At 58.8% G+C, this 55,521-nt stretch carries 52 protein-coding genes, 1 tRNA gene and 1 riboswitch (1 of these 54 only partly in view); of the genes, 23 read left to right on the top strand and 30 right to left on the bottom strand.

Annotated features, from left to right (window positions below; genetic code table 11):
• A protein-coding gene (locus HK20_RS06265; protein ID WP_086646230.1) for a lytic transglycosylase domain-containing protein crosses the window boundary here: on the top strand, window positions 1–995 show its 3' portion. It extends 430 nt beyond the left edge of the window; the window shows 995 of its 1,425 coding nt (coding positions 431–1,425); its start codon lies off the left edge, out of view; its stop codon occupies window positions 993–995.
• Between the two features lie 69 nt (window positions 996–1,064).
• Here the strand turns inward: HK20_RS06265 and HK20_RS06260 are convergent, their stop codons facing one another.
• Genes HK20_RS06260 through lgt form a run of 4 tightly spaced genes read right to left on the bottom strand, consistent with a single transcriptional unit; the run spans window position 1,065 to window position 4,718 of the window.
• Window positions 1,065–2,036: a hypothetical protein gene (locus HK20_RS06260; RefSeq protein ID WP_086646229.1), complete on the bottom strand. Its 972-nt coding sequence runs from the start codon at window positions 2,034–2,036 to the stop codon at window positions 1,065–1,067.
• Window positions 2,033–2,836, bottom strand: a complete 804-nt coding sequence (gene pgeF / locus HK20_RS06255) for a peptidoglycan editing factor PgeF (protein ID WP_086646228.1) — start codon at window positions 2,834–2,836, stop codon at window positions 2,033–2,035. Before pgeF ends, HK20_RS06260 begins: the two co-directional genes overlap by 4 nt.
• Window positions 2,833–3,861 carry a class I SAM-dependent methyltransferase gene (locus HK20_RS06250; protein WP_086646227.1) on the bottom strand — a complete coding sequence of 343 codons (1,029 nt, stop codon included), beginning with the start codon at window positions 3,859–3,861 and terminating at the stop codon, window positions 2,833–2,835. The genes pgeF and HK20_RS06250 overlap by 4 nt, the downstream gene beginning before the upstream one ends.
• An 8-nt stretch (window positions 3,862–3,869) precedes the next feature.
• Window positions 3,870–4,718 (bottom strand): prolipoprotein diacylglyceryl transferase, encoded by an 849-nt coding sequence (gene lgt, locus HK20_RS06245; protein WP_086646226.1) that lies wholly within the window; start codon window positions 4,716–4,718, stop codon window positions 3,870–3,872.
• 258 nt (window positions 4,719–4,976) lie between these two features.
• On the opposite strand from lgt, the gene HK20_RS06240 reads away from it, so the two are divergent.
• Window positions 4,977–5,273, top strand: a complete 297-nt coding sequence (locus tag HK20_RS06240) for a putative quinol monooxygenase (protein ID WP_086646225.1) — start codon at window positions 4,977–4,979, stop codon at window positions 5,271–5,273.
• Between the two features lie 50 nt (window positions 5,274–5,323).
• On the opposite strand, the gene HK20_RS06235 is transcribed toward HK20_RS06240, so the two are convergent.
• Complete coding sequence (locus tag HK20_RS06235) at window positions 5,324–6,919, bottom strand: L-lactate permease (RefSeq protein WP_086646224.1); 1,596 nt, start codon at window positions 6,917–6,919, stop codon at window positions 5,324–5,326.
• A gap of 221 nt (window positions 6,920–7,140) precedes the next feature.
• Here HK20_RS06235 and HK20_RS06230 point away from each other — a divergent pair, with 221 nt between their 5' ends.
• Both HK20_RS06230 and HK20_RS06225 read left to right on the top strand, forming a co-directional pair.
• A complete protein-coding gene (locus HK20_RS06230) occupies window positions 7,141–8,478 on the top strand; it encodes a sorbosone dehydrogenase family protein (RefSeq protein ID WP_086646223.1) in 1,338 nt (445 codons plus the stop codon).
• Window positions 8,479–8,627: 149 nt separating this feature from the next.
• The gene (locus HK20_RS06225) at window positions 8,628–9,812 is read left to right on the top strand and encodes a lipase family protein (protein ID WP_086646222.1); all 1,185 of its coding nucleotides are present in this window, start codon (window positions 8,628–8,630) and stop codon (window positions 9,810–9,812) included.
• Window positions 9,813–10,046: 234 nt separating this feature from the next.
• On the opposite strand, the gene HK20_RS06220 is transcribed toward HK20_RS06225, so the two are convergent.
• Window positions 10,047–10,123: transfer RNA gene (locus HK20_RS06220), tRNA-Arg, on the bottom strand.
• A 72-nt stretch (window positions 10,124–10,195) separates the two neighbouring features.
• Window positions 10,196–10,633 carry a hypothetical protein gene (locus HK20_RS06215; RefSeq protein ID WP_086646221.1) on the bottom strand — a complete coding sequence of 146 codons (438 nt, stop codon included), beginning with the start codon at window positions 10,631–10,633 and terminating at the stop codon, window positions 10,196–10,198.
• Between the two features lie 227 nt (window positions 10,634–10,860).
• Here HK20_RS06215 and guaA point away from each other — a divergent pair, with 227 nt between their 5' ends.
• Window positions 10,861–12,459 carry a glutamine-hydrolyzing GMP synthase gene (gene guaA / locus HK20_RS06210; protein WP_086646220.1) on the top strand — a complete coding sequence of 533 codons (1,599 nt, stop codon included), beginning with the start codon at window positions 10,861–10,863 and terminating at the stop codon, window positions 12,457–12,459.
• Between the two features lie 484 nt (window positions 12,460–12,943).
• Window positions 12,944–13,585, top strand: coding sequence for an SCO family protein (locus HK20_RS06205; protein ID WP_086646219.1), 642 nt, complete (start codon window positions 12,944–12,946; stop codon window positions 13,583–13,585).
• Between the two features lie 2 nt (window positions 13,586–13,587).
• Here HK20_RS06205 and HK20_RS06200 read toward each other — a convergent pair whose 3' ends face one another.
• From HK20_RS06200 to mtnA, 9 genes are all read right to left on the bottom strand, one after another.
• Entirely contained in the window at window positions 13,588–14,940 is a 1,353-nt protein-coding gene (locus HK20_RS06200) for a PepSY domain-containing protein (protein WP_086646218.1), read from the bottom strand.
• Window positions 14,941–14,951: 11 nt separating this feature from the next.
• Window positions 14,952–17,282, bottom strand: a complete 2,331-nt coding sequence (locus HK20_RS06195) for a TonB-dependent receptor domain-containing protein (protein WP_086646217.1) — start codon at window positions 17,280–17,282, stop codon at window positions 14,952–14,954.
• Between the two features lie 70 nt (window positions 17,283–17,352).
• Window positions 17,353–17,742 carry a hypothetical protein gene (locus HK20_RS06190; RefSeq protein WP_086646216.1) on the bottom strand — a complete coding sequence of 130 codons (390 nt, stop codon included), beginning with the start codon at window positions 17,740–17,742 and terminating at the stop codon, window positions 17,353–17,355.
• 268 nt (window positions 17,743–18,010) lie between these two features.
• Entirely contained in the window at window positions 18,011–18,760 is a 750-nt protein-coding gene (locus HK20_RS06185; protein WP_086646215.1) for a bifunctional 2-polyprenyl-6-hydroxyphenol methylase/3-demethylubiquinol 3-O-methyltransferase UbiG, read from the bottom strand.
• Between the two features lie 6 nt (window positions 18,761–18,766).
• Window positions 18,767–18,985: a hypothetical protein gene (locus tag HK20_RS06180; RefSeq protein WP_086646214.1), complete on the bottom strand. Its 219-nt coding sequence runs from the start codon at window positions 18,983–18,985 to the stop codon at window positions 18,767–18,769.
• 129 nt (window positions 18,986–19,114) lie between these two features.
• The gene (locus tag HK20_RS06175) at window positions 19,115–20,158 is read right to left on the bottom strand and encodes a cysteine synthase A (protein WP_086646213.1); all 1,044 of its coding nucleotides are present in this window, start codon (window positions 20,156–20,158) and stop codon (window positions 19,115–19,117) included.
• Between the two features lie 72 nt (window positions 20,159–20,230).
• Window positions 20,231–21,121, bottom strand: a complete 891-nt coding sequence (locus HK20_RS06170) for a DUF2272 domain-containing protein (protein WP_086646212.1) — start codon at window positions 21,119–21,121, stop codon at window positions 20,231–20,233.
• A 157-nt stretch (window positions 21,122–21,278) separates the two neighbouring features.
• Entirely contained in the window at window positions 21,279–21,776 is a 498-nt protein-coding gene (locus tag HK20_RS06165) for an aminoacyl-tRNA deacylase (protein WP_086646255.1), read from the bottom strand.
• A gap of 32 nt (window positions 21,777–21,808) precedes the next feature.
• Window positions 21,809–22,906, bottom strand: a complete 1,098-nt coding sequence (gene mtnA, locus HK20_RS06160; protein WP_086646211.1) for an S-methyl-5-thioribose-1-phosphate isomerase — start codon at window positions 22,904–22,906, stop codon at window positions 21,809–21,811.
• A 323-nt stretch (window positions 22,907–23,229) separates the two neighbouring features.
• On the opposite strand from mtnA, the gene HK20_RS06155 reads away from it, so the two are divergent.
• Entirely contained in the window at window positions 23,230–23,934 is a 705-nt protein-coding gene (locus tag HK20_RS06155) for a hypothetical protein (protein ID WP_086646210.1), read from the top strand.
• A gap of 160 nt (window positions 23,935–24,094) precedes the next feature.
• Here HK20_RS06155 and HK20_RS06150 read toward each other — a convergent pair whose 3' ends face one another.
• From HK20_RS06150 to HK20_RS06140, 3 genes are read right to left on the bottom strand one after another with little or no spacing between them, the layout of a single operon-like run.
• Complete coding sequence (locus HK20_RS06150) at window positions 24,095–25,132, bottom strand: asparaginase (RefSeq protein ID WP_086646209.1); 1,038 nt, start codon at window positions 25,130–25,132, stop codon at window positions 24,095–24,097.
• Window positions 25,133–25,159: 27 nt separating this feature from the next.
• Entirely contained in the window at window positions 25,160–25,681 is a 522-nt protein-coding gene (locus HK20_RS06145; RefSeq protein ID WP_233129103.1) for a hypothetical protein, read from the bottom strand.
• The gene (locus HK20_RS06140) at window positions 25,681–26,262 is read right to left on the bottom strand and encodes a Fur family transcriptional regulator (protein WP_086646208.1); all 582 of its coding nucleotides are present in this window, start codon (window positions 26,260–26,262) and stop codon (window positions 25,681–25,683) included. Before HK20_RS06140 ends, HK20_RS06145 begins: the two co-directional genes overlap by 1 nt.
• Window positions 26,263–26,385: 123 nt before the next feature.
• Here HK20_RS06140 and HK20_RS06135 point away from each other — a divergent pair, with 123 nt between their 5' ends.
• Genes HK20_RS06135 through HK20_RS06125 form a run of 3 tightly spaced genes read left to right on the top strand, consistent with a single transcriptional unit; the run spans window position 26,386 to window position 28,894 of the window.
• Window positions 26,386–27,297: a metal ABC transporter solute-binding protein, Zn/Mn family gene (locus tag HK20_RS06135; protein ID WP_086646207.1), complete on the top strand. Its 912-nt coding sequence runs from the start codon at window positions 26,386–26,388 to the stop codon at window positions 27,295–27,297.
• On the top strand, window positions 27,294–28,100 hold the full coding sequence (locus HK20_RS06130; protein WP_086646206.1) for a metal ABC transporter ATP-binding protein: 807 nt from the start codon (window positions 27,294–27,296) through the stop codon (window positions 28,098–28,100). Before HK20_RS06135 ends, HK20_RS06130 begins: the two co-directional genes overlap by 4 nt.
• Entirely contained in the window at window positions 28,100–28,894 is a 795-nt protein-coding gene (locus tag HK20_RS06125; protein ID WP_086646205.1) for a metal ABC transporter permease, read from the top strand. Before HK20_RS06130 ends, HK20_RS06125 begins: the two co-directional genes overlap by 1 nt.
• Window positions 28,895–28,928: 34 nt before the next feature.
• On the opposite strand, the gene HK20_RS13300 is transcribed toward HK20_RS06125, so the two are convergent.
• Window positions 28,929–29,060, bottom strand: a complete 132-nt coding sequence (locus tag HK20_RS13300) for a hypothetical protein (RefSeq protein ID WP_255375217.1) — start codon at window positions 29,058–29,060, stop codon at window positions 28,929–28,931.
• 49 nt (window positions 29,061–29,109) lie between these two features.
• Window positions 29,110–29,604, bottom strand: a complete 495-nt coding sequence (locus tag HK20_RS06120) for a flavin reductase (RefSeq protein ID WP_086646204.1) — start codon at window positions 29,602–29,604, stop codon at window positions 29,110–29,112.
• Between the two features lie 62 nt (window positions 29,605–29,666).
• On the opposite strand from HK20_RS06120, the gene HK20_RS06115 reads away from it, so the two are divergent.
• Window positions 29,667–30,686, top strand: a complete 1,020-nt coding sequence (locus tag HK20_RS06115; RefSeq protein WP_086646203.1) for an enoyl-CoA hydratase/isomerase family protein — start codon at window positions 29,667–29,669, stop codon at window positions 30,684–30,686.
• A 106-nt stretch (window positions 30,687–30,792) separates the two neighbouring features.
• Here the strand turns inward: HK20_RS06115 and HK20_RS06110 are convergent, their stop codons facing one another.
• From HK20_RS06110 to HK20_RS06100, 3 genes are all read right to left on the bottom strand, one after another.
• A complete protein-coding gene (locus tag HK20_RS06110) occupies window positions 30,793–31,392 on the bottom strand; it encodes an acetate uptake transporter (protein WP_086646202.1) in 600 nt (199 codons plus the stop codon).
• 189 nt (window positions 31,393–31,581) lie between these two features.
• Entirely contained in the window at window positions 31,582–33,792 is a 2,211-nt protein-coding gene (locus HK20_RS06105; protein ID WP_369823037.1) for an FUSC family protein, read from the bottom strand.
• Window positions 33,793–33,817: 25 nt separating this feature from the next.
• Window positions 33,818–34,300, bottom strand: a complete 483-nt coding sequence (locus HK20_RS06100; protein WP_341461176.1) for a MarR family transcriptional regulator — start codon at window positions 34,298–34,300, stop codon at window positions 33,818–33,820.
• Between the two features lie 180 nt (window positions 34,301–34,480).
• Window positions 34,481–34,714: riboswitch (cobalamin riboswitch) on the top strand.
• 174 nt (window positions 34,715–34,888) lie between these two features.
• Here HK20_RS06100 and HK20_RS06095 point away from each other — a divergent pair.
• The 7 genes from HK20_RS06095 (at window position 34,889) to HK20_RS06065 (ending at window position 44,098) form a co-directional block, all read left to right on the top strand.
• Complete coding sequence (locus HK20_RS06095; RefSeq protein ID WP_086646252.1) at window positions 34,889–35,329, top strand: DUF1636 domain-containing protein; 441 nt, start codon at window positions 34,889–34,891, stop codon at window positions 35,327–35,329.
• Complete coding sequence (cobW, locus tag HK20_RS06090; protein ID WP_086646200.1) at window positions 35,326–36,378, top strand: cobalamin biosynthesis protein CobW; 1,053 nt, start codon at window positions 35,326–35,328, stop codon at window positions 36,376–36,378. Before HK20_RS06095 ends, cobW begins: the two co-directional genes overlap by 4 nt.
• A gap of 14 nt (window positions 36,379–36,392) precedes the next feature.
• The gene (gene cobN / locus HK20_RS06085; RefSeq protein WP_086646199.1) at window positions 36,393–39,833 is read left to right on the top strand and encodes a cobaltochelatase subunit CobN; all 3,441 of its coding nucleotides are present in this window, start codon (window positions 36,393–36,395) and stop codon (window positions 39,831–39,833) included.
• A gap of 3 nt (window positions 39,834–39,836) precedes the next feature.
• Window positions 39,837–41,186 (top strand): cobyrinate a,c-diamide synthase, encoded by a 1,350-nt coding sequence (locus HK20_RS06080; RefSeq protein WP_086646198.1) that lies wholly within the window; start codon window positions 39,837–39,839, stop codon window positions 41,184–41,186.
• Window positions 41,187–41,307: 121 nt separating this feature from the next.
• Complete coding sequence (locus tag HK20_RS06075) at window positions 41,308–41,886, top strand: histidine phosphatase family protein (protein ID WP_086646197.1); 579 nt, start codon at window positions 41,308–41,310, stop codon at window positions 41,884–41,886.
• Window positions 41,887–41,930: 44 nt separating this feature from the next.
• Window positions 41,931–42,557: a cob(I)yrinic acid a,c-diamide adenosyltransferase gene (cobO, locus tag HK20_RS06070; RefSeq protein WP_086646196.1), complete on the top strand. Its 627-nt coding sequence runs from the start codon at window positions 41,931–41,933 to the stop codon at window positions 42,555–42,557.
• Window positions 42,558–42,571: 14 nt separating this feature from the next.
• A complete protein-coding gene (locus tag HK20_RS06065) occupies window positions 42,572–44,098 on the top strand; it encodes a cobyric acid synthase (protein ID WP_086646195.1) in 1,527 nt (508 codons plus the stop codon).
• 33 nt (window positions 44,099–44,131) lie between these two features.
• Here the strand turns inward: HK20_RS06065 and bluB are convergent, their stop codons facing one another.
• Window positions 44,132–44,770 carry a 5,6-dimethylbenzimidazole synthase gene (gene bluB / locus HK20_RS06060; protein WP_086646194.1) on the bottom strand — a complete coding sequence of 213 codons (639 nt, stop codon included), beginning with the start codon at window positions 44,768–44,770 and terminating at the stop codon, window positions 44,132–44,134.
• Window positions 44,767–45,756, bottom strand: a complete 990-nt coding sequence (gene cbiB / locus HK20_RS06055) for an adenosylcobinamide-phosphate synthase CbiB (RefSeq protein ID WP_086646193.1) — start codon at window positions 45,754–45,756, stop codon at window positions 44,767–44,769. Before cbiB ends, bluB begins: the two co-directional genes overlap by 4 nt.
• Before the next feature lie 49 nt (window positions 45,757–45,805).
• Between cbiB and cobD the strand changes: the two genes are divergently transcribed.
• A complete protein-coding gene (gene cobD / locus HK20_RS06050; protein ID WP_086646251.1) occupies window positions 45,806–46,885 on the top strand; it encodes a threonine-phosphate decarboxylase CobD in 1,080 nt (359 codons plus the stop codon).
• Window positions 46,886–47,041: 156 nt separating this feature from the next.
• Window positions 47,042–47,302 carry a hypothetical protein gene (locus HK20_RS06045; RefSeq protein WP_086646250.1) on the top strand — a complete coding sequence of 87 codons (261 nt, stop codon included), beginning with the start codon at window positions 47,042–47,044 and terminating at the stop codon, window positions 47,300–47,302.
• A 66-nt stretch (window positions 47,303–47,368) separates the two neighbouring features.
• On the opposite strand, the gene HK20_RS06040 is transcribed toward HK20_RS06045, so the two are convergent.
• Both HK20_RS06040 and cobT read right to left on the bottom strand, forming a co-directional pair.
• Window positions 47,369–48,199: an adenosylcobinamide-GDP ribazoletransferase gene (locus HK20_RS06040; protein ID WP_086646192.1), complete on the bottom strand. Its 831-nt coding sequence runs from the start codon at window positions 48,197–48,199 to the stop codon at window positions 47,369–47,371.
• On the bottom strand, window positions 48,196–49,245 hold the full coding sequence (gene cobT, locus HK20_RS06035) for a nicotinate-nucleotide--dimethylbenzimidazole phosphoribosyltransferase (RefSeq protein ID WP_086646191.1): 1,050 nt from the start codon (window positions 49,243–49,245) through the stop codon (window positions 48,196–48,198). Before cobT ends, HK20_RS06040 begins: the two co-directional genes overlap by 4 nt.
• Before the next feature lie 60 nt (window positions 49,246–49,305).
• Between cobT and cobU the strand changes: the two genes are divergently transcribed.
• Together cobU and HK20_RS06025 are read left to right on the top strand one after the other, a co-directional pair.
• The gene (cobU, locus tag HK20_RS06030) at window positions 49,306–49,866 is read left to right on the top strand and encodes a bifunctional adenosylcobinamide kinase/adenosylcobinamide-phosphate guanylyltransferase (RefSeq protein ID WP_086646249.1); all 561 of its coding nucleotides are present in this window, start codon (window positions 49,306–49,308) and stop codon (window positions 49,864–49,866) included.
• Window positions 49,867–50,088: 222 nt separating this feature from the next.
• A complete protein-coding gene (locus HK20_RS06025) occupies window positions 50,089–51,543 on the top strand; it encodes an NAD-dependent succinate-semialdehyde dehydrogenase (protein WP_086646248.1) in 1,455 nt (484 codons plus the stop codon).
• Window positions 51,544–51,630: 87 nt separating this feature from the next.
• Here HK20_RS06025 and HK20_RS06020 read toward each other — a convergent pair whose 3' ends face one another.
• Both HK20_RS06020 and HK20_RS06015 read right to left on the bottom strand, forming a co-directional pair.
• Window positions 51,631–53,799, bottom strand: coding sequence for a TonB-dependent receptor domain-containing protein (locus HK20_RS06020; RefSeq protein WP_086646190.1), 2,169 nt, complete (start codon window positions 53,797–53,799; stop codon window positions 51,631–51,633).
• Between the two features lie 98 nt (window positions 53,800–53,897).
• Window positions 53,898–54,443, bottom strand: a complete 546-nt coding sequence (locus HK20_RS06015) for a DUF2946 domain-containing protein (protein ID WP_233129102.1) — start codon at window positions 54,441–54,443, stop codon at window positions 53,898–53,900.
• Window positions 54,444–54,514: 71 nt separating this feature from the next.
• On the opposite strand from HK20_RS06015, the gene HK20_RS06010 reads away from it, so the two are divergent.
• Window positions 54,515–55,420, top strand: coding sequence for an energy transducer TonB (locus HK20_RS06010; protein ID WP_158093037.1), 906 nt, complete (start codon window positions 54,515–54,517; stop codon window positions 55,418–55,420).
• Window positions 55,421–55,521: the final 101 nt, after the last annotated feature.

Below are 55,521 nucleotides of genomic sequence, written 5' to 3'. Positions count from 1 at the left end.
GTGGGGATGCTTACGAGCCGCACGATAACATCATGGCGGGGACTGCATATTTACGGCAGTTATACGATGTTTATGGCTCCCCCGGCTTTCTGGCCGCATATAATGCGGGCCCTGGACGTCTGGAAGATTTTATCACCCGTAACCGGACCCTCCCGCGGGAGACACGGAATTACGTGGCCTCCATCGGGCGGCGTATTGTGGGTATTTCACCCCTCAATCGCTCTCAGGCCGATATGCAGGTGGCCAGCCATGATTCCTTTACACAAAGGGCGGTTGGCAATGGCGCTGGCCGGAATGCTGGCGGCATAAGCGCTGTACAGGCGGCATGGTCGGCCCGGCAGCAGGGGAGCATGCAGCCCGTGCAGGTGGCGGACGCCATTGGGGATGATACGGCAGATACCGCCAGTGCCCCCGCAGCCACCTATGGGCAGGACTGGCATCCTGTTTCACGTAAAACAAGAGTGGATGGGCTGACGGAAAGCCCATCGGATGTACGGGCCATATGGGCCAAACGGCTGGGAGCAACCGCGCAGACCACCCCAGAGACACCCGTGCAGGTTGCTCAGGCGGGGGAGGCGGAAACAGATGAACCCGCATATATTCCCGCGCCCCTGACCGAATCGGGTGTGTCTGATCCCGAACCGGCCCGGCTAAGCGTGGCGGATGGGCGCAAAGGGGGCAGTTTACGCCTGATCCCCATGGCGCATGCGGAACCCGCTCCCTTGCTGAGCAGGAAGGTACGCGGTGTGGATGCCAGAAACTGGGCTATTCAGGTTGGTGCGTTTGGTTCCGCTGCTCTGGCGCAGCAGGCATCGGGGCGGGCACAGCACCAGAACACATCCCTCTCTGGCGCGCGGGTACAAATTGCTGTGGTGCAGGCAAAAAAGGGACGGCTGTATCGTGCGCGTCTCACCAACCTGTCGCATACCGATGCAGTGGGCGCCTGCCGCAAACTGAGCGGGTGCGTTGTGATCTCGCCTGAATCACACCTCTAGGCAGGTGCTTCTGGCCTCCAGCCTGCGTGGGTTGAGGCACTATACCTGCCGGGGTTATCCTTGCCCCGCTCAGCCCGCCGGAGCGGGCGTGGTGGCAGGCGCTGCCGGGGCTGGTTTGGATGTGCCGGGGGCCGCAAGAGGGGCATTATCCCGGCCGGAATAGCGGTCAATAATCTGTTTTGTGGCGGCGGCGGCTTCCTGCGCTGCTGCTACGGCCACATCCCCCCAATACTGGTCGAGCGAATGGGCGTCTATGTCATGTAGTTGCGTGGCGGCCCCGGCCTCCTTGCCGTTTGCATCCACAACATGCCAAACAATTTCGATATGTTCCTGAGGGTGCCCCGTAGTGCCAGCCGGGCCGGGCGTGAGCTTTACGGTGGTGCTTACAATAAAGTCGGCATTTTTGGCCGAGTTCTGGATTGTATCCTCACTATCCCGGAACGAGGCGGCAAAGGCTTGCGCCAGTGATGTGTTGCCATCGCCCGGAGCGCCGGTAACGCCTGTAAAATACACCCGCGCGGCCCGGTGCTTAAGGCTGTGCGGGTCCTTGTCCATATCATCAGCCTGAATACCCGTCAGGACCGCGGCAATGCGGCTTGCCGCATCCTGCGCAACCAGCGTGAAGAATGGCCCGTCCCCCGCAGACCATTGCTCCATTGGAGCCGGCTGGCCCTCCTGCGTGGCACGAACCGTGTTTTTGGGGGTCATGACCGTATAAATGGGCACAACCTGCCCGTTGCGCAGTTCGGCCCGCATGTTCAGCCACCAATCCCCCTTGCGTGTGGGCTGGGCAATGGCTGGAATGGTCTGCTGGAGGAGTGCCTGTGCGACATCCTTGGCCCACAGGCTGGCATTGGCGTCGGAGAGCAGGGCATTGGGTGGGGTGGGTACATCCAGCCGTGCAGGGGGCGCATTGGCAGCCAGTCCCGGCCCGTTTTTGCCTGAATGTGCAAACGGGTGTGGCACATCAAGGCAGCCGCCCAGCAAAAGCAGGGCGGAACAGGAAAAGGCTAGGCGTAAAGGCTGCTGGCGGCGTTTCATCCGTTACGGGTTCCCGTGGCGATAACAGAAATCTGGTGTCCAATGGGGCCGCCCCCCGCCAGCGTACGCCGCCGGTGGCTGAAAAAACGTGTCTCGTCACTCAGTGTATCCACGCCCAGAGCGGCTACATGCCTGAGCCCTGCACGTTGCAGGCGAAAAACACACCATCCGGCCAGATCAAACTGGTAATGGCCTGCCTGTTTGCCGGGGGCAAAAAAACGGGCAGCCTGTTTGTCAGCACTTGTAATGGCGGTGTGCATGTCCTCGGCTGTTTCATAGCTTTCCTGCGCAATGCAGGGGCCAACTACGGCGCGTATATCTTCCCGCACGGCACCAAGGGGGAGCATGGCCTCTATTGTTGCTTCCAGCACGCCACTTAATGCACCGCGCCAGCCTGCATGGGCCGCGCCAACAACGGTGCCTTGCGCAGTGCTGAACAGGACCGGGGCACAGTCTGCCGTAATCACCCCTATGGCCAGTGCGGGGTTGCTGGTTACCAGTGCATCTGCCTCAGCGCCGGTGCCGGCAGGCCACGGGCTGGTAGCCGTCACAACGACTGGGCCATGCACCTGTGTTACACCCAGCAGGCAGTCTGCCTGCACACCCATATGGCTGGCAACAAGCTGGCGGTTGCGTGCCAGATTTTCTGCGCTATCCCCTGATCGGGTGGAGCAGTTCAGGCTGGCATACGGGCCACTGGACACACCGCCTTCACGCGTAAAAAAACCATGCCGGGCTTGCCCCAGCAGGGGGCTGGTCAGGGGGGCCAGACCAGTGGGGGCGGTGGAGGAGCCGCTCATGCAACCGGACCTTTCGTAAAGCCGGGAGGCGTAGGCAGGGAAGGGCTGGCCAGCGCCATGACCTTGAACAGATGCCCCATTTTATCTGGTGCGACCAGCCGGTTTGCAGCCGAACGCAGCATGGCTGCATCCTGTGGTGCGGCGTTGCGTGCCAGTTGTTCGGTGCGTTCCATAATGCCCAGATGCTGCAAAAAATCACCCTGATCTTCGGTCCCGTAAGTGGCGGCCTCACCTTTGCGGGCTACGGCCAGCAGGGCTGTAAAATCGACATGGGTGGTCAGGTCTGCCTCACCTTCCTCCGCCTGAAGCGGATGGGTCGGGCGGGCATGGCGCAGCGCCTGAAGCGAATCCCCAGTGGAGCTTGTGTTGTGCCCATAGTCAATAAACAGCGCCACACCGGGGGAATGGGTAAACCTGTGGGCAAGGCCACGCACAATATGCTGGGCCTGTTCGCAGACTTCCACAACCGTATTGGGTTCGAGCACACGGCTGTCCGGCAGGGTAGGCGGGGGGCAGGCGATCAGCTCCAGCGTCTTGTTGGCCACATAATGCTCATGCCAGCCCGTGCTGGTCTGGATGAACTGCCGCACGGGCAGGGCGTCCAGAAACTCGTTGGCCAGCAGGATCATGGGGCTGGCGGGTATGTCCTCGACGTGTTTGTGCCACACGGGCTGCGTGTAAGGCTGCAGTATTTCTGCCTGCACCTGCCGCAGCCGGGGGGATGTTTCGACCAGATGCACACTGAGCGCCTGCGCCATGGCAGGGGCCTGACGGGTGATGACACGCAGGGCATCGGCCATGAGTGTGCCCCGCCCCGGGCCGGCTTCGGCCAGAATGATCTTGGCGGGGCTGCCCATGCCCTGCCACACCGTAATGGCCCACGCACCCAGCAGTTCGCCAAAAACCTGAGAAATTTCTGGCGCGGTAATAAAGTCCGACAGGAACGGTGTCTCGGCGTAATACTGGGCGTTTACCCGTGCCATAAAGTGGTCAAGTCGCTCTGCGTGGTAGATGTGTGGTGCCATAGGTCCGTTCAGTTTTTTTCAGCGGGTTGATCTTGCGGGTCGGGCAGGCCGACGTAAATGGGCTGGCGGCGGGCGTACAGCATCAGGCCAATGCCTGCGACCAGCATGGGCAGGCAGAGCAGCTGCCCCATGGTAATGCCGCCGGGCAGGTAGCCGAGAAAGGAATCCGGCTCGCGAAAGAACTCGCAAAAGGATCGTGCACAGCCATATCCTGCCAGAAACATGCCAGCCAGAAAACCGGGATGTTCCCGTACCGACAGGCGGCGGGATGCGGTAAACAGAATTAAAAACAGCAAAAGCCCTTCGGTCAGGGATTCATAAAGCTGGGAAGGGTGGCGCGGGATTGGCCCCCCGGTAGGGAAAATCATGGCCCAGGGCAGGCTTGCCGGGGCCTCGCGGCCCCAGAGTTCCCCGTTAATGAAGTTGGCCAGACGCCCCAGCCCCAGCCCGATGGGAACAGCCACGGTCACGCGGTCTGCAAAAGCCAGAAAGTTCAGCTTATACCGCCAGGTAAACAGCACCATGGCGGTAATGACCCCGAGCGCGCCCCCATGGAAGGACATGCCCCCATGCCACACTTCCAGTATGGAAAGCGGATGGCTGAGGTAATAGCTAGGCTGGTAGAACAGCACGTAACCAAGCCGCCCGCCCACAAGCACGCCAATGGTGACCCATGTTAAAAAGTCGTCCGCCAGTTCTGTTGTGCCAGCCCGCGGGCGCAGGGCCAGCAGCTTACGGAGCAGCATGATGCCCAGCACAATGCCCAGAATATAAGACAGCGCATACCAGCGAACGGCCAATGGCCCGAAATGCACCAGCACCGGGTCGAACTGTGGAAACATCAGAACAGGAAGCATGGAAAGGTCAATCCGGTGCGTGAGGGGCCAGAGATCGGGGCGGCCTGCGCTTGGGTGGACCAGAGCAGGAACCGGCCCACCAAGGGGTGGGGCTTAGGCGGGACTATAAAGGGCGTGCCTGTTCCCTCCAACCCAGCAAATGCGCGGCAGCGTATTTGAACGCGCAAAAACAGGGCAATAAGCTGGTAGTCAGGGCGGTGTCAGTTTTCTATCATGCCCGCTATTATCCCTTTTTGAGAAGACAGAAGGTTTTTACCCATGAGCGATGAAATTACGGTCGTTGCCGTTCTCAAGACCAAAGCGGGCTGTGAGGATGCGGTTGCAAAAGCCATGGCGGCCTGTGCGCCTGCGTCGCGCGCGGAGGCTACAAACCGCCAGTATGTGCCCAACCGGGATCTGGATGACCCGCAGACACTGATTTTTATTGAACGCTGGGCCAGCCGGCAGGCTCTGGCTGACCATATGGAAACACCGCACTTCAAACAACTGGCTGCCGCATTGGAAGGCAAGCTGGAAGCGCCCTTGCAGGTGCATATTCTGCAACCTGTCGCCTGAAGCCAAAAAGCCCCCGCGCTCTCCGGCAAAAGGGAGCGCGGAGGTTGTGACTAACGCAGGACAAACTGCTGGATAACCACCAGCACCCCCATGCAGAAGGTCAGGAACAGGCTGTGCTTGAATGTGCGCGCCAGCACAACACCCTCCTGCCCTTTGAGTGAGGTTACGGATACACCGGTAGTGATATTCTGGGGTGAGATCATCTTGCCCATGACCCCGCCAGAGGAATTGGCCGAGGCAAACAGAACCGGGTCAAGCGAGAGCTGGTGGGCGGCAGCCACCTGCAGGTTGCCAAAGAGCGCATTGCCCGATGTGTCGCTCCCGGTCAGGAAGACAGCCACCCAGCCCAGAAAGACCGAAACAAGCGGGAAGAACATGCCGGTGGAAGATACCGCATAGCCCAGCGTGTAGGTCATGCCCGAATAGTTCATCAAAAACGCCAGACCAATGGTCAGTGCTACGGTTACAACCGCCAGCCATGCCTGCCGCACGGTGGTGACAATGGCCGCACCAAACTGGCGCAACGTAGTGCGGGTGAGCAGGGCGCTCAGAATAGCGGAAACCAGAATGGCCGTGCCCGTGCCAAGGGGTTCAAACTTCCAGACCGCAGCATAAACGGATTTGTACAGCGATATGAAAACAGCATTGTCCAGCCCCGGCCAGTGTATGGGCAGCGCGCCAATACGGGCAACGTGCAGTGCGTCCCACGCGATAACAACGGCAATAACCGTAACCCACGGAATCCAGCCCTGCCAGAGCGGCACGGGGGCTACGTTGGCGGGTTTTTCCGCGTTGATCCGGCTAAGGTCTATGGCATATGCTGGGTCCGGCGCAGGCTGCCAGAAGCGCAGGAACACAATGCTGGCCACAAGAGATACGCTGGAAGACAGCACATTGCTCAGGCTGTACAGCCCCGCGCCGGAAATGACGAGCAGGGTCAGGGCAAAGCTTCCACCAGCTACAAGCAGAATGGGCCATGTCTGCCGTATGGAGCGCCACCCACCGTAAAGCGCCATAACATAAAACGGAATAAGGCAGGCAAAGGGGGTCAGCTGGCGGCCAATGGTCGCACCAAGCACATCAGGCGGCAGCCCGGTAATGGAGCCCAGCACGGTTACGGGAATGCCCAGCCCCCCAAAAGCTACAGGTGCTGAATTGAAGATGAGCACATAGGTTAGCGCATCCAGTGCGGGAAAACCCAGCATGATCAGCAACGCACTTGTAATGGCAACGGGTGTGCCAAACCCGGCAACCCCTTCCAGCGCTGCGCTGAAGCAGAAGCCAAGCACGATCAGGATTATGCGGCGGTCATTGGGGACATGCCGGATAATCCAGCCCCTGAACGCATCAAACCGGCCGTTATGCACGGCAACGTTAAACAGCAGCAGGGCGCACAGCGCGATCCACATGACCGGCAGCAGCGAAAAAACCATGCCGTTGGTTATGCTGGCCACAGCCAGTGCAGGGGGCAGGCCCCATAGGCCAATGGCAATAACCAGCCCCACGGCCAGCCCCCCAAGGGAGGACTGCCAGGCTGGGCGGCGCAAAACCCCCATAAGAAACAGGGTAACAAGAATGGGGCAGGCTGCAACAATAAAGGAAAGCAGCAGGCTGTGACCCACAGGAGCAAGAGGCTGTATGAACATGATTGTTCTCAAACAAGGCGTTGTACCTCTCTCGTGATGGAGAGAGCGTTTGAAGTAACGCGTGCTCCTGTGTGAAGATGCAATAAAATTTCGTGTTATATCATGCACGGTGTTCCTGCGAGCCGCCTGCGAGTGCGGTTTTTGCCGTGCAAACCCGCGGCCACATGCTGCGTTCGGGTTAACATGGATTAAGTGTTGTGCGTTGTACGGAGGGCGGAGTTATGGGGGCACGAAGAATATGGGTGGCGGGCGGTGCGCTGGTTGCGTTGGCTGCCATTGTTGGTGGGGGTGTTCAGTATTCCCGCACAGAGCGGGCAAGGCTGGCTGTGGAGCAGGGTATGGGGCCTGCCCCCGAATTGCCCGCACCTGCGCCAAGGCTGTTGCCTACGGTTAACATTGCCAACCCCATAGGTTGGGGCAAGGGGGAGCACCCAACTCCTGCCCCCGGGCTTGATGTTGCGGCTTTTGCATCGGGGCTGGATCATCCGCGTTGGCTCTATGTCCTGCCCAATGGGGATGTATTGGTCGCCCAGAGCAACTCTCCGGGAACGGATATACAAACATTCAAGAACCGTATTGCCAGTTTTGTTATGGGGGCTGTTGGCGCAGGGGAACCCAGCCCCAACAGGATTATGCTCCTGCGTGATGAAAAAGGGCAGGGGAGAGCAACACTGCAAACGGTCCTGCTGGACCATCTTTATTCCCCATTTGGCATGGCGCTGGTCGGGAATGACCTTTACGTGGCAAACGCCAATGCCATTGTAAAATTCCCCTACCATCCGGGGGATACGCATATTACGGCCGAACCTGTAAAAGTGGCTGATCTGCCCGCAGGGTATAACCACCACTGGACCAAAAACATTCTGGCCAGCCCGGATGGGCGATTTTTATATGTGACCGTCGGCTCCAATAGTAATGTGGCCGAACACGGCATGGCGGTGGAGGAAGGCCGCGCACGGATTGACAGGCTGGACCTGAAAACCGGAAAGCTGGAGCCATATGCAACAGGTTTGCGCAACCCAAATGGCATGGGGTGGGAGCCCAAAACAGGTGCCTTATGGGTGGCAGTCAATGAACGTGATGAAATTGGCAGTGACCTTGTGCCGGATTACATGACATCGGTGCAGGAGGGAGGGTTTTACGGCTGGCCCTATAGTTATTACGGCCAGCATGTGGATGTGCGGGTGAGCTCACCACGCCCCGATCTGGTCGCTACCGCACTGGTGCCTGATTATGCGCTCGGCCCGCATACCGCATCTCTCGGCCTGACATTTACAGATACCGCACGGCTGTTGCCTGAAGCCATGCGTCAGGGTGTTATGGTTGGGCAGCACGGGTCTTGGAACCGGCGGCCAAAAAGTGGTTACAGGGTCATTTATATTCCCTTTAACGCGGGCAAACCCGACGGCGCTGCACAGGAGGTGCTGACAGGCTTCCTCACCCCTGATCAGGAACATGTGCATGGGCGGCCTGTGGGCGTGGCTATTGACCAGAATGGCGCGCTCCTTGTTGCCGATGATGTGGGGAATACCATCTGGCGCGTGACCGAAGCGCCCTGAGCAGTTCAGGGCGGGGCGCGTTTGGTTTTTTGTGTCCTTGCGTCCGGGGCGGGATAATGAAACTCTGCGGGCATGAAATTGGCGGAATGTTTGTATTTCCGCCGTTTTTTGCAATGTGGGGCGCTTAAGCCCCGTATAAGGGGTCTTTTATGAAATCCGTCCCACGTCTTGTTGCTGCTGTTTCCCTGCTTGCTCTGGCGGCATGCCAGACGCCAGCACCGCAGGTTCCGGCCCCACCTGTGCCGGTTAGTGGTGCATTAACGCAGCACCAGCCGCTAGCTCCCGCGTTGGGGGTTACGGGGAGTGGTCCGGCTTTTAGCATTAAGTATCTGTCCACCAATGGGGTGTCAGGTGTTGGGCTGGTGCCGGTTACGGGGGTTGTTATTTACCCTGCGGGCCCGGCCCCACAGGGTGGCTGGCCTGTTGTGGCATGGGCACACGGTACGGTGGGGGTTGCCAATAGTTGCGCGCCCTCTCTCAACCCCCGCTCCACACGGGACCAGACATATCTGAGTGAGTGGCTGCGCCGTGGGTTTGCTATTGTCGCAACCGATTATCAGGGCTTGGGGAGCGATGGCACACACCCGTACCTGAACGCCCGGACAGAAGCTTACAGTGTGCTTGATGGGGTAAAGGCTGCACTGGCCGGTCTGCCCGACCTGAGCAACAATATCATGATTGTGGGGCAGTCGCAGGGGGCGGGGGCGGCTTTTGCCTCCGCGGCGTATGCCCCGGCATACGCTCCGGCATTGCATGTGCGTGGGGTGGTGGCCACGGGTATTCCCTACATGTCGCCCGAGGTTATCAAGGCCGTGCTGCATGCCAAGCCGCAGAACAGTGCCAGCGGCATAGACCCGGTTGTTGCTTATGCCTTGCTGATTGGTGCATCCGAGGCCGGGCTTAACCCTGCGTTCAATCCGGAGCAGGCCTTTACGCCGCGCGCCATGCCCGCATTCCATGCTGCATCGGAAATATGCGCTCGTCCGTTGATGGAGCGCATAAAAACCGAAGGGCTGACGCGGGCCAATGCGTTCGAACCAACTCTGCCACAGGCTTTGGCACCGGCGTTTAAAGGCATGCTGTTCCCTACGCTCAAGCTTGATGTCCCATTGTTCGTTGGCATTGGCATGACAGACAGGGACGTAGCACCCCAGGGGCAGCTTATGCTGGTCAAGGATGCCTGCAAGGCGGGCACAGTTGTGCAGGCACATCTGTATAAGGGGCAGGACCACTCTCAGGCTGTTCTGGCATCCATGGTGGATTCTGCGGCCTTTACAGCAGCGGTTATGAGCGGCCAGCCCGTTCAGGCGGTATGCACGCCCGTTGCACAGTAAGGTTATGTAAAAAAGCAGGCATAAACCGGAACATTACGCAGTGTTCCGGCTTATCCAGAATATGAGCGGGGGTTTCAGGCAGTGCAGGTGCGTGCCACGGCGTAACGCCCTTGGAACCCGCTTGTGGCCACAAAGCCAGAATAGTGCTGGTTTGGACTAGCAGCGTTGTTCAAGTGTAAACAGGAACAGAAAAACTGTTGTCTGTTTCAGGCACTTTTTATTTTAAGGAAAGTGTGGTGCACCCGAGAGGACTCGAACCTCTAACCCCCAGATTCGTAGTCTGGTGCTCTATCCAGTTGAGCTACGGGTGCGCCGTGAGGGGGTGTTTAGCCGAGCATCCGGACCTCGGCAACCCCTAAAAATGATATTTTTGATTTTTTTTTCTAATTTCGGTTCAAAAAGTTATCCAGCGGGTGGTTCTCCGGGCGGCGGAGTATGATGTGCGCGCGGCAGGTGGGGGTGCCGTAAACACCTTCAAACGTGTCGTCTATCGGGTGGGCCTCAAAAACAATGGGTAGGGGCTGCTTGCGGGCATCGGTCAGAATAAGCTGGGCATGGTAGTGCTGGCGCTCCTTGTTGGGGACACCATGCAGGACCAGGTTGCCCATCTGGGGCACAAATATCATGCGCTTGGGCTGGATCTGCATATAGGATAGCCCTTCGGTCGGGCAGTCGCGGCCTTTGTCCGTTACCAGCATGCCTGTCCAGTCCCCATATGGGTCATTGGCAGCGGAGGTGGCGGCCTGTGCGGGGCTAAAGGCTGCCAACCCCATGCCCAGCAGGGCGGCGTATCCGCATAACTGCAAGTGTCTGGCGTTCATGTTCGGTGCTCTCCTGTGCTGTCAGCCTGAATCTGGGGTGGTAAGCAGGTTGTGGCAAGCCCGGGTGGAAAACAGATTTGCTCGTTATTCTGGCTTTTATAGGGTGACGAGGCCGCCGCATGGCTTTATATCCGCTGTCATACTTACTTAGTGGTGGGCCTTGAGCGTGTTTGTCGCCACTGCACAAGAAAGCCAACCCTGACGCAGACCAGAAAGAACCATGACCCATGTCCGATGCCGCTCAACCCGTTTCACCTGTTGTGCTGGATGAAGCCTTGCACCATGACCGTATTCTGATTCTGGATTTTGGCAGTCAGGTTACGCAGCTGATTGCCCGCCGTGTGCGTGAAAGCGGCGTGTATTGCGAAATCTGGCCCTTTACGACAGATGCTGAAAAAATACGTTCTTTTGCTCCGCGTGGCATTATTCTGTCCGGCGGCCCGGCCAGCGTAAATGGGCCCGATGCCCCCAGAATTCCGGATGTGGTGTTTGAGATGGCAGTGCCCGTTCTGGGTATCTGCTATGGTCAGCAGGCCATGTGCAAGCAGCTGGGCGGGGAAGTGGAAAGCGGAGAACACCGCGAGTTCGGCCGCGCCTTTGTTGATATTGTAGAAGATTGCGCCCTGTTCCGTGGGGCATGGGCACGTGGTGGGCGTGAACAGGTCTGGATGAGTCATGGTGACCGGGTGGTGGCATTGCCGCCGGGGTTCCGTACGGTGGCGGTCAGCCAGGGGGCACCGTTTGCGGTGATCGCAGATGAAGGGCGCCGCCTTTACGGTGTGCAGTTCCACCCCGAAGTTGTGCATACACCGCACGGTGCAGCACTGCTGGAAAATTTTACGCATAACGTGGCAGGCTGCTCTGGGTCATGGACCATGGCGGGTTTCCGCGAAATGGAAATTGCCCGTATCCGTGCTCAGGTAGGGACCGGCAAGGTAATCTGCGGCCTGTCCGGCGGTGTGGATTCCTCCGTTGCTGCCGTGCTGATCCACGAGGCCATTGGCGAACAGCTTACCTGCATTTTTGTCGATCACGGCATGCTGCGTGCAGGGGAGGCGGATGACGTTATCAAAACCTTCCGTGGCCAGTTCAACATCCAGCTTATTCACCGGGATGCGTCTGACATCTTCCTGAGCGCCCTCGACGGCGTGACAGACCCGGAAATCAAGCGCAAGACCATCGGCCGTTTGTTTGTGGAAGTGTTTGAGGAAGAAGCCACCAAACTCGGCGGCGCGCAGTTCCTTGCTCAGGGCACACTCTACCCCGATGTGATCGAGAGCGTGAGCTTTACGGGTGGCCCGTCTGTTACCATCAAGTCCCATCATAACGTTGGTGGCCTGCCCGAACGCATGAACATGCAGTTGGTGGAACCGCTGCGTGAACTGTTCAAGGACGAAGTGCGCGATCTGGGGCGTGAGCTTGGGATTCCGGAAGTTATTGTCGGGCGGCATCCGTTCCCCGGTCCGGGGCTTGCCATTCGTATTCCCGGGAACATCACGCGTGAAAAGCTGGATCTTCTGCGTAAGGTGGATACCGTTTTTCTGGAAGAAATCCGCGCAGCCGGTCTGTACGATGCCATCTGGCAGGCTTTTGCCGTGCTTCTGCCCGTGCGCACCGTGGGCGTTATGGGGGATGGCCGGACGTATGATCAGGCCTGTGCCCTGCGTGCCGTAACCAGCACAGACGGCATGACAGCAGATGTTTACCCGTTTGACATGAGCTTCCTGACCAAAGTGGCCGGGCGGATTGTTAACGAGGTCCGCGGCATTAACCGCGTGACATATGACATCACCTCCAAACCCCCGGGTACGATTGAGTGGGAATAATCCCGCGTCTGGCATAGGGTGGCATCACCGGGCATGAAAGTGCCTTAAAGCCCGCAGAAATGCGGGCTTTTTTTGTTTTTTGCTCGGGCATTGTCTGGCACCGGACGGTATCGCCAAGCAGTAATTTTTTACGGCATAGTGCGTGGCACAGACCGAGTCTGATGCCATGATTTAAACCGATACCAAGTTGGGCAACTTGTAAGCGGCATGGAGCGATGCTGGCCAAGAGCCCGTTGATTAGTGAGGTATGAATCCATTTAATGTGGCTAATTTTTCACTCAGATCAGAAATATCTACTGATTAATGATAAAAACAATAAGCGCATTTTGGATGGATTTTAAGAGCTGATGCCTGCTGCGCTTATGTCGGCAATGGGGCGAGAATGGGAGCTCGGCCTTATGTTTGTGTGTAATAAAAAGCAGCCTTTGAAATTGAAAAGGGATGTCTTGCTGTCGTTCGGCATACTGTTTGCTATGATGGCACGATGAATCGCAAAAAGCCCACAAAGATTGCATTAACCAAGCCAATGCCCCTTTCCAGATGGCAGGAGTGGAAAAAAATATTTCCTCTGTTTGGTATCATCTTGCTTCTGTTTTCTGGCGCTGCATGCCTGCGAATATTTCTGACGTCGCAGAAGCATACGCAAATAGGTGGGCCTTACACTCTGGTTAATGGTCAGGGGCAGATCGTCACTCAGGCGGCTTTTGGGGGGCATTATACGCTTCTGTATTTTGGCTATACGCACTGTGTAGACATCTGCCCGTTGACACTTGCAACTGTATCAGCAGCTCTTGATGAGCTTGGTAAGCGGGGAGAAAGCATTGTTCCCGTGTTTATTTCAGTTGATCCCGAACGGGATACCCCAAAAGTTTTACAGGATTACGTTGAACGGTTTTCCCCTCGTATTGTTGGCCTGACTGGGTCCGAAACTCAGCTTCAGTCGGTCGTGAAGGCTTTTCATGTTTCCGCACGACGTCAGGCCCCCAATGGTTCAGGCTATCTCATTGATCATAGTTCGCTTCTTTACTTCATGGATGGGCACAACCATCTGGTCGGCATGATGCCCGTGGATGCCAGTGCCCACCAGATTGCAAGCGAACTCAGGCGGCTTTTACCGCCATCGTGATGTCAGGCCGGACGGAATTTCGCAAATATCCGGTTTGCAATGGCCAGAACAAGTAATGCGGCCCCCAGCTCTGGTAGAAGTAGCCCTAGAGTAACGAGCATTACAATGCCGATAATTCCATATTGCTGAGAGTGCATGGCGGGCGGAGCCCCCAGGGATCCCGCAGGTTTACGTTTAAGCCACAATACAGTTGCAGCACTACTCATCGCCAGTAAGCCCATTGCCACCAACAGATTGATGACCTGATTTATCCCTCCAAAAAGCTGGCCTTCATGTGCCGCAACGCCGTAGCCAATGATCCGATCCATAAGGCCTTTCCGGGCGAAGGTTGTATGTGCCAGCACATGGCCATCTGATGTTACCGTCACACTTTCTCGCAAAGGTCGGTTTTGCGTGTCGGAACGCACAGTCCACATAGAACCAGATGGCGTAATGATGACCGGAGCGGGCAGGGAGAGAGTGCTCGCAGTCTGCACAACAGTATTCAGACTGCTTACCAAGTCCTCTTTGGGAAAAGAGGTGGAGACGGTTGGCATGTCCATACCGGGCATATCCATGCTGCCTGTTGCAGGCTGCTTCTGTGATGGCCCGACCGGATACCCGGCAATGACCGTGGCGGCTGGAACCGCGCCGATTTCCCAGTCCTTGACAGAGGTCAGGCGACCAAACGTGTTTTCGACCGATTGCAGGGCATGCCCCCAGACAAAGGACCACGGTAGACCGGATACCAGAAACAGCACCAGAAACACTGACGCCCACACTCCAGTAACAGCATGGAGATCCCGCCACCGGGTTCGTCCCTTTGTGCCAAGGCGTGGATAAACAACGCCTGCCAGTCCCTTCTGACCGCGTGGCCACCAGAGCAGCAGGCCTGTCACAATGAGCACAATGGTCCATGATGCAACCATTTCCATAATGACAGAACCCACATTACCCAACAGCAACTGCCCATGCAGCCGGAAAACCAGCCGCTCAAATCTGCTTTCTTCCAGAACAGTTTTCACAACAGTGTGGGTGTTCCTGTCCACATAGACCCGCACGGCTTCTCCATCTGGCCTGCTGACCAGAACACGTGCGGCACTTTGCGAAGTCCGCGGAAGTTCATAAGCCAGTAAAGCCCCTTGCGGCACTGCTGATAAAGCAGCCTGAACGTCACGCTTGGGAGAGGGCGACTGAACTGTGGGCAGATGGTCATATCGCCAGTCAATCCAGTCATTAATCTGGGGTTTGAAGAGATAAACTGCTCCGGTCAGAGAGAGAAAAGCCACAAAAGGCAGGCAGAACAGCCCTGCGAAGAAATGCCAGCGCCAGAGCGTGCGACGGTCTGGCCAGTGAGTGGCAATGTGTATGGTCATGGCACTATCCCTCAAAACCTGATCCGCATGCCGCCAAAATACGCACGGGGCGAACCCGCGTAGATGGAGCCTGTGCTGTTCATGAGTGTCGTGGCACCGGCCTGCTGACCATTGGCCTGTAGTTTATCGCTGATGTTTGTAGCTCCCGCGATATAGGTCTGGTTGGCGACGTTCTGTACCTCAAAATACCAGTGCAAACGATGTGCCCAGCCAAACCGGGCGGGGGGATCATAATGTATTTCAAGATTAAGCAGCGCATACCCCGGCGCTTTCAGCCGATTGGCGTTATCCAGCCAATAAGAATCACGCCACGTGACTTCCGCGTATCCGCCCAGCCCTTCCAGTAAGCCGTCAGGCTGGTCGTAAAGAAAGCGGGCATTAAGAAAATTGGGAATGACCCCGGGGATATAATGCCCTTTACGGCTGAAGCTGCGTGAAAGCGTGCTATTGGAAAGAACCTCGGTATAATTGGTATAAATCTGATTATCGTAGGTGTAGCTCAGTTTAACCCGACCACCGGGAAGCATTTTGGGCAACGGCTTCCACTCTACCCCCAGAACAACACCACGATGTTCGGACGCGGGTGCGTTAAAAGTGTAGGAGCCAACGGTGTTAACACCGGCAGACTGGCTGACCAGTTCGTTCTTATAAAACTCGTAAAAACCTGTTGCCTGAATGCTGATCGTCGAAGAGGGATGCCAGTCAGCGCCCAGATCAATGCCGACACTTGTCTGGCTTTTTAGTTGTGTATTGTTTCCGTATTCCCCCTGTGGGGTAATGAAAAGATTGGAAGAAGATGGCGTGCCATAGGCTGTGCCAACACGGGTATGAAGCGTCCAGTCTTTGGATGGCGTGTAAATTAACGCTCCTTCTGGTGCGAGATTGAAATAGAAACGATTGGCTGTGATGGCTCGTTGGGTAATGGTTGCCGCAGAGTAGCCATAAAGTGTTTCAGTTGCGCCAATGTCGGAATATGTGCCGCCAAGACCGGCGACGATGTGCCAGTCAGGTGCAAAATGCCAGTCTTCCTGAAAGCGCGCACCAAGATTCCACTGGTGCCCATAACTTTCCGAATTCATGGCCCCTCGTGTTGCACCGCCCAGGGGCATGATGTTGTAAGTCTGTGAACCAAAATCGAGATAATCAAAATTCACGCCAGCAAATGTTTCCAACGCTCTGCCAGCAAGTTGCGCATGGTTGGTTATGTCGCTGCTTACATTATAGGAATTATAAGGACCGACATACGCCATAGGTGACGTTGGTTGGTCGATATGGCGCTGATCGTACGTAAACTGGTTTCGCCAGATTGTGTGGCTGTTGAAATCATGCTCCCAGCGCAGGCCAACCACCGTGCGCCGGTCAAAGCGCCCCAACCCTGCCTCTTCAGGGCTCATGGCAACCTTCGTGCCATAGCGGCCATTGACCAGCAGATTGACAGACGCACAACCGGCCGCCGCACTGGACGCATTGGTGCACCCCTGCTGGTAGGGATTGGCCCGGTACTGGTTGAGTGACAATCTCGCTGGCAGAAAAGCATCGGTGACGTTGTTGACGAATTTCAGGATAAGACGATCCGATGACGTCAGATTGACACGAAGCCGCATATTTTCTGTCGAGGTATTATAACGGCTATTGGCAATGAAGCCGTTTCCACGCACATCGCTGCCAAAGATCATCAGATCGTAGTGTCTGTTGCCAAAGCCGAGGGTGGCATAATTGTTGAACATCCCGAAACTGCCGAAATCGGAGCCCAGTTCCAGCCCGTGAATATCTGCTCCCTTCCGGGTGCGGAAATTGATGGCGCCGTTGATGGCATAATTACCATACAGGGTTGAGGCAGGTCCCTCAAAAACATCGACACCCTGATAAGCATGGGGGTCGATCAGATCGGCCCGGGCTGTCCCATCTGGTTGAGTCATGGGAAACCCATCTTCCAGAACCTGAATATTTTTAAGTCCCCATGATTGACGATCTCCCGACCCACGAATGGAAATATTCGTATCGCGGGGGCCATTTCCCTGCGTAAAGCTGACGCCGGGAATGGTCACCACCATATCGGCAACGCTCTGGCCAACCTGGTTCGCGAAATTACTTCTGTCAGAACTATAAGTTGTCTGGCCTGCCGGACGCGTAAGTGCAGACGACCGGCTTACCCCCGTTACAAGAATCTGTTCGGTTTTGACGGGGTTTTTGTGGGTTTTGGGCACAGGAGGAGCATGTTGACTCAAAGGCGAGCGGGGCTTCTCTGCACCGATGGCAGCGTGCAGAGTGCTGGCCGAGAAAATGGCGGCAGCCGTTAGTGTCCCGTAAAACGGGAGTGAAAAACAAGACGTACGAAACATGTGAAGGAACCTGAATAGACAGCACAAAATGCTCACCTGCATGGTAGGTGAGCGGCTCTTTCAATTCAGATCAGGCAGGAGGTCCCTGCGGGCAGAGAGCAGTCCGTTTTGGTGTTGGCGGCCCCCGGATGGATGTGAACATCCATGACTGACGAATGACAGCAATACGCAAGTCCGCAAAAAGACAGAAAACGATGCTTACAATAAGCAGATCCAATGCCTCGGACAGAAGAAAGCCGTCATCATCGGGGGCGGTTGAGTGATGGTTCTGTCCGTCTGGATCAGACGATGTGCTCTGAGCATCGCAAAGAATGCTCAGCTTCGTAAAAGTTTTGAGGGGATCGTCGATCAGTGCTGTTGGGGAAGCAATTCCGCCAAATGTCAGGCGTGCAATCAGTGCAAGCAAAACGAGAGGCCAGAAGGCCAGCAGGTAAGCCGAACTGTGAGCACGTGGAGTCATGTCTCACCGTTACATCAAGTTCTTTCGGTTAACCAGTCCATATCGGCAGCGCGAACTCTACCTTTCGATGACGATAGCCCTGGTCTTTGAGCCGTATTGCATGTCCGCTCCCTCTCTCCCTAAACTGTCTATCTGTTCTAGGATGTGGGGTTAGATAAAAAGCTGACATTCCATAAGGATATGCCCTATTTTTTGCCCAAAAACGAGGTGCCGGTGGCGAGCTTTGCGTAAGGTTGAAAATGCCGGGTGTGAGTAACTGCCCAATTCTTCAGGGTTTGCGCAGGCAAATGAAGATGATGGAAAGCGAGAATGTTTTGGGGAGCCAGTCAAACGGATTTGTATGAATCTGGCTGATCCGCATGTTGTGGCGTATGGTTTGTGCCAGCCAGCGCCAGTCAAACCCTTTGTGGCCCGTGCCGTGTGTTTCCACCTTATCCAGATTGAACAGTGCGGCATGCAGGGTTTCGGTCCATGTGTATTCCTTGTGCCGCATATAGCCGGTGAGCAGGGAGCCAATGTTCTTGACCAGAATAACCGGGCCGACCTCGTTAGGGACCGAGCACATAAAGGCGGCAGGCCGAGCAAGAGCGACCTGCTCTATAATGCGGACAACAAGATTTTCTGGAATATGCTCTAGGGTTTCCAGAGCAAGAATAACATCGGTATTCTGGAACTCGCCATAGTGGTCGGCAATGGAACCCGTGATGATTTTAAAGTTCGGATGGGCCGAATACCTTGCCCGTGCAATCCCGCTTAATGCTTCATCCTGATCTATGCCGATATATGTGATGTTGAAGCGGCTATTGAGGACCTGGAACGCTTTGGCATGTGCACAGCCTATGTCCACCACCCGTAAGGTGCGCGATGGGGCTTGGGCGGCCAGCTTGGTAAACAGGCGGATTAAATGCTTGTATCGGGTAGTATGCAGGTAAGAAACCAGCGGATTGAAAGCCTGCTTTTTTTCATAACAGGTCAGGCCCTCATTGCCGGGTGGTGTGGATGAAGTGGGCTGTACCATAAAAATCTAGCTGTCATGCGATGGCGGGCGGTTGTGCCAATCTATGCAGACATCTGACAGCCACAAGGTAAGTGCCGAAACAAAAAGCCAGAGAAGGCCGGGGAAGATATTAAAATCCAGAATGACAACAATGCCGATACAAAACGCGGCAATGGAAATGCTCAGGTTAACAAGGCAGCAGAACACCGCAACAGGCCAGCTTTCGGGAAGACCAAGTTTTGTCATCAACACCTCACGCCAAAAACGGGGGCGTGCTCCTTGATAAGGGCCAGAAAACAGGCATGACCCCGAGTGCTGGCAAAATCTGCCCCAAGAGCGGGCCTGAGCGGCCTCTCTTGGGGCAGGGGCATAATCTTACTGATCAAGCCAGGGAGCAACCGGCAGGTTTTTCTCCCGCAGGAAGGTCGGGTTGAACAGTTTGGATTCATATCGTGCGCCACCATCTGCCAGAATGGTCACAATTCTATGGCCCGGCCCAAGCCTGCGTGCGGTGCGTATGGCGGCCGCGACATTAATGCCCGATGACCCCCCAACAGACAGGCCTTCTTCCCCCAGCAGGCTGTAAATCACGTCCAGTGCTTCGGGGTCGGGAATACGCTCTGCATCGTCAATGGGAGCGCCTTCAAGGTTGCCGGTCACGCGGGACTGGCCAATGCCCTCGGTAATGGAAGACCCGGCTACGGACAGGTCGTTATTCTTGACCCAGCCGTACAGGCCGGAGCCTTCGGGGTCTGCCAGTACAATCTGCGGGGCTTTTACACCGTCACGCCGGGCTGCATCGTGCAGGCCAAGGGCTATACCTGCCAGTGTGCCGCCCGTGCCGCATGCGCAGGTAAAGGCATCCACCTTGCCATCCATCTGCTGCCAGATTTCCTGCGCCGTGGTGGCGCGGTGGCCTTCGCGGTTGGCGGTGTTGTCAAACTGGTTGGCCCAGACCCAGCCGTTTTCTTCCGCCAGGCGGCGGGAGACATGCACGTAATTGCCCGGGTCGCGGTAAGGTTTGGCGGGCACAAGGCGCAGGTCCGCGCCAATCATGCGCAAAAAGCCGATTTTTTCGCGGCTTTGTGTTTCAGGCATGACAATAACGCATTTATAGCCGCGGGCGTTGGCGACCAGTGTCAGGCCAATGCCGGTATTGCCCGCTGTGCCTTCCACCAGAGTGCCACCGGGCTTGAGCACGCCACGGCGCTCCGCATCATCAATAATGGCAAGGGCCGCACGGTCCTTTACGGAGCCGCCGGGGTTCATGAACTCCGCCTTGCCGTAAATCTGACAACCCGTTGCTTCAGATGCCTTGCGCAGAAGGATAAGAGGGGTTCCACCTACCGCACCGGGCATGTCGGGCGAGAGTGAGGTCCAGCCTGGACGGGTGGTGGAAGGCGCTGCGCTTTCGGTCATCTGTATACCCTGCTTGCTATGATCAGGTTGGGCGATCGGGGCTGGTCTGCGTTGGGGATTGCCCCCTGCGGCCTACCGGCCTGCGTCCGGTTCTTCTTGTGCATCATATAGCACTTCCAAAACCGCACACCAAGGATAGCGTGGGTCGTAGCTTTGTCCGGTCGGGCTTGCTAAGCGCCCCTGCTCATCCGTGGGAACGTGGGTCAGGGCTACGGCATCATCAATATTACCGCCAATAATGCTGATCTGGCGGCCAAAAGGTGGGCCATTCTGGCCTGTGGCGACCACATAGCCGCAATGCGCGGGAAAGCCGTAGGACGTCGGTAGGCTTGCAAAACGGATGCTCTGCCTGCCACGCCCACGGGCCACACAGATCAGGTCGCCTGCCTTGGGGGTATAGGCTGCGGGGTCATGCGCACGCAGGATGGGGGACAACCCCGATGCCGCGGCATTGATATAGGTGGAATGGTTGGGCGAGTAGGGAAAGCGGTCATTCGCCCCGGCAATACGCATAACGTAGGAGATAAATGCAGCCGACCATGCAAAAGACCCGTCATGCACAAAGTCCGTCAACTGGCCATCGGCATTGTGTTTGCCGCTCCAGGAGGCTTCGGTCATGTTCGGGTCCATGCCAATCCACCAGTATTCGCCCACGCGCTGCCACAGGCCGGGTGCTCGCTCGGGTTTGATGGCGGCGACCTGTGGTTCGGGGCGCTGTTCGGGGTCATCGTCATTAACCGGGCTGCCAAACAGGCGCCATTCGCGCATGGCAATGGCTACGACATCCTGCGGATTAAAAGGCTCAAAATTGCGCGTGGCAAAGTCCGGCACATGGCTGTTTAAACCATAGCTGCCCGATACACTGCCGCCACGGGAGGATGTACCGCCCCCCGAAGAGGGCTGGGAGGTGCAGGCCGCCAGACACAAAGGTGCCAGAAGGGCCACAGTCAGCTTGCGTGGCATCTTGTCTCCATACCAGAACAGGGCCGTGTTCGGGGCCGGACGGAGTGGTTCCACCGCCTTGCAGAACAAAGCCCTGTTGTAAGGAATAGGCGTCCTTTATGGAGGGTGGAAGGGGGTTTATGCTCCTTTTGCTCCCCCCATGTGCTTTTTTGTCTGCTCAGGCCGGGGGTGTATCCACGGTAATGCTGGCAGTCTGGGCCTGCACGCAGCGTATGGCGTCTGCCGGGGCCAGTTCCACAACAAGGCCACGACCACCACCGTTGATGTAGAGCTTGTCCAGCTTGAGAATGCTCTCGTCAAACACAACAGGTACGGTTGTGCGTGCGCCAAAGGGGCTGATTCCCCCAACCTGAAAACCCGTGAGTGCTTCAGCTTTTTCAGCGCCAAGCATACGGGCGTTGCGACCGCCAAAAAGAGCGGCCACTTTTTTCAGGTCCATTTTCAGGTGAACAGGAATGGCAGTGCAGACAACCTGTTTTTTGTCGATTTCCACCATCAGGGTTTTAAAAACCTTTTGCTGGTCAATGCCTATGCCAGCCGCAGCATGCAGGCCGATCTTGCCCGGGTCGGACACGTAATCATAATCATGCATGGTGTAGGGCACGGCATGGGCGGTCAGGAACAGTGTTGTCGGTGTTTGATCAGAGTTTGGCATAACAGGCGTTTTTTCCAATGTGATCCGGGGTTTCAGCCTCGTTCGGGAAAAAGGGAGAGCAGGCCGTCGGGTGTGGCCGCGCAGCAGCCTTTTTCTGTGATCAGGCCGGTAACAAGGCGGGCCGGAGTGACGTCAAACGCGGGGTTGGCGGCCTTGCTGCCGTCTGGAGTAATCTGCACCCGGTTGATCTGCCCGCTGTCATCCCGCCCGTGGATATGGGTAATTTCGGCTTCCGAGCGTTCTTCAATGGGGATTTCACGTATGCCATCGGCCACGCGCCAGTCTATGGTGGTGGAGGGCAGGGCAACCCAGAACGGCACATTGTTGTCCCGTGCGGCCAGAGCTTTCAGGTAGGTGCCAATCTTGTTGGCAACATCGGCATTGCGGGTGACGCGGTCGGTGCCAACAATAACCATATCAACCAGCCCGTGCTGCATCAGGTGGCCACCGGCATTGTCTGCAATAACGGTGTGGGGCACGCCGTGGCTGCCAAGTTCCCACGCCGTTAACGCAGCGCCCTGGTTGCGGGGGCGTGTTTCATCCACCCAGACATGCACGTTCAGTCCCTCGTCGTGTGCCATGTAAATGGGAGCGAGTGCCGTGCCCCAGTCCACTGTGGCAATCCAGCCAGCATTGCAATGTGTCAGAATGTTAATTCTGTCATTCTTGCCACGTTGTGCTGCCAGTGTGTGTAGCAGTTCCAGACCATGCAGGCCAATGGCTTCATTCTGGGCTGCATCTTCATCACAGATCCGGCCTGCTTCGGCATAAGCTGCATCGGCCCGTTGTGCTGGGGGCAGGGGGCGGAGGTGGTTCAGCATTCTTTCAATCGCCCAGGCCAGATTTATGGCCGTGGGGCGGGTGGCGGCCAGCATGGCGGCCTGCTGTTCCAGTGTGGTATCGGAGCTGTCCGTGCGCAGGGCCAGGGCCAGACCATAGGCCGCAACTGCGCCAATAAGTGGCGCGCCGCGGACCTGCATGGTTTTAATGGCGTGGGCAACCTGCTCGGGTGTGGTCAGCTGAAGAATATCCAGCGCAAAAGGCAGGCGGGTTTGGTCAAAAATATGCACGGACCAGCCGTCTTTTTCATTAACCCAAACGCTGCGGTAAGGTGTGCCGTTAATTTTCATGGCCAAGGTTCCTGATGGCGGAAGATAAAAATCGCTCGCTGATCATAGGGTTTGTTTGAGTATGTGGGCAATATCCTCATGTCATGACAGTTTTGCGAACAAGTGTAGAACATATAGTGTGTAATGGTTGAATCCAAACAGCCTATTCTTGAAAAGACGAGAGTATTTTTTTGCATTTCCGGTCATTTTTGTTATGTAGAGGGGGAAATGGGCGCGCTTTGCTGATGCTGCGGAATGTGCCACGAACAGGTTTGTTTTTGTTTTTTGAAAAGAATGTTTTCTCTTCTTGATATTTTTAAAGAAGATGAAAAGGGAATGCTGGAATGAGTGAAACCAAAAAAGGTCGCAAGGCTGTTGCCGGTAAACGTGCCCCCGCCCGCGCCGCTGCTGTAACCACCCCCAAAAAGCGCGCGCCGCGTGCAAAAGTGGAAGTGGTAGAAGAAATTTTTGAAGTGGAAGCACCCGCTCCCACCACGCGCAAGACACGCCAGAGCGCCGCACCACGTAAAACGGCCAAAGTAGAAAAAGTGGCCAAGCCCGCAGCAGCCAGAAAAACCAGCAAGTCCACTGCCGCCGCCGCTCCGGCGGAAGCCCCGGCCAAGCCTGCCCGCCGTACAAAAACTGCCGCCGCCGCCGTTGTGGCCGAAGCTCCGGCCAAGGCAACCCGCAAGGCAAAAACTGCCAAGGCAGCGCCCCGTGCAACGCGTGCCAAGGTTGCGGCTGTGGCAGAAGTGGCACAGCCTGCACCAACCCGCGCGCGCAAGCCAGCCCGCAAGGCTGTGGTGGAAGCACCGGCTCCCGCTAAACCAGCTGCCAAAGCAACGCGGAAACGGGCAGAAAAGGTCGAAGCCGCAGAGAGCGCAAAGAACCTGTCCGCAGTTGAAAAACTGCGCATTGTGCAGGAACGCCGCCGCCGCAAGCGCTATGAGCGTCTGGCAGCTGAAGCCGTGGCAGAAGCAGAAAAAGCCGCACCTGCACGCAAGCGCAAAGCCGCCACAACGCGGCGTCCCCGTGCCACAAAGGCATAAGGGTTAAGCAGCTTTACGGTGTGAGCCTGACCATACAGGTTGGTCAGGCTTGCATTGTTTGGCCGGGTTTTTGCTCCCTTTACCGCACTGGATTGCCCGGTAAACTGTGCAAAGGCCCATAATTCCGGATAACCGTTTGGGTTATCCGGTTTTTTTATGCCTAGTTCTGAGCCGATGGAGCAGGTGGCAGATAAGCCTGCGCCAGTAAGCTGGATGCACGCAATTCCCCGATGAACTGACCATTCCAGTTTTTAAGCGGGCGGCGCATGAAGTGTGTTAAAACAGGTGCGTCCTCTATGCGGGCAAAACGGGCAATCAGGGCTGCTGCCGCAGTTTCTGCCGCGCGTACGCCGCCATCACGGCATTTTATGGCCATACCCAGCTTCTGTTCTGGTAGGGCGACAATCATCACGCCCTCAGCCCCCATTTTTGTCAGGACCTTCGGGGCCAGTTCGGTCATGATCCGCGTGTCAAACTGCCCGCTGCCCGCGATCATGAACGGGTTCTGGGCTATGGCGTTGCGGAGGCGTTGTGCGGCCAATGCCCGGTCGGGGGAAAGACCAATGCCGCTGGCAAAGCGGGCATAACCCAGCGCCAGCGCAGACAGGGGGATAGCCCATGTGGGAATGGCGCATCCATCCACAGCCCTGTTGGCCGTGGTGTGGGGGGCTCCGGTAACCTCCTGTAGTGTTTGGGCAACTGTTTGCATTACGGGGTGTTCCGGGCGTGTGTAGTGGGCCACGTCCTTCCCGGTTGCGCAGGAGAGGCAGATAAAGCCCGCATGCTTGCCCGAACAGCAGTTATGGAGTGCGCAGGGTGCCTCCCCCGCCGCTGCCAGCCCGCGGGCGGCGGCTGTATCCAGCGGCCAGTGGGTACCACATTCGAGCACACCATAATCCAGACCCGTGCGGGCAAGCATGTCTGTGGCAACAGCAATATGTTCTGGCTCCCCCTGATGGGAGGCACAGGCCAGTGCCAACGCTTTGTCCGGTAGGGCAAAGCGGTCTGCTGCACCTTCGGTCAGCAGGGGGAGTGCTTGTAACGCCTTGACCGTGGAGCGTGGAAAAACAGGTGTTGTGCAGTCCCCGGCGGAAAAAACGGTTTTGCCGTGGGCATCCACAACAATGGCAGCGCCATAATGGCTGGATTCCACAATGCCGTTGCGGGTTGTCTGAGCAAGAAGGGCATCATCTGTCATAAAACTGGGCCTGTTGATCAAGAATGTTTAATTGCCGCTGAGAAGGTAGCATGGTGTGGCAAATTCTGCCGTATGGTCTGGCTCCAGCTCCAGAGCTTGCGCAACAAGGGAGCGTTTGAGCTTGAGCACAACAGGCATGTTATGGGCATCACACGCCGTGGTTTCTGCCGTTTTTGCCAGCCATGCGGCAATCCCGGCCCGCTCGGTCAGCATAAGAGGCGCGCGTCGGTTTAAGGGGAGGCCGGCGGCCATAAGGTGTTGCGCATGGTTTTGCGAAACAACTATGTATAAAAAACAGTCTTCACCAGCAGGCGGGAGCTTTTCCGGTGCAGGCACAAGGCTCAGGCGGATTTCGTCGGGCAGGAAGTGCGAGCGGGGGAGTGGGGGCAGGGGTAGGGCAAACAGGTCTGTCTGTTGCAGGCCCGGTGTTGTGGAAACTGTTTTGGGTCTGGCTGTTTTTTTACCCGCCCGAATGGGTTTGCGCACCTTGCCAGCAGGCAGGGTTGGCAGGTCTGGCTGAACAGGGCCGGTTGGGGCGGGGTGTTCCATCAGTTGGGGGCTGGGGCAGGCCCCTTCTGGCCGCGTGTGGCGGGGGCGCAGTCCTCACACACACCTTCCACTTCGACTGATGCGCTTTGCATGGTAAAGTTTTTTTTGCCACAAATGCTTTTCAATACGTCCAGAACACGCGGGGCATCGGCAATTTCGGTCACACCGCCACAGCTCCGGCAGATCAGGAACTGCGCGCTATGCAGGCAGGTTTCCGCCGGTCCATGAGAGTGGTCGTGAGGATGGTCATGCTGGAGGTGGGTGCACGGCACAAAGGCGGACAGGCGTTCAATGCGGTGAATAAGACCATGTTCGAGCAAAAAATCGAGCGCGCGGTAAACGGTAGGGGGGGCAGGTTTGCGGCCCGATGTTTTGAGCTGTTCAAGCAGGTCGTAGGCTCCAACCGGCGTTGTGGCAGTCAGGATCAGGCCCAGAACATCACGCCGTTGCGGGGTCATGCGTCCTCCCTGCCCGGCGCAGAGGTGAGCAGCGTGTTCAAGCTGGCGCTGAATACGGTCCGAAAAACCGTAGCCGTTATCTGCTGGGGAGGAGGCTGGTGTTCTGGTCTGCATGTTCATCATCCGTTCTCTCTTGTTTCTAGCCTAAACGAGCCAGAAGAGGAAGGCCAGACATGCGTGGTGAGGTGACGGATGATCAGAACTAATGTAATATTATTACATATCATTGATTGAGGTGTCGGCGTCATGGTTCTTCCGGGTAAGAAAAAACAGAGTTTCTGGTTAAAAACAGCTCTTTGCGCATTGGGCGTGGTCAGCACGCTCGGGTTTGTGGCCGGGAGCGCGCAGGCCGCCAAAATGCCGCTTGTTGTGGCAGCGGAAAATACGTGGGGTGATATTGCCGCACAGATTGCCGCACCAGACATGCGGGTTGTGGCCATTTTGTCCTCCCCCACGGTGGACCCGCACGAATATCAGGCCACCCCGACCGATGCGCGCATGATTGCGGCAGCAGAACTGGTTGTGGCCAATGGCGCAGGGTACGATGCATGGGCCGACAAGCTGGTTGCCGCCTCCGGCCTGTTGCCCGTGCGGTATGTTAAGGCCGATTCGTGGTCAGGCTGGCAGGAAGGGGGCAACCCGCATCTGTGGTTCAATATGGATGCGGTCAGCGCTTTTGTGCAGCATTTTGCCGAAGCCTGCGCCCACATAGACCCCGACCATGCGGATGGATACGCAGGCCGGGCGCAAAAGATGCAGTTGGCCATCCAGTCCATTCAGGCTTACGCGGGTTTGCTGAAGCAGCATGTCGCGGGCATGCACGTGGCTGCAACCGAACCGCTGTTCACCCCTCTGGCAGATCTGCTGGGTTTGCAGATGGACGAACAGGCCTACCAGCTTGCAATCATGAACGATGTGGAACCAGCCCCTTCCACCGTTGCAACATTTGAGAGCGACCTGAAAGACAAGCGCCTGAAAATGCTGGTTTATAACCAGCAGGTGGAAGAACCATCCGTCCGGCATCTGCTGGAACTGGCGCAGCAGTCCAATGTGCCCACCATGCCGCTGTCTGAAATGCTGCCACCGCGCAAGCACTGGCAGGTCTGGGTGCATGATATTCTTGCACGCACAGGCCAGCTTCTGGGAGTGCAGCAGTGAGCACTCCGGCTATCGAGGCCGGGCAGCTCAGTGTGTCGTATGGCGGGCGGCGTGTGCTTGACCAGGTCAGCTTTGCCATTCCACCGGGCAGCTTTGTGGCTGTGCTGGGGGGCAATGGCGCTGGTAAAACCTCGCTCTTTCGCGCCATTCTGGGGCTTACCACGCCAGAGCAGGGCTATGTGCGCGTGGAAGGGCAGAGTTTTGGCAAGGGCCGCATGCCTGTGGGCTATATGCCGCAAATGCGGCGTATGGTTGCCGGGCAGCTTAATGGGTGGCACATGGTGGCCGCCGCTTTGCAGGGGCGTGCCTGGGGCCTGCCATGGTGCTCGGCCAGCGCCCGGGCAGAAGTAAACGCCGCATTGGATGCGGTGGACGCGCAGGATCTGGCCATGCGGCCGGTCATGTCTCTTTCCGGTGGGGAGCGGCAGCGGCTTTTGCTGGCGCAGGCCCTGCTGGACCAGCCGCGTATTCTGCTGCTGGATGAACCCTTGGCCAGTCTGGACCCCGCCCGCATGCGTGAGACTACGCGCCGGATTTATGATCTGGCGCGTGAGCGGGGGTTAACGGTTCTGTTTTCCACGCATGATATTAACCCGCTTATGGGGTTTATGGACCACGTTCTTTATCTGGCGCATGGCAAGGCGTTGTTGGGGAGTGTGGATGAGGTTATGACAACCCCGGCCCTGAGTGCGCTCTACGGTGCGCCGGTCGAGGTGGTGCGCGCAGATGGTCGCCTGTTTGTGGTGGCCGATGGCGGGGCAGACACCCTGCATTGTTGTGACTGTGCGGAGCATACGCGCTGATGTTTGCCTACGAGTTTATGCGCACCGCATTTGTGGCTGCTTTTCTGGCGGCTTTTGTCTGCGGTCCCGTAGGGTGGTTTCTGGTGCTGCGGGGGCAGAGCTTTGCCAGCCATGCGCTCTCGCATGTTGGCTTTGCCGGGGCGGGTGCTGCTTTGTTGTGGGGGCAACCCGCGCTGCTGGGGTTCGGGTTGAGTGCGGTTGTCAGCGGTATGGGTATGGGCATGGCAAGCGACCGGGTGATCGGCCGGGATGTTATGATCGGGCTGGTATTGTCGCTCGCCATGGGCACCGGAGCTTTGTGTCTGCATTTTCTCACGCGCTCGGCAGGGGCCGCCACAGCTTTGCTGTTTGGTGATATTCTGGGTATTTCCCCATCCAGCCTTTACTGGCTGGGTGCACTGGCCATTGGCTGTGTTGTGTGCCTTGGCGTTATGAGCAGGCCTTTACTGTTCGCCTCTCTCCAGCCTGATGTGGCTGAGGCCAAAGGCGTTAACCTGCGCCTGCTGGATGTGCTGTTTCTGGCGCTGGTGGGTATTGCCACGGCCATGTGTTCACAGATTACCGGCGTGCTGCTGGTTTTCACCCTTATGGTGGCCCCGGCTGCTGCCAGCCTGCGTCTGGGTTTTGGCCCAATGCTGGGCATGGCTGTAGCATTTGCCCTTGCCCTGTTTGAAGCATGGGGCGGGTTGTGCCTGTCATGGCTGAGCGACTGCCCCGCATCCTTCTGGATTGCGTTGCTGGGGAGTGCTGTGTTTGCCGCTGCCAATCTGGTGGCCCATCTGCGCGGGTGTTAAAGCCGGGCAGATGGTGCCTGCTGTGCGGTAATTTTTAGGTGAGCAGCCAGTTCAGGCCCGTGCCCAGAACAACGGCAGCGGTCAGGGCCGCGTACAGGGCCAGTACCATCTGGTTCCGTGTGGCGGGAAGGGCCAGAGCGCGGCTTTGGGAATGTTTACGGACCATCAGTTATGCTCCTTATGTAAACAGGGGTGCAGCGCCCTTTGGGCCACCGTTAACCCTGCTGATAAGGTAGAGAGTGGTATCTGCGGTTAAAATAAACAAGCCCTTCTGCACCCGCATGGCATAAAATACCCTGCACAACGCCAAAAAGAACACTATGGGTGCCCACTTCCACAATCTGGCTGATCTGGCAGTCAAAGGTCGCGGCGGCTTCGTGCAGGACCGGAGCACCGGTGGCCAGTGTCTGCCAGTGGCCGGCGGCAAAGCGTTCTACCATGGTGTTCGGGCTTGCAAAATGGTTGGACAGGTCCTGCTGGCTGGACGTGAGAACATTGACGCACATGGCCCCTCCCTCATAAAAGGCAGAGCGCGCACGACTGTTGCGGTTCAGGCATACCAGCAATGTGGGGGGCGTGTCGGTCACGGAGCAAACGGCAGATGCAGTAAATCCGACCGGGTTATCCAGCGTTCCTGTAGTTACAATATTCACGGCCGCACCCAGTCTGGCCATGGCTTCACGATAGGCACTGGTCTCCGGAGCCAACATCTGCTGTCCTCATCACAACGGTTGATGGCTACGTGTTTGTGCATGAAACAAAGAGGAAAGCAATGATCGAGGACGTCCTTTCCGGCACGGCATGCGTGCGAACGGCCCGGCGGGGGCATCTGGGATGTATCATACTGGACAAGCCCAAACGGCTGAATGCCGTTGATCTGGAGATGGCAACCGGTATTGAACGCGCTCTGGCCGCATGGCGGGATGATCCATCCGTGCAGGTCGTGTTGCTGCAAAGCAGTGCTCCGCGCGCGTTCTGCGCAGGCGGAGACCTCAAGGCCATACGGGACGTGCTGCTGGCGGATGGCCCGGACCATGCGTTTGAGCTGATGGACCGTGTTTACCAGACCATGTTGCACATAGCGCAGTATGCCAAGCCTGTTGTGTCGTTCATGGATGGTATTGCCATGGGTGGCGGTGTGGGGCTGGGTGGTCATGCCCGTTACCGGGTTGTGACCGAACGCTCCATTGTAGCTATGCCTGAAACATCCATAGGGCTTGTGCCCGATGCGGGTGGGTCGTGGCTGTTGTCACGCGCCCCCGGTGGCGCTGGGTTGCGGCTTGCCCTGACCGGTGGGCGCATGAACGGGGTAGAGGCCGTGGCCATGGGCTTTGCGGACTATATGGTGCCATCGGATAGTCTGGATAATCTGCGCGGGTTACTGGCCCTGCGCCCGGTGGAGGATGTGTTTGGGCTTATTCGCCCGCTAGCCTTGCCCGCACAGGCTTGCACGCTGGAGGAATACGACCCCTCGGCCAGTCTGGAGCACATTGTGCGTGGGCTGGAATGTTCGGACCAGAATGTAGCGCAAACGGATTTGCAGGACATTTCACGCGCCTGCCCAACGTCCATTTTTGCGGCATGGTATGGCTGGCAACATGCCCGCAAGGCGTCCTCGTTGCAGGAGGCTTTTGCGATTGAAGGGCGGCTGGTCCGTTACATGCTGGGCCGTCCGGATTTTGTGGAAGGTGTGCGTGCGCGCCTGATCGACCGCGATAACGCCCCGCTCTGGCAGCCCTCAATGCTGGCTGCGGTGGATGTGGCAGCACTGGAAGCCGCGTTAACCAGTTAGGCAGGCAGCACAGCAGCCCTTACCCGGTCATGGCGTAGGGTAAGGGCCGTTGCTAATATTATTTAAAAAAGCGTGCTGTTTTGGAAAAATATGGGCTGTGGCAGCTTCAGGCTGCGGCGGGGGTATAAGGCCCAACAGGCAGGACCGGGCATTTGAACTGGGCTTCCAGAATTTCGGCTGCAGCCAGATACACGGCGGACAGGCCACATATCAGTCCTTCGTAACCCGCGATAACCGTAAGCCCCGGCTGGGCCAGCAGATCACCCAGCCCCAGCAATACAAACAGAATGACCAGCGTGCCAAAAATAACCTGATGCGCGCGTGTAGCCCGCAGTGTGCCCAAAAACAGGACAAAGGTGAACAACCCCCAGAGGAGCAGGTAACTGCCCACCAGAGCGGGTGAGCTTGCAGGCACAATGCCCGTGTGCGGCATGGCAATAAGGGCCACCAGGGTCAGCCAGAATGCCCCGTAGGAGATAAAGGCTGTCATGCCAAAGGTGTTGCCCGCGCCGTATTCCAGAATACCCGCAATAATTTGTGCAATGCCGCCAAAAAGCAGGCCCATGGCCAGAATGGCGGAGCCCATGGGTACAAACCCTGCATTGTGCAGGTTGAGCAGAATGGTGGTCATGCCAAACCCCATCAGGCCAAGCGGGGCCGGGTTGGCCCGCAGGGGGGTGTGGAGCGCAAGATCAGTTTGAGCCATGGTGTTTCTTCTTATGGAGATTAATGTAATGGCTCGGTTATAAGAGGTGTTGTTAGGTTAAGTTCCCATAAAAAATATATTAACAGCGTAAAAACTAATTTATTAAAACAAACTATAAAGTTCGTTGCTCTCTAAAATTTGTTTTTTACAGTATTGGGGATATTCCCCCAGCAGGTCCGTAGTAAAAAGCTAGCGCGCAGCCGGGTGGACAGAAACGGGAATGGCAGGTCGTGTCAGGTCTTCTGCCTGCTGGATGGGGCCGTGATCATGGAAAAAACCGGGCACGGAGAGAATGATATTGGCCGCCTGCTCCAGGCAGGACAGGGTTCGGTCACGGGTTAGGGATAGTCCGGCCTCCTGCGTTGGAATGGTACGAATGGCCATAGCCGCCTGTTTGAGTGCACTGGCTGTTTCTGCCGGGTTATGGCGCAGTTGGGCAAAGGCGTTAAACGCGTTTGTCAGAGCGGTTTGTGCCTGCGGGTCCAGCGTTGCGTGGGCCGCGTTCCATTTGAGCCGCACAATCAGCCTGCCAAGGGAGAGCGAAGCAAAAGCCGCATCCGTATAACCCTGCCGGTCCAGATTGGTGGTAATAAAGGAAAGGCGCATCATCAGGCGTGAGATTTTTTGCAGTTGCAGCCCTTCCCACGCCACCCATGGTTCGGTGCGGCCATAAGGGGTGCGCGCCAGTTTTTGAATACTGCGCGTCAGGGACGTTACCAGCCGTGCGGCATCCAGCCTGTGGTCGGCAGGCAGAATAACCCTGAAAACAATGGCCAGCAGGGCGCATGCTGCCACCATGCTCATCCAGTTGTTGGTCAGGGTCAGGTCGTCATACACAATCGGGTTATTGACCGAGAGCATCATGGTAAAAAACACGGCATACCCAAACGCGCCAATGCTGTAACGCGGGTGGAACTGCAACCACACGCCCGGCAGCAGGAACAGGCAGAGACTAAGCCAGAGTAGGGGGTAGCCATCTATGCGTGGCAAGGCCAGCGTGTGGCATAAAAACCCCATGGGTATGGCCAGAAAAGTGCCTGCCGCCATCATGGGGCTGGCCTTGGCCGCTGAGGGCGTGGTGGACAAAAGGCTGGATGCCGCAACGGTGTATATGATCAGCAGCGGGCCAGAACTCCAGTGTAGAACATACCACAACATGCCCGCCAGCAGGGCAATAAAGCTCCCGCGCACGCCGTTGCGCAGGGCTGTTGGCCATTCCAGATAAGGCTGGATGTTGGCCTGTGTGCGGTCGGGGCGCAGGCTGGTCAGGTCATGCAGGGCAAGGTCCATCTGCACCAGTGCGTCCCGCGTGTTGTCCAGTGCGGCCAGGGTGGTGGTGCTGGTGGTCTGGCGGGCAAGCTGTTCCAGTGTTTTCAGGGCGTCATGCAGGCAGGTGGAGAGCGGGGCGGGGTTTGTCAGCCAGTCGGGGTTTTCCGTCAGTTCCAGAATCCGGCCCAGTGTCTGGGCAACCAGCAGGTGTACGGCGCGGGTTTCTTCCACCCCGGCAGAAAAGGTCAACCAGTATGGGTGGTAGCTGACAATCAAACCCGTCAGGCGGCTTAAGCACAGGCGCAGGTTGCGCACGCGGTTTTGCATATCCGGGTCATCGGCTGCGGCAAATTCTATGGCGGGGGTCAGGCCGGTCATGTTGGCCAGCAGTTTGCTGCGGCTGTCATAAATCGGTTGGCTGAACCCACGAAAAGCCGCGTTGGTGCTCTGGGTTTTCTGTTCCTGTTTTTCCAGCGTGCTGGTTACAGTGGCATCAAGCGCTTCGGGCGTTGTGCGTTCACTCTCAGCTTTATGAAATGTTCTGGCGTGCAGAACAGTTTCCCGGAACGCCTGACCAAGCTTGTGCAGCACGGTGCTGGGTTTGCGCACGGATGTGACCATGAACACGCAGGCCGTAACCACAATGCCCGTTGCCACAACAGAAAGGCGGCTCATGGCGGACAGAAAAATGCCATCGGGGTTGGCAAACGCAGGGGCTGCAATAATTACAATCGTATAGCCGGTCAGCACCGCCGCATACGCACGAAAAAACCGCAAAAACGTGGCGACCATACAGGCAAGGCCGACAAAAACGGACAGAACCGCAAAGTAGAGAACGGGGGACTGCACAAAAACAGCCATAACCCCCACGCTGATCGCGGCCCCGATCAGGGTACCAATAAGACGCCACACACTTTTGGAAACCATGGCCCCAACCGTGGGGTTGGAGACAATCAGCACCGTTGTGGCCGCACTGAGAGGGGACTGGAGCTGAAAAACAAAGGCCAGAAAAAGCGCAATGCCAATGGAAAGGAACACACGCATGGTATAGCCCGCTGTGGCGGTAAAGCCGTTCCAGCGGGCATCATCGGCAAAAACTGCGGGAGCAAAACGCTGGTTGGCCCAGTGCATGAGCGAGCCGGGCAGTGTGAGCAGGTCAGAGCGTGTGGGCATGGTGCGCTTCGAGCAAGGAGGAGAGGGTCTGTGTCAGGCTATCGGCCTGAGCCGGAGGGAGCGAGTGCCGTATGGTCTGCTCGAGTTCGGCGGCAATCGTATGGAACAGCCTGCATTGTTCCCGCCCCGCATCTGTCAAAAACAGGCGTTTTGCGCGGCGGTCCTGCGCATCGGGTTTACGGGTGACCAGCTTTTGTTTTTCCAGCAGGTCAAGCACGCGCACCAGTGCAGAGCAGTCTATGTTCATGGTCTGGGCCAGGTCACGCTGGGTCGCCCCTTCAGGCAACATGCGCAGGTAGGCCATGGGCCGCATGACAGCAAGGGACATGCCATGCGGGCGCAAAGCCCGGTCCAGTTGCGTACGCCAGAGCGTTGCCAACCGCATGACCCGGAAGGTCAGCGCCATGCCGGGAAAATACGTTTCGTCCAGTGCTGGCATGTGGCGCTGCTCAGTCATGCGGTCCATTAACTTAGTGTCATTATAGTTGAGATAAAAAGTATATGGGCAAACTAGGCCAGCCTACTCTGTGGGTCAATCATGTTCCGCACTCTACGGCACAGGGTGGTCCTTAACGGCCTGTTCGTGCCGTGCAGCTATGCTTGGCCACAGCGCGACATGCCTTGAATCGGCAGGGTTTTTGTGCACATCATGCCCGCACTTGATGGTGCCCCTGACCGGGGGTGAAAAGGGAAGACCGGTGCAAGGCCGTCGCTGCCCCCGCAACTGTAAGTACCCATCATGTTCCGCCCCGGCCGTGTTCGGGGTTGCCACTGGTTCTTTCAGGACTCGGGAAGGCAGCGGAACAGCGCTTTGCGCCAGTTCATGGCTGGTGCAGGCAGGGTACAAGCCAGGAGACCTGCCATCACAAGTCTGTAAAGCCGTTCTTGTGGGAATGGTTGCGTTCTGGCGTTGTTTGCTGGCGGGGTGCCCGGCAGGCACGGATGCACCCGGTGGTGCGTTTTCTTTGCCATATGCGTGGCAGAGGGCTGGTTGTTACTGCCCCATGCCTGCCACAACCCCACGTTGTGGAAAAACGGCCTGTTGGAAAGACGCATGACCGCCGAACACTCTTTGCCTTCCTCTTCTGCTCATTCAGCACAGGCGGGGCCACCCGTGCTGCATGTCTGCGTTACGTGCAGGCGGGGCGGGCCTGCCATGGATTGCCCGCCGGGTGAACAACTGCTCGAGCGCCTGCAGGTTCTGCTGGATGCGGAGCATCTGGCTGGGGTAGTCCCTTCCGCCACGCTGCGCCCGGTGGCCTGTCTGGCAGCGTGTGACCGGGGGTGTACTGCGGCCATAGCCATGCCCGAGCGCTGGACATGGCTGCTGGGCCACCTTGGGCCAGAAAAGGCTGAGGATATTCTGGCTTATGCCCGCCTGTATGCGGCTTCGGCCAAAGGGACTGTTATGCCATCGCGCCGCCCTGCAACGCTGGCCGATATGGTGCTGGGGCGTGTGCCCGCAACGCTTTATAACGAACAGGAAGAACCATGACTGCTGCCAAGACACGTGTGCCCGTAACCATTATTACCGGTTTTCTGGGCGCTGGTAAAACCACCTTGCTGCGGCACCTGCTCAGCCGGGCGCAGGGGCACCGTATTGCCGTGGTGGTGAATGAATTCGGCTCGCTCGGTATTGATGGCGAAATCCTGCGTGGCTGCGGGGTGGAAGGTTGCCGCGAGGAAGACATTGTCGAACTGACCAATGGCTGCCTGTGCTGCACTGTCGCGGATGACTTCCTGCCCACCATGGAAGCCCTGCTGGACCGGGCCGACCCACCCGAACATGTGGTGATTGAAACATCAGGGTTGGCCCTGCCCAAGCCTCTGCTCAAGGCGTTTGGCTGGCCCACGGTGCGTAACCGCATGACGGTAGATGGCGTTGTGGCCGTAGTGGATGCCCCTGCCGTAGCCGCCGGGCGCTTTGCGGATGACCCGCAGGCCGTGGAAGCACAGCGGGCCGAAGACCCCTCGCTGGACCATGACAACCCGCTGGCCGAGGTGTTTGAAGACCAGATCAACGCTGCCGATCTGGTAGTGCTGAACAAGACCGACCTGCTGGATGCAGCCCAACTGGCAGCAGTGGAGCAGCATATTCGGGACCATGCTCCCCGCCCTGTGCAGATTGTGCGGGCAACGGAAGGCAAGGTAGACCCCGCCGTGCTGCTGGGCATTGGCGCTGCGGCCGAGAGCGACCTTGCCGCCCGCCCATCCCACCACGATGCGGAAGATGGCGAGCACGAACATGATGATTTTGAAAGTTTTGTGGTAGCCGTGCCAGAACAGCACAGTGTGGATGAGTTCCTGACCACCTTGCAAAACACGGCTCGCAGCTTTGACGTGCTGCGTATGAAAGGCTTTGCAAGCGTTGCAGGCAAACCCATGCGTCTGGCCGTGCAGGGGGTGGGCAGCCGCTTCCGGCATGAATTCGACCGTCCCCTCGGTGTTGGGGAGGACCGTACGGGCCGCATTGTGGTCATCGGCCAGAAAGGGTTGGACGCCACGGCCATTGCCACCGCTCTTGCGGGCCATCTGGCTGCGTAAGGGAGTTTACGGGCATGCACCTTCTGGTCCGCGAAAACCGGACACTGGATGAACAGAATACAGCCGAAGACCTGGGACTGCCCGGTGCGGATATTGTTGTTCTATCCTTTACAGAGAGCGATCTGCTGGGGTTGCGCCACGCGGCACAGCAGATGCGCGCGCAGGTGCATGCCCGCTTACCATCCGTTCAGGTGACAAGTCTGGCCCGCCTGCGGCACCCCATGTCGATCGACCTGTATGTGGAAAGTACCTTGCAGGGTGCCAGATGCGTGGTGGTGCGTCTGCTGGGTGGGCTGGATTACTGGCGTTACGGGGTGGAGGAGCTGGCTGCGTGGGCGCGCGAGCAGGCTGTGCCCGTCGTGTTTCTGCCCGGTCATACCGGGTGCGGTGGGTCTGGGCAGCCAGCAGGCGGTACGGTGGAAGATACCCGTCTGGCCGAACTGTCCTACGGTGTGCAGGCCGCCCAATGGCAACGCCTGAACGGCTTTTTTGCCCAAGGTGGGCCGGATAACATGGCCGCAGCCCTGCGGCTTATGTCAGCCCTTGCCGGATATGGGGAGGATGACGGCACACAGCCCGAGCCTCTGCCCACATGGGGTGTTTATCGTACGTATCCGGCAGCCGGTGAGCAGGCGGTTTGTTCGGCCGTGCTGGTTTTTTACCGAGCGCACCTTCAGGCATCGGACATGGCGGGGGTGGAACGGCTGGCCGCGGTGCTGGCCGGGCAGGGCTGCACCGTGGCGGTGCTGTTTGTGACATCCCTCAAGGACCACGGCGTTGCGCAGGGTGTTGCTGAGTATTTGTGCCGCACAAAGCCCGATGTGGTGTTGAATGCCACCTGTTTTTCCGCTCGTGGGGGGCTGGGGAGTTCCCCGCTGGATGCGGCGTGTGCGCCTGTTTTGCAGGTGCTCCAGCCGGGCTGTACGCAGGTCTTGTGGGCTAAAAGCGCACGCGGGCTGGGGCGCTCGGACCTTGCCATGCAGGTTGTTCTGCCAGAACTTGATGGAACAATCGCCACATTTCCCATTTCCTTCCGTCAGGAGGCAGCTCCGGGGCTGCCTGCCCAGCGCGTGGCGTATGATGCCGGCATTGCCATGGTGGCGGCACGGGCCAAGGCATGGGCGCGGTTGCGGCATACGCCTGTAGAGCAAAAACGGGTTGGTATTGTACTCTCGGACTATCCCGGCGCAGGGTTGGAGCAGGGCAGCGCGCATGTGGCCCATGCCGTTGGTCTGGATGGTTTTGCCAGCCTGCACAACATTATGGAGCATATGCAGCAGAAGGGGTACCAACTGGGGGAGCAGCCGGCGCCAGCCGCGCAGGAACTGGCCCGCCTTATGGCTCAATCCCCCCCGCAGGCTGTTTTATCTCTGGCAGATTATAAAGCTTTAAGCGCGGAACTGCCGCCGGACTTTATGGCCACCATTGCGGACGCATGGGGCCCGCCAGAGCAGGATGCAGCGGTCAGGGATGGCGCATTCCACCTGCGTTATGTGGCTTTGGGTGCCATAACCCTTGCCGTGCAGCCCGACCGAGGAAAAACCGCAGAGCGTAAAGCCACTTATCACGACCCGGACCAGCCACCGTGCCACGCCTATGTGGCGTTTTACCTCTGGCTACGCCGCAGCCAAAAACTGGATGCACTGGTGCATCTGGGCACACACGGCACGCTGGAATGGCTGCCGGGCAAGGCAACGGCTCTTTCCCCGCTCTGTGCGCCTGCGGTGCTTACGGGGGATATGCCGGTCATTTACCCCTTTATTGTCAATAATCCGGGGGAGGCGGCTGCCGCCCGCAGGCGTCTGGGTGCCGTAACCATCGGGCATATGACGCCCCCGGTCATGCAGGCCAGCCTGTCGGGCGAAATGCAGGAACTCGAACGCCTGATTGATGAATACGCAGAGGCCGATGGGCTGGACCCCCGCCGTGGTGCCCTGCTGCGGGCGGATATTCTGGAGCGTGCAACCCGCACGGGTGTTCTGGCCGAAAGTGGTGTCAGGCCCGGAGAGTTGGATGAGACAGAAGCACTGGCACGGCTGGATGCGTATCTGTGCGATGTCAAGGACCTGCAAATCCGTGACGGGCTACATGTTTTTGGCAAAACAGCACCGCGCTGCACGGCTCTTGTGCAAACCATTGCACAGGCCTGTGCCCGGCAGGGGGACCAGACATTTGTAGCCGATGTTACGCAACGCATAAAGCAGTGCGGCACGGCGGAAATGCACGCCCTGCTGGCAGCTCTGGCAGGGCAGCCGGTGGCAGCTGGGCCCGCTGGCGCCCCCACGCGTGGGCGTATTGACGTGCTGCCAACCGGGCGCAACCTTTTTACCGTGGACCCGCGCGCCCTGCCAACGCCGTCTGCCGTGGTGCTGGCGACCCGGATGGAGCAGGTCCTGCTGACCCGCCATCTGCAGGAACACGGCGAACCCCTGACCAGACTTGTTATGGATATGTGGGGCTCAGCCAGCCTGCGCACGGGGGGGGAGGATCTGGCTCTGGCCCTGCGCCTTATGGGGGTAGAGGTGCAGCGCACTGCCAGCACGGGCCATGTGTGCGGGTTTGAGGTTATTCCCCTCCCCGTGCTGGACCGGCCTAGGGTGGATGTCACGCTCCGTATTTCCGGCCTGTTCCGGGATGCCTTTGGCGAGCAGATTGCCCTGTTCGATCAGGCGGTCAGCGCAGTTGCCGCCCGGCGTGAACCTGATGACTGGAACCCCCTTGCAGCACAGGCCCGTGGGCTGGAAGGGGAGGCCCGCAAACGGGCTACCGCACGTATTTTTGGTGCTGCCACAGGAAGTTACGGTACCGGGGTGGAGGACCATCTGCTCCACGGCACATGGCATAACCGTGAAGAACTGGGGGCCGCATGGCTGGAAGGTTCCTCGTGGATGTATGGTGGCGGGCGGGATGGCACGCGTGATCAGGCAGCCCTGTCCACCCTGCTGGGGCGGGCAGAAACTGTCCTGCACGTGCAGGACAATGCCGAAACCGACTTGCTGGAAAGCCCCGATATTGCCGCGCATGAAGGGGGGCTGGCCGCCGCCAGTCACATGGCGGGGGGCGCACCTGCGGTTCTGCACGGAGATACCTCCCGCCCACAATCCCCCCGCCTGCGCGGCACAGCAGATGAGGTCGCCCGCATTGTGCGGGGCCGTCTGGCCAACCCGCAATGGATAAAAGGCATGCAGCAGCACGGATATGCCGGTGCTGCCGAACTGGCACGCGGGCTGGACGCGCTGCACGGTTTTGCCGCCACCATGCCCCAGCGTTTTGACCCGCAGTTTGATCTGGTGTTTGCCGCAACACTGGGGAATGCGGAATGTGATGATTTTTTACGCCAGGCCAACCTTGCGGCAAGGGAGGCCATGCGCCAGCGCTTCAAGGAGGCCATGCGGCGTGGTCTGTGGCACCCACGCGGTAACAGCGTGGCCTGTGTGCTGGATGAGGGTGAATAACGCATGACAACACGGGCCATTATGGTCGCTGCTCCACGGTCTGGCGGGGGCAAGACAACGCTTACACTGGCCCTGCTGGCAGCGTTTGGCAGGCGGGGTTTGCGGGTTGGCGCGGTCAAAACCGGGCCGGATTACATAGACCCGGCTTTTCATGCCGCCATTACGGGCCGTCCGGGCCTTAATCTGGATAGCTGGTGCATGCCCGATGCCCTGCTGGGCCGTGTTATGCAGGCGGCCTGTCAGGATGTGGATATTCTGGTCGTGGAATCGGCCATGGGGCTGTTTGATGGCTTATCCCTGCCCGACGGGCAGCGGGGGGCGCCGTCCGATATTGCTGCGCATTTTGGTATTCCGGTTCTGCTTGTGCTCGACATGTCGGGGCAGGGGCAGTCTGTGGGGCCAATCGCCAAGGGGTTTGCGCAGTGGTCCCCCCATGTGCAGGTGAGCGGGGTTGTGCTCAACCGTGTGGCCTCCCCCCGGCATGAGCGGCTGGGGCGTGAGGCCGTGCAGGCCGCGCAGCTACCCGTTTATGGCGCATTGATGCGGCAGATGGGGCAAACCCTGCCAGAGCGGCATCTGGGGCTTGTGCAGGCGCGTGAGCACGGGAACCTCGCTGGCTGGCTGTCCGATCTGGCAGACAAGGCCGAGCGGGAGCTGGATCTGGACGGTATTCTGGCTGCTGCCCGGCCTTTGCAGAGCGGAGTGGGGGAAGAACTATCCCAGACCGGCGTGCTGCCACCACCGGGGCAGCGGATTGCCGTGGCGGATGATGCGGCTTTTTCCTTCCTGTATGGGCATCTGGCCCTGTTCTGGCGGCAGGCCGGGGCGGAACTGGTGCCGTTTTCCCCTCTGGCGGATGAAGCCCCGGACCCATCCTGCACAGCCTGCTGGCTCCCCGGTGGTTACCCCGAACTCCATGCAGGCGTGCTGGCGGGGGCTGCCACCTTCCGTACCGGGTTGGCGCATTTTGCCCGCACACGGCCTGTGCACGGCGAATGTGGGGGCTTTATGGTGCTGGGGCAGGGGCTGGAAGATGCACAGGGCGTGCGGCATGGCATGGCAGGTTTGCTTGGCCACAGCACGTCTTTTGCGCGACGCAAGTTGAATCTGGGCTACCGTGAGGCCACTCTTGTAGCCGATGGTGTTCTGGGTGCGCGTGGGGCGCGTTTGCGCGGGCATGAGTTCCATTATGCCACCGTGCTGGAGGGGGGGCAGGATGCCCCACTGGCCAGTCTGCGCTCTGGTATAGGTGAGGAACTGGGGATGTGTGGTGGCCAGCGTGGGTTTGTGTCTGGCTCCTTTTTCCATGTGCTGGCCAGTGCGCCAGAGCCGATCACCATGTCTTGCGGCTGAATTAAGGGGGTGGTGGTGTGCCCGGCTTGTCGGCAAAGTGTCTGGGGCAGGTCGGGGCCGGTTTGTCTGGCCCGTCTGGTCGGTGTGAACAACGGACAGAGATGAAAAGAGGAGACAGGCCATGCAGTCTTTTCCTGTATTGCTGGTAAGGCATGCTCCCGTGCTGCTGCCTGAAGGTGTCTGTTACGGCAGGCAGGATGTGGCGTTGCGTCCGGGATGGGAAAAAATCGTGTCCGGGCTTTCTGTTCTGGCCAAGGGGGCGGTCTGCCGTGTGCTGTATAGTTCGCCAGCACAGCGCTGCCGGGATATGGCGCAACGTCTGGCATTGGCAACCGGTATGGAACTGCGGGTGGACCCAAGGCTGGCCGAACTGGACTTTGGCCGTTGGGAAGGGCTGCGTTGGCAGGATATTGAGCGCAGGCAACTGGATGAATGGGCTAGGGACCCATCCAGCTTTGCCCCGCCGGAGGGGGAGAGCGGTCTGGCGCTCTGCCACCGCATTACCGACTTCTGGCAGGATATGCACCGTAAGGGGGAGGCCGCGTGTGTGCTTTCACACGGCGGGCCGTTGCGTATTCTCAGCGCACTGGCGGCGGGGGAGCAGCCGGAACTGCTGGCTCCTTCCATGCCGCAGGGTTTTGCCCGGCTGTTTATGGTGGAGCAGGCCGCTACCCGCCCGGCCCTGCACCCTGTTGGGTGAGCCGACCGTACACACGTATCTGACAGACAGAGAATACCAAAACCATGAGTAACGAGCAGCACAATACGCCAGAGCACGACGCCGAACGCCATAAGGAAAAAATGCGCAAACGCAAGGCTGTGCAGGATAAGGAGGTCGCCAGCAAAACCGGGGAAAAAGGTCTGCTGCTGGTTAATACAGGGCCGGGCAAAGGCAAGTCCACGGCAGCCTTTGGGCTTGCTCTGCGCATGCTGGGCTATGACCGGCGCGTGGTGGTGGTGCAGTTTATCAAAGGGGCATGGCATACGGGTGAGCGCCGGGCACTCGAACGCTTTGGTGATCTGGTGGAATGGCACAGCATGGGCGAAGGGTTTACGTGGGAAACACAGGACCGCGCGCGGGATGTGGCGGCGTGCGAACGCGCATGGGCCGTGGCGGTGCAGGCACTGGCCCGGCCGGATGTTGCCCTTGTGGTGCTGGATGAACTGAATGTAGCCCTGCGCTACGAGTATCTGGATATAGAGCGGGTTCTGACGGATATTAACGCCCGGCCACAAAGCCAGCATGTTGTGGTAACGGGCCGTAACGCCAGACAGCCCATGCTGGACGCGGCTGATCTGGTCACGGAAATGACATTGGTCAAGCACCACTTCAAGGCCGGGATCAAGGCGCAGGAAGGCGTGGAGTTTTGAGCGCTCGCGTTCTTATGGTGCAGGGCACAGGCTCAAGCGTTGGCAAATCCACACTGGTTGCAGGGCTGGCGCGGGCTCTGGTGCGGCGGGGGATGCGGGTATTGCCCTTTAAGCCACAGAACATGTCCAACAATGCCGCCGTTACACTGGATGGTGGAGAAATCGGGCGGGCACAGGCCCTACAGGCCCGAGCCTGTGGTGTGCCGCCCATGGCGGATATGAACCCGGTTTTGCTAAAACCACAGGGCGAGACTGGGTCTCAGCTTGTTGTGCGTGGCCAGCGGGTGGATACGGTGGAGGCCCGGCATTACCAGAGCCGCAAAGAGCAGCTTATGCCGCAGGTTCTGCAAAGTTTTAAAAATCTGGCGGCCAGTGCGGATATTGTTCTGGTGGAGGGGGCGGGGTCTGCCTCCGAAGTTAATCTGCGGCGGCATGATATTGCCAATATGGGCTTTGCCCGTGCCGTGCAGGCACCTGTTGTGCTGGTAGGGGATATTGACCGAGGCGGCGTGATTGCCAGCCTTGTGGGCACACAGGTCGTATTGCAGCCAGAAGATGCAGAGCGGATCAAGGGGTTTGTGGTCAACCGCATGCGTGGGGACCCGACCCTGTTTGCCGATGGTATGCAGTTTGTTGCCCAAAAAACCGGCTGGCAGGCGCTTGGGTTGGTGCCTTACCTGCCTGATGTACACGACCTGCCCGCTGAGGATGCCGCCGACCTCATGGACACTTTGCGGGCAAGGCGGTTGCAGGGACGAGTGGGGGATACGCAACCAGAACCCCGCTTACGCGTGGTTGTGCCCATATTACCTATGATTGCAAATTTTGATGATCTGGACCCGCTCTGTGCCGAACCGGGGGTCGAGGTTATTCCTGTTATGGAAGGGGAGGCCCTGCCGCAGGCCGATGTTATTCTGCTGCCCGGTTCCAAAGCTACTCTGGCGGATCTGGCGTGCCTGCGCGCGCGTGGCTGGGCCGGGCGTATTGTAGAACATGCACAAAAAGGCGGTGTGGTTATGGGTATTTGCGGTGGCTACCAGATGCTGGGCCATAGCGTTGCCGACCCGCACGGCACGGAAGGCCCGCCCTGCACGGCGCAGGGGCTAGGGCTGTTAACCATCCACACCGTTCTGGGGGATGATAAAAAACTTGAATATGGCAAGGGTTTTCTGGCTCAGGGCGGTCAGCCCGTTGCAGGGTACGAAATGCATCTGGGGCACACCCACAGGCCGGAGGGCTTTACCCCTCTCCTGTGGTTGAACGGGCAGGCCGAAGGGTGCGTGTCGGGGAATGGCCGGGTCTGGGGCACATACCTGCATGGCGTGTTTACACACCGTGCGGCCCGGCTGGCCTTGCTTGAACGTGCTGCAGGTGCTGCGTTTGCACCAGAGGGCATATGGGCGCAGGCCGGGCAGACCCTGCCGGACACGCATGATGGTGTGGTGGATGCCGCACTGGACCATCTGGCTGACCATCTGGAACGGCATATGGATATAGACGCTCTTCTGGCACTGGCCAGTCTGCCGGTTTACGCTGCGTGATGGCAAAGGGGTGTATGCCCCGCACTGTACGGGCTAGCGGGCAATCCATTTGCGGCGTGCGGGGTTGCGCTGTTCCCAGCCACGGCGTTCCAGCTCGGGAGAGCTGGCAGGTTCCAGCGGATAGCCAACGCACAGATAGGCCAGAAACTGCCATTCCGGGTTAATGCCCAGCACCCTGTTGGCCTCTTTTGGGTCCAGAATGGAAACCCAGCCAACACCAATGCCCTGCGCGGTTGCTGCAAGCCAGAAGGTATGAATGGCCATAACGGCGGACCATGTGGTGGTCTGGGGCATGGTGCCCCGGCCCAGTCCGCGGCCTTGCGTAGGGTTGGTTTCACAAAAAACGGCAATATGGTGGGGAGCATCGTCCAGCCCGGCCAGTTTGAGCGATGCGTAATGCTGGGCGTCGTCCCCGCCTCGTCCGGCCAGTTCACGCGCATTGCTGTGAGCAAAGTTCTCACGGATCGCATGGCGGCGGGTCGGGCTATCCACTTTTACAAAGCGCCACGGCTCGCTCAGCCCCACGGAGGGGGCCAGACAGGCGGTTTCCAGCAGGTGTGTCAGGGTACGGTCGGGGAGCGGGTCTGTCCGGAAATGGCGCACATCCCTCCGCCATGTAAAAAGCTGCTCAAGTTCGGCTGCAAAAGCGGGGGAAAAGGAGGGTGCATTCATGCCCCTATCATGCCGCCAAGTGCAGCGCACAGCAACCCGGCAATAAGCACGCCGCATGCACGCCGGTACAGGCGCAGCCCACGCTCCAGATCAGCCACACCGGCCCCTGATGTGCCGCTGCCAATCCATGGGTCTTTGGTCATTTTGCCGCCATAGGAGCGCGGGCCTGCCAGCAGGGTGTTCAGGGCTGCGGCCATGGCGGCTTCCGGCCAGCCTGCATTGGGGGAGCGGTGGTGGGGGGCATCGCGCTTTATGGTCCGCCAGATATGGGTCCATTGCTGCCGTGGAGCGGCCAGCATCAGGCACAGCGCAGCCAGACGGGAGGCAGGCAGGTTGATCAGGTCATCCAGTTTGGCCGCAGCCATGCCAAAGGCTCTGTAACGGGGGTTAAGATGGCCGATCATGCTATCGGCTGTGTTGACACATTTGTAAAAAACCGCCCCCGGCAGGCCAAACAGGGCGGTCCAGAACAACGGGGCCACAATCCCGTCCGAAAAGTTTTCGGCCAGACTTTCCAATGCCGCGCGCACAACTGCGGCTTCATCCAGTGCGCTGGTGTCACGCCCTACAATCATGCTTACGGCTTTGCGGCCAGCAGACAGGCCATTGTGGCGCAGGGCTGTGCCCACAGCCTGCACATGCACCCATAGCGAGCGCTGTGCCACAAGCGTGCTGGCCAGCCCTGCCTGCACAAGCAACATGACAGGGGCAGGCAAAAGAGTATAACCCACCCCAAGCAGGCCGGCTGTAAGGGTAACGGGTATGGCAATAATCAGGGCCAGTGCCACAAACCCCAGTAACCGCCGTGTGCGCTCGGATGTGTCCATCCTGTTCAGCACATGTTCGAGCCGGTCGATCAGCGCGCCAATCCACATAACGGGGTGGCCGATCATGTTTAGCAGGGGGGCGGGGTAACCCCAGGCGGCTTCCATGCCAGCGGCAAGGGCTGCCACTGGCAGGGTGATGGAGAGGGGGAAGAACAGCATGGGGGCGGGTATGAACACTAGGCTGGCACAAAAGATCACGGACGCTACCATGCACCATGCAGCACCGCCTAACGGTTTGTCCTCCACAACAGGTGCAGCAGAACTGCCGGTGCCCAGCCATGGCGGGCAGGTGCAGGCTGTCATGCGGCATTTTGTGGGTGCGCCGGAGCCTTTTATAGACCTCTCCACAGGGATTAACCCCGTTGCATACCCGCTGGTCTGGCCAGACCCGAAAACCCTGCAACGCCTGCCCGAAGAAGGGGAGGAGCAGGCTTTGCAAGAGGTTGCCGCCCGTGCCTATGGCGTGCCATCGCCCGACATGGTGGTAACCGGGGCTGGCAGCCAGAGCCTTATAGCCCTGCTGCCCCGGTTGCTGGGGGCACGGAGGGCCTGTGTGCTGGGGCCAACCTATTCTGGCCACTGGCAGGCGTGGGAGCACAATGGTGTGCCATGGAGCGGCGTGGAGCACGTGCAGCAGGTCCGCCAGGCCGCACAACAGGCGGGAACGGCCTGTGTGATCTGTAACCCCAATAACCCCGATGGCCGCCTGCTGGACATGCAGGACCTTGCTACTCTGGCGGAACAGTGCGCAAAGGCGGGGAGCTGGCTTGTGGTGGATGAGGCCTTCGGGGATTTTGCCACCCATAGTGTGGCTTCCCTGCTGCCGCACCCGGCACTTGTTGTGCTGCGTTCGTTTGGCAAGAGCTACGGCCTGCCGGGGGTGCGGCTGGGCTTTTTGCTGGCGGATCCGGCACTGGCACAAAAGGCGCGGTCCCTGCTGGGGTCATGGCCGGTTGGGGCAGTCGCCCTTGCCGCGGGCACGCAGGCACTGGCCGATACGCACTGGGTGCAGCAGGCGGCGCAAAAAGCCCGTCTGGACCATGCAAGGCTGGTAGAGATGCTGCATAATGCAGGCCTTGCATGGCGGGGGCAGGCTACGTTGTTCACACTGGTTGATACCCCCCATGCCTATGGGTTGTGGGTGCATCTGTGCCGCCACGGCATTGTAACCCGCCGCTTTGCTAGGTGCTCCCATAGCCTGCGGATTGGCCTGCCCGCGAACGAGGCAGAATGGACCCGGCTGGCATGTGCGCTCAAGGCATGGCAGGTGGCCCGGCAGGAGGCGTAAAAAAGAGATGGATAGGGCGTGGAGTGGCGGATTTTAGCGCCTTATGGCTGCAAAAACCTGCCTTGTCATATTTTCATCAAACTGTTTGTCACGCTTTCCTCTTCCCTTTTTTGCGGCATGGTTCATAGAAGGAAACAGGCAGAAAAGGATACCGCCATGCAAGACCAAGACGAAGTGATCGTAGGCTACCTCATCCAGCGTGAAGATGCAGAGGGCGAACTGTCCTTCTGGGAGCCACGGAACGAGTGGCAGGAAGACCCCAACGAAGGCAAGCTCTACGAAAAGGTGGAAGAAGCCGAAGCAGACGCCAAAGCCCTGCAGGAAGGGGACGACGCGACCATTACGGTAGAACTGGTCTTTGAAGCAGACGACGAAGACTGGGACGAAGACGAAGAAGAAGACGCCCCCAAAGCCTGATAAGGCCCCTTGCGTGCCGCTTTAACAGGGCGGCACGCAAATGCGGGTGCTTGTATGCGGCAGGGCTTAGGCTAATGCCGCGTAAAAGCTCAGCAGCAGGCATTCCGCCACCACTGCGCAGCACCCCAGCACATCCCCCGTAAAACCACCAAGCAGACGTCTGGCGCATAATGCAACAAGTGCTGCCGTGGCGCAGCCGATGCCCGCAGGTGCCGCCATAAGTGCCAGAGAGGCCCACAGGCTTAGCCCTGCATGGCCATATGCCAGAACGCTCAGGCAGGCCATGACCCCCATCGCCACAAAAACCGCTCCCCACAGGGAAGGAAAGGGAAGGGGGGAGAGCATGCGCGCCAGCCCGTTGGCGCGGGCCGGGGGCACAAGGGCTGGCACCAGCAGCATGGCCATTCTGGCAAGGCAGGCGGTTGTGGCGCATACCCCAATGCTCGCCCATATGGGGAGTGCCGCCAGAGCGGCCGCACGTACAAGCAGGCTTAGCCCAAGGGCCATAACGCCGTAACTGCCCACATGGCTGTCCCGCATGATGGCCAGCCTGCGCTCTGGTGTGCTGCCACCACAACCATCGGCCATATCTGCCAGTCCATCTTCATGCAGGCCGCCTGTCAGGATGCTCTGGCAGGCAAGCGCCAGACCGGCGGCGGCAAGGGGGGGCACATGCGCCATACGGAGTGCAGCGAGCACACTGCCGGTTAATGCCCCGATCAGGGTGGCAATAACCGGCCAGCACCAGATTGATCTGGCCAGTGGCCAGGGTTGGGTGCTGTCTCTGTCCGCAGGTGGGGCCAGCCAGATGGAGGGCAGGCGTGTCAGCAGGCTCAGGCCACATGCAAGGTCTAGCCTGCGCCTGTCCAGCCAGTGGCCGGGCTGGGCGGATGTCATGCTTTTTCAGAAACAGCAGCTTGGGCAAAGGTTGCCATGCCCGTATGGCACGCAACCGCCGCCCGCAGGATGGGAATAGCCAGTGCGGCACCAGAACCTTCGCCAAGGCGCAGGCCAAGCCCGCTCAAAATGGGCCGCATATGCAGGTGCCGGGCCAGTCGGGCGGTATGGCCTGTTTCGGTCGGGCAGTGGGAGAGGGCGGTATGCTCCAGCGCATTGGGGCGCAGGTGTGCCAGAGGCGCCACCGCTGCGGTGCAGACAAACCCATCGAGTATGACAGGAATACGCATCAACCGGGCAGCAAGGGTAGCCCCCAGTGTTGCGGCCAGTTCGTACCCGCCCAGACGGCGTGCCACTTCCAGCGGGTGTGCCAGATGGGCGGCATGGTGCTGGAGTGCTGTGTCTATAACCCCGGCTTTATGTGCCGTGCCTGCGGCGTCCAGCCCGGTGCCCTGACCGGCCCAGTTTGCACCGTTCTGGCGGGTTAAGGCGGCGCACAGGGCAGAGGCAGCGGTTGTGTTGCCTATGCCCATTTCGCCCAGACAGAGCAGGTCGCATGTCCGGGGCACAGCGTTAAAACCGACCTGCACGGCAGCCAGAAAATCCTGCTCCGTCATGGCCGGGCTGGTGGTAAAATCTGCGGTGGGAACCAAGTTGTTAAGTGCGACTACCGCCAGTTCCGCCTGTGCCACGCGGGCAAGCTGGTTAATGGCGGCCCCTCCCTGCTCAAAGTTCTGCACCATCTGGGCCGTGACCTCCACAGGCCAGGGCGAGACATGGTGTGCCATAACACCATGATTACCTGCAAAAATGAGCACCTGCACGTGTTCCAGCTTGGGGGGCGCGCTGTGTTGCCATCCGCCTAGCCAGCGTGTCATCTCCTCCAGATGGCCAAGGCTGCCGGGTGGTTTGGTCAGCTCCGCCTCCCTTTGCTCTATGGTCTGCTGTGCCTGCAGGCTGGGTGGGGGCAGATCCGCGCACAGGGCCTCCAGCGCAAGCATGGAGGAAAACGGGCCGGGCTGGGGAGGGATGGAAGAAGAGGGCATGGTGGTAATTGTGTGCTGTTATGGAGGTTCACGCAAATGGAAACAGGGGCAGACGCGCGTATGCACAGTGTAAGGCTCGATCTCCACAAGGGAGGTGCCGCAGGTAGCCTGCTTGTGCTGGGTGGCGCAAGATCAGGCAAAAGCCGCTTTGCCGAAAATGCCATAACAGCTCTGCCCGGCCCAAGAATATACCTGGCCACGGGCCGCGCGTTTGATGATGAAATGCATGACCGCATTGCCCGGCATAAGCGCGAGCGCGCCAGTGCAGGCTGGCAGACGGTGGAAGAAGCCCTGAATGTGGCCGATGTGCTCCACCAGCACGCCAGCACCCCGGTTTTGCTGGACTGCCTGACCTTGTGGCTGACCAATCTTCTGCTCGACGGGAGGGAGGTGGAAGGCCCCACCACCGCCCTGCTTGCCAGTTTGCACGCACGCACCGCTCCGACGGTTATGGTGGGGAACGAGGTCGGGCTGGGTATTGTGCCCCAAAGCCCGCTGGGGCGGCGCTTCCGGGATGAGGCCGGGCTTTTGCACCAGCGTCTGGCAGCCTGTGTGGGCAAGGTGGTGTTTGTGGCGGCAGGGCTGCCCATGGTGCTCAAGAACGAAGGTGCTTCTGCCTAAGTTACGGTAAGGGGCCGGTGGCAGGTGGAGGGTAAAACGCCCTTTGCCCGGTGGCGCGTGGTCTGCCATTATGGCGCTGGCTTTTTTGCGGGCGTGCCAGCGCAGGGCGTAAAATGCAGCCAGACCTCTTGCGCACTCGGGCGGAAGATGGTGAGTGGCTGACGCTTGTGTGGGCATAACCGGGTTATCACCATACCCGTTCATTTTGGCTGAGAGATGCATATGTCAGAGACACCAATCAACACCCAGCTTCTGATCGCAGGACAGTGGCAGGATGCGGCCGATGGCCGTACACTCCCCATTCTGGACCCTGCCAGTGGCGAGCTTATTGGCAAGGTTGCCCATGCCTCTGTTGCCGATCTGGATAAAACGGTGGCCGGTGCCGCTGTGGGTTATGACGCATGGCGCAACCTGAGCGCATGGGACCGCTATGCGATCATGCGCAAGGCTGCCGACCTGCTGCGTGAGCGTGCAGATGCCATTGGCCGGATCATGAGCCGCGAACAGGGCAAGCCTCTGGCTCAGGCCGTGATCGAAATTAATGCCGCCGCCGGTGTGATCGAATATTTTGGTGAAGAAGGCCGCCGCCTGAACGACGAGCTGGTGCCCGCGCGCGTGCCAGATGTTGAACAGCGTGTGCTGCACCGCCCCATTGGTGTGGTGGCTGCCTTTACGCCGTGGAACTTCCCCATCAACCAGATTGCCCGCAAGCTGGGGGCAGCACTTGGGGCCGGGTGTGGTGTTATTGTTAAAGCTCCGGAGGATACCCCAGCCTCTCCGGCCGAGCTGATCCGCTGTTTTTGCGATGCGGGTATTCCCGCAGGGGCTGTGTCTCTGGTTTATGGCACGCCAGCGGAAATTTCGGAGTATCTGATCGCCCATCCGGTGGTGCGCAAGATTTCCTTTACCGGTTCTACCCCCGTGGGCAAGCATCTGGCCGCACTGGCTGGTGGGCAGATGAAGCCGGTGACCATGGAACTGGGTGGCCATGGTCCGGTGATTGTCTGCCGGGACGCGGATCTGGATCAGGCGGCCGAGCGTGTGGCTGCTGCCAAGTTCCGCAATGCCGGGCAGGTGTGCATCGCCCCCACCCGCTTTTTGCTGCACAAGGACATTGCCGCCGCGTTTATTGAAAAGTTCAAGGCCCAGATGAGCGCGCTCAAAATTGGCCGTGGGCTGGACGCAGGCGTGACCATGGGCCCCGTTATTAACGAACGGCGCGTCAAGGCACTGACCGAACTGGTGGATGACGCCCGCGCCAAAGGGGCAGAGCTGTGGCAGCCTGATATCGCACTGCCTAACAAAGGCTTTTTCTTCCCCCCGACGCTGGTGCTCAAGCCCACACTGGATATGCGGGTCATGCAGGAAGAACCGTTTGGCCCGATTGCCATTATGGATGAGTTTTCCGAACTCGCAGACGCCATAAAGGAAGCCAACCGCCTGCCTTACGGTCTGGCAGCATATGTGTACACCGGCTGTGAGCGTACAGAACGCCTGCTGGGTGAAAAACTGGAAGCTGGCATGGTGGCTATTAACCACCACGGTATTGGCGTGCCGGAAGTGCCGTTTGGCGGCATCAAGGATTCCGGTTACGGCACGGAGGGTGGCCCTGCTGCTCTGCGGGCGCATACGATCATCAAACTGGTTTCCAGCCTGCATCGGCCATCTGCTTACTAAAAGTATTTGGTTTTATCATCGGGTTTAAAAAATGCCGTGCGCTGGTGGAGCGCACGGCATTTTTGTATGTAAGAGACCGCTAAAAAATCAGAAAGTGGCAGAAAGACTGACGTTGAATGAACGACCCATGCCCGGCATGGGCATGCGTGTGCCATCGCGCTTTAAGTCGTATGTCAGAATACCGCCAAGAGGCATGTAGTAAGCCTGATTCAGCACGTTATCGATCCCTGCTGTCAGTGTCATCATTTTCCAGTTGTAGCTGCCGTTCAGGTTCAGCAGCGCATAGCCGGGGGTGCGTGGCTCGTTACGGAGTGAGTCCACTGTATCCTTGGCTTTGACAAAATTCATTTCTGCCCGGCCTGTCCACGGGCCTACGGTTTCGTTCAGGCCGAGTGTGCCGTTCAGGGGCATCTGCTGGTACAGGCCGGTATGGGTGACCTTGTCCTGCCCACGGACCCAGTTGAGTACGCCGGTTATTTCCCCTTTGCCGTAACGGCTTGTATTCCACACCGTATAATGGCCGGAGGTGTTAATGCCGTACATCTGGGCATTATGGTTTTCAAAAATATACTGGTTACTGTTGGCGCTCAGGTTTTTGACAAAATTGACGTTAATGTAGTTATGCACATAGGTGTAATAGGGCTGCACCTTCAGCTCCCACCTCTGGGCGGAGGTCGGGTCATGCCAGTCGAATGTTACGCTGGCCGTGTTCCCGATTTCGGACTTCAGGTTCGGGTTGCCAACATAGCCGTTGCCATCACCAAACCAGCCGATCATTTTGGAGGACATGCCTCCCTGCCCCCATGCGTAGCGCTCGTACAGGTTGGGCGCGCGGGATTTGCGGGCATAGCCTGCTTCTATGGTCAGGCTGTCTGTCGCTTTCCAGCGGGTCAGGGCGGTGACGTCAAAGTTTACGTCCGAGCGCCCGTGGTTAATGCGGTTGAAGTTGTCGGCGGCTTTTATGTCCGCAGCACTCATCATGCCGGTCCAGGAATAGGGCGAAACATTGCCCGTGTTCATCATGACCAGATCATTGCGCAGGCCAAGCAGGGTGGAAACGCGGGGTGTCCACTGGGCCTCCCATTCCGCAAAGTGGCCTAGCCGGTCTCTATGGCCGTTATTGATGTTGTTGAAGGTGTTCGGCCCCATCATCATGCTGCCAACAACGGGGGGCCACCAGTCCCGCAGGCCTTCATGGTCGAATGAGCTGCCAAGGCGGAGTGTATGCTGGCGGGCCAGCGGAATTGTGGCCTTTATGGAATAGCCAGCCGAGCGCTGGTCATCATTCATGGGCATGCCTTTTGTGGTGGAGTGTCCACCCTTGTCATCCAGCATGTTCATGGCGTGGGTGACGCGCTGCCAGTGGCCACGGGCTTCCAGCGTGCCCCAGTTGAAGTCCCCCACATATTTGCCGTTTACGTAGGTGGAGCGGTTGTTGGTCATGTCCATATACTGGTTGGCAAACCCTTCCCGCGGGGCGTCCTGCTGGCCAAAGGTCAGCACCAGCAGGTGGTTTTTCTTATGTATGCCAAGCGTTACGTCATGCGTGTAGCGCACGTATTCGGTCGATCCGACCTTACCTATGCCGCCCCCGCCGCTGTAGTCCTCCGACTGGTCGTAAGAGGCATTGTAGCGCAGGCTGAAGGTGTCGTTCGCAACGGTCATACTGCCTGCGGCGGAATAGCCGCCACCATTGCTGCGGTAGGTGCCGCGTGCGCGCCCGGTAAACAGGATTTTGCCGTGGCGGGCAAAGCGCGGGTCTGCGCGTTCCACATCAATGGTGCCACCCAGACTGTCCCCCCCATTGCTGACTGATGTCAGCCCTGCAATGGCGGTTGCGGTCTCCACACTGTCAGGGTCGATGTAAGAGAGTGCAGGGTTCATGTGGTTAGGGCAGGCGGGGTTGATGCGCACGCCATCCACCACGGTTGCAACCCGGTCATCCGCCATGCCGTTGAGCACGGGCAGGTTGGCCAGACGCCCCCCACCGTAACTGCTGAAACCCGGCTGGTTACGGAAGAGAGATGCCGCATCCGGGCTGGAAAGGCGGGACATGCGAGCCGAGCTTTTATCAACCTGTGACGCACTTAAAAGGCTATCGGCCAGAGCGGCATCTTCCTGCGCGGTGGAAATATCCACCCGTGGGAGGGTCACAACAGTTGCGGCCAGGCCGGGGCTTGCGGCGCAGGGGAGTGCGCACGCAGCCATAAGCCACAGCCAGTTACGCTGGCTGCGGGCAAAAAATGGATAGGACATAAACAGAAAAAACCCTGTTCAAAGCATACTGAGTAAGGTCCCCGGCCAAGAGCATACGGGCGCAAGCGCGCAGATGCACCAAAGCGGGGAGTGAGGTTTCAGAAAGCCTGAAGCAGGGTAAGGGGGGGTCCACGGGAGGGGGGCAGGCCCAGAACGCAGGCGGGTGGCGCCCGTGGGGCGGAGGCCGCACTGCCACGGCGGATCCAGCGCAGGGCAGGGGCTGGCAGAAGCAGGAAAACAGCAGGCAGTGCCGCAAAAAATGCCAGTAATGGGCAAAGCGGGCAGCTTGCCTCATCATGATGATGGGCGGGATGCTGCTGCTGGTTTTTTTGCGCACTGGCCATGCAGTGCATGTGATGCATGCTGCCCCCGGGCATGGGGGCGCAGTGTGCCTGCGCAGTGTGCGGTTGTACCGCATGCGGGGCAATATCTATGCCTGTCAGCCGGATAAGCGTTGCACGGGGGAGCTCTTCTGGCAGGGAAAGCGACTGGAGCGCCATAAGCCCAACAAGACCCGCCAGCGTAACCATGACCAGCGGCCATAACAGCAGCGCGCGAATAATGGGGTTGCGACGGAACATAGGGCGGATCAGAAGCTTTTCAACAGTCAGAAGTACACAGGCACTTTGCCATGGTTGTGCCATGTTTGCGCTTTTATGAACCACCCTGTCAAATCAAACAGGGCTATGCCATAATTCAGGGCGGAGGCAGCACCGTGAGCAAATGGCATACAGACAGACAGGAACAGGTTGAGCCTGACCACAGGGCCGTGCCATGCGCGCCTGTGGAGTGTTCTGTTGGAGCGCTCAGGCAGCGCGGGCTGGCTATTGGGCTGTCTGACGAGCACAGGTTTGTCTGGCTGGTGGCTTTTGCCGTGGCGGTTCTGGCGCATGTTGCCATGACCGTGTGGCTGATCATGACAGTCTCCCCCCAGACGGGCACGCAGCAACCCGCTGCAGTTTCCATGCTGTTTGAAGCGCCCAAGGCACCATTGCCTGAAGCTGAACAGGCACAGGCGGGGCAAACAGCCCCCAAACTTCAGGCCCAACCCGCCCCGGCCATGGAAGATATGCCGGATATGGATCCGCAATCCCTTACTCAGAACGAGGCAGTGGTTCTGCCGCCTTCCGTCAGGGCTGAAGCCGAACATCTTCCCCCGGCATCTGCCGTGCCCAAAAAACTGGTTCAGCCCGCCCCGGCTATGCAGCACGACAAAAGTGTACAGGCCACCACCAAAGCGCCACCGGAGGCAGCGCATACGGGGGAAGGCACTACAACCGCTCATACCCATGCAAAAACGGATATGGCTGCAACAGGTGGGCACGCCGTGGCACCTCCCAGCGCTGCTGCTGCGGGGCAGAAAGGGGGCTTTCAGCTCTCCTGCTCTGCCCCCGAATCACACTACCCCGTATCTGCACGCCATTTGCATGAAGAGGGTGAGGCCGTGGCCGAAGTCAGTATCAACGCCAAGGGACAGGTAATTGCCGCAAGGCTGGTGCAAAGCACGGGGTATGATGATCTGGATGATCAGGCGTTGCAGACCGTTAAAAATCTCCATTGCACTCCCCCTGAAACGGCTGTGGTCACGGGCCGGATACCTGTTGGCTTCCACATTCAGTAATTAAGCTTGTGTCGGGGAGAATTTTACAGTAGGAGACTGGTCATTGCCTCTGTCCCGTTCGTCTAGAGGCCTAGGACACTGCCCTTTCACGGCGGCAACAC

This window comes from Acetobacter sp. DsW_54 (genome assembly GCF_002153575.1).
Lineage (GTDB): Bacteria > Pseudomonadota > Alphaproteobacteria > Acetobacterales > Acetobacteraceae > Acetobacter > Acetobacter fabarum.
Note: the sequence above shows the minus strand (reverse complement) of the source record. Positions and strands in the feature narration are given on the sequence as shown.

What these genes read in the sequence shown, in the direction of transcription:
- HK20_RS06260 (WP_086646229.1), bottom strand. Translation starts at nt 2,036, where the DNA reads ATGAAACGCCGCCAGCAGCCTTTACGCCTAGCCTTTTCCTGTTCCGCC.
- pgeF (WP_086646228.1), bottom strand. Translation starts at nt 2,836, where the DNA reads ATGAGCGGCTCCTCCACCGCCCCCACTGGTCTGGCCCCCCTGACCAGC.
- HK20_RS06250 (WP_086646227.1), bottom strand. Translation starts at nt 3,861, where the DNA reads ATGGCACCACACATCTACCACGCAGAGCGACTTGACCACTTTATGGCA.
- lgt (WP_086646226.1), bottom strand. Translation starts at nt 4,718, where the DNA reads ATGCTTCCTGTTCTGATGTTTCCACAGTTCGACCCGGTGCTGGTGCAT.
- HK20_RS06240 (WP_086646225.1), top strand. Translation starts at nt 4,977, where the DNA reads ATGAGCGATGAAATTACGGTCGTTGCCGTTCTCAAGACCAAAGCGGGC.
- HK20_RS06235 (WP_086646224.1), bottom strand. Translation starts at nt 6,919, where the DNA reads ATGTTCATACAGCCTCTTGCTCCTGTGGGTCACAGCCTGCTGCTTTCC.
- HK20_RS06230 (WP_086646223.1), top strand. Translation starts at nt 7,141, where the DNA reads ATGGGGGCACGAAGAATATGGGTGGCGGGCGGTGCGCTGGTTGCGTTG.
- HK20_RS06225 (WP_086646222.1), top strand. Translation starts at nt 8,628, where the DNA reads ATGAAATCCGTCCCACGTCTTGTTGCTGCTGTTTCCCTGCTTGCTCTG.
- HK20_RS06215 (WP_086646221.1), bottom strand. Translation starts at nt 10,633, where the DNA reads ATGAACGCCAGACACTTGCAGTTATGCGGATACGCCGCCCTGCTGGGC.
- guaA (WP_086646220.1), top strand. Translation starts at nt 10,861, where the DNA reads ATGTCCGATGCCGCTCAACCCGTTTCACCTGTTGTGCTGGATGAAGCC.
- HK20_RS06205 (WP_086646219.1), top strand. Translation starts at nt 12,944, where the DNA reads ATGAATCGCAAAAAGCCCACAAAGATTGCATTAACCAAGCCAATGCCC.
- HK20_RS06200 (WP_086646218.1), bottom strand. Translation starts at nt 14,940, where the DNA reads ATGACCATACACATTGCCACTCACTGGCCAGACCGTCGCACGCTCTGG.
- HK20_RS06195 (WP_086646217.1), bottom strand. Translation starts at nt 17,282, where the DNA reads ATGTTTCGTACGTCTTGTTTTTCACTCCCGTTTTACGGGACACTAACG.
- HK20_RS06190 (WP_086646216.1), bottom strand. Translation starts at nt 17,742, where the DNA reads ATGACTCCACGTGCTCACAGTTCGGCTTACCTGCTGGCCTTCTGGCCT.
- HK20_RS06185 (WP_086646215.1), bottom strand. Translation starts at nt 18,760, where the DNA reads ATGGTACAGCCCACTTCATCCACACCACCCGGCAATGAGGGCCTGACC.
- HK20_RS06180 (WP_086646214.1), bottom strand. Translation starts at nt 18,985, where the DNA reads ATGACAAAACTTGGTCTTCCCGAAAGCTGGCCTGTTGCGGTGTTCTGC.
- HK20_RS06175 (WP_086646213.1), bottom strand. Translation starts at nt 20,158, where the DNA reads ATGACCGAAAGCGCAGCGCCTTCCACCACCCGTCCAGGCTGGACCTCA.
- HK20_RS06170 (WP_086646212.1), bottom strand. Translation starts at nt 21,121, where the DNA reads ATGCCACGCAAGCTGACTGTGGCCCTTCTGGCACCTTTGTGTCTGGCG.
- HK20_RS06165 (WP_086646255.1), bottom strand. Translation starts at nt 21,776, where the DNA reads ATGCCAAACTCTGATCAAACACCGACAACACTGTTCCTGACCGCCCAT.
- mtnA (WP_086646211.1), bottom strand. Translation starts at nt 22,906, where the DNA reads ATGAAAATTAACGGCACACCTTACCGCAGCGTTTGGGTTAATGAAAAA.
- HK20_RS06155 (WP_086646210.1), top strand. Translation starts at nt 23,230, where the DNA reads ATGAGTGAAACCAAAAAAGGTCGCAAGGCTGTTGCCGGTAAACGTGCC.
- HK20_RS06150 (WP_086646209.1), bottom strand. Translation starts at nt 25,132, where the DNA reads ATGACAGATGATGCCCTTCTTGCTCAGACAACCCGCAACGGCATTGTG.
- HK20_RS06145 (WP_233129103.1), bottom strand. Translation starts at nt 25,681, where the DNA reads ATGGAACACCCCGCCCCAACCGGCCCTGTTCAGCCAGACCTGCCAACC.
- HK20_RS06140 (WP_086646208.1), bottom strand. Translation starts at nt 26,262, where the DNA reads ATGATGAACATGCAGACCAGAACACCAGCCTCCTCCCCAGCAGATAAC.
- HK20_RS06135 (WP_086646207.1), top strand. Translation starts at nt 26,386, where the DNA reads ATGGTTCTTCCGGGTAAGAAAAAACAGAGTTTCTGGTTAAAAACAGCT.
- HK20_RS06125 (WP_086646205.1), top strand. Translation starts at nt 28,100, where the DNA reads ATGTTTGCCTACGAGTTTATGCGCACCGCATTTGTGGCTGCTTTTCTG.
- HK20_RS13300 (WP_255375217.1), bottom strand. Translation starts at nt 29,060, where the DNA reads ATGGTCCGTAAACATTCCCAAAGCCGCGCTCTGGCCCTTCCCGCCACA.
- HK20_RS06120 (WP_086646204.1), bottom strand. Translation starts at nt 29,604, where the DNA reads ATGTTGGCTCCGGAGACCAGTGCCTATCGTGAAGCCATGGCCAGACTG.
- HK20_RS06115 (WP_086646203.1), top strand. Translation starts at nt 29,667, where the DNA reads ATGATCGAGGACGTCCTTTCCGGCACGGCATGCGTGCGAACGGCCCGG.
- HK20_RS06110 (WP_086646202.1), bottom strand. Translation starts at nt 31,392, where the DNA reads ATGGCTCAAACTGATCTTGCGCTCCACACCCCCCTGCGGGCCAACCCG.
- HK20_RS06105 (WP_369823037.1), bottom strand. Translation starts at nt 33,792, where the DNA reads ATGCACTGGGCCAACCAGCGTTTTGCTCCCGCAGTTTTTGCCGATGAT.
- HK20_RS06100 (WP_341461176.1), bottom strand. Translation starts at nt 34,300, where the DNA reads ATGGACCGCATGACTGAGCAGCGCCACATGCCAGCACTGGACGAAACG.
- HK20_RS06095 (WP_086646252.1), top strand. Translation starts at nt 34,889, where the DNA reads ATGACCGCCGAACACTCTTTGCCTTCCTCTTCTGCTCATTCAGCACAG.
- cobW (WP_086646200.1), top strand. Translation starts at nt 35,326, where the DNA reads ATGACTGCTGCCAAGACACGTGTGCCCGTAACCATTATTACCGGTTTT.
- cobN (WP_086646199.1), top strand. Translation starts at nt 36,393, where the DNA reads ATGCACCTTCTGGTCCGCGAAAACCGGACACTGGATGAACAGAATACA.
- HK20_RS06080 (WP_086646198.1), top strand. Translation starts at nt 39,837, where the DNA reads ATGACAACACGGGCCATTATGGTCGCTGCTCCACGGTCTGGCGGGGGC.
- HK20_RS06075 (WP_086646197.1), top strand. Translation starts at nt 41,308, where the DNA reads ATGCAGTCTTTTCCTGTATTGCTGGTAAGGCATGCTCCCGTGCTGCTG.
- cobO (WP_086646196.1), top strand. Translation starts at nt 41,931, where the DNA reads ATGAGTAACGAGCAGCACAATACGCCAGAGCACGACGCCGAACGCCAT.
- HK20_RS06065 (WP_086646195.1), top strand. Translation starts at nt 42,572, where the DNA reads ATGGTGCAGGGCACAGGCTCAAGCGTTGGCAAATCCACACTGGTTGCA.
- bluB (WP_086646194.1), bottom strand. Translation starts at nt 44,770, where the DNA reads ATGAATGCACCCTCCTTTTCCCCCGCTTTTGCAGCCGAACTTGAGCAG.
- cbiB (WP_086646193.1), bottom strand. Translation starts at nt 45,756, where the DNA reads ATGCTGTTCTTCCCCCTCTCCATCACCCTGCCAGTGGCAGCCCTTGCC.
- cobD (WP_086646251.1), top strand. Translation starts at nt 45,806, where the DNA reads ATGCACCATGCAGCACCGCCTAACGGTTTGTCCTCCACAACAGGTGCA.
- HK20_RS06045 (WP_086646250.1), top strand. Translation starts at nt 47,042, where the DNA reads ATGCAAGACCAAGACGAAGTGATCGTAGGCTACCTCATCCAGCGTGAA.
- HK20_RS06040 (WP_086646192.1), bottom strand. Translation starts at nt 48,199, where the DNA reads ATGACATCCGCCCAGCCCGGCCACTGGCTGGACAGGCGCAGGCTAGAC.
- cobT (WP_086646191.1), bottom strand. Translation starts at nt 49,245, where the DNA reads ATGCCCTCTTCTTCCATCCCTCCCCAGCCCGGCCCGTTTTCCTCCATG.
- cobU (WP_086646249.1), top strand. Translation starts at nt 49,306, where the DNA reads ATGCACAGTGTAAGGCTCGATCTCCACAAGGGAGGTGCCGCAGGTAGC.
- HK20_RS06025 (WP_086646248.1), top strand. Translation starts at nt 50,089, where the DNA reads ATGTCAGAGACACCAATCAACACCCAGCTTCTGATCGCAGGACAGTGG.
- HK20_RS06020 (WP_086646190.1), bottom strand. Translation starts at nt 53,799, where the DNA reads ATGTCCTATCCATTTTTTGCCCGCAGCCAGCGTAACTGGCTGTGGCTT.
- HK20_RS06015 (WP_233129102.1), bottom strand. Translation starts at nt 54,443, where the DNA reads ATGGCACAACCATGGCAAAGTGCCTGTGTACTTCTGACTGTTGAAAAG.